This window comes from Pseudomonas sp. P106(2024) (genome assembly GCF_057480815.1).
Genome location: NZ_JBLIYU010000005.1, coordinates 169,810 through 224,439 on the forward strand (window position 1 = coordinate 169,810; position 54,630 = coordinate 224,439).

Annotated in this window: 55 protein-coding genes and 3 pseudogenes (2 of these 58 cut by a window edge); 26 read left to right on the forward strand and 32 right to left on the reverse strand. The window is 66.6% G+C overall.

Going from position 1 to position 54,630, the window contains the following annotated elements:
- The 6 genes in view from AC25M7_RS11170 to AC25M7_RS11195 are tightly spaced (at most 25 nt apart) and all read left to right on the forward strand, a layout consistent with a single transcriptional unit that may run on beyond the window.
- Positions 1 to 397: the final stretch of a DUF72 domain-containing protein gene (locus AC25M7_RS11170; protein ID WP_028688903.1), read on the forward strand. The gene continues 521 nt to the left of window position 1, outside the view; only the last 397 of its 918 coding nucleotides appear in the window; its start codon lies off the left edge, out of view; its stop codon occupies positions 395 to 397.
- The gene (locus tag AC25M7_RS11175; RefSeq protein WP_062362445.1) at positions 394 to 1,167 is read left to right on the forward strand and encodes an endonuclease/exonuclease/phosphatase family protein; all 774 of its coding nucleotides are present in this window, start codon (positions 394 to 396) and stop codon (positions 1,165 to 1,167) included. The genes AC25M7_RS11170 and AC25M7_RS11175 overlap by 4 nt, the downstream gene beginning before the upstream one ends.
- Positions 1,164 to 2,366: a cardiolipin synthase ClsB gene (clsB, locus tag AC25M7_RS11180; RefSeq protein ID WP_486971055.1), complete on the forward strand. Its 1,203-nt coding sequence runs from the start codon at positions 1,164 to 1,166 to the stop codon at positions 2,364 to 2,366. Before AC25M7_RS11175 ends, clsB begins: the two co-directional genes overlap by 4 nt.
- Complete coding sequence (locus AC25M7_RS11185; protein WP_486971056.1) at positions 2,366 to 3,325, forward strand: lysylphosphatidylglycerol synthase domain-containing protein; 960 nt, start codon at positions 2,366 to 2,368, stop codon at positions 3,323 to 3,325. The genes clsB and AC25M7_RS11185 overlap by 1 nt, the downstream gene beginning before the upstream one ends.
- Positions 3,326 to 3,350: 25 nt before the next feature.
- Complete coding sequence (locus tag AC25M7_RS11190; protein ID WP_182324303.1) at positions 3,351 to 3,779, forward strand: hypothetical protein; 429 nt, start codon at positions 3,351 to 3,353, stop codon at positions 3,777 to 3,779.
- 17 nt (positions 3,780 to 3,796) lie between these two features.
- Positions 3,797 to 4,174 (forward strand): Rho termination factor N-terminal domain-containing protein, encoded by a 378-nt coding sequence (locus AC25M7_RS11195; protein ID WP_062362457.1) that lies wholly within the window; start codon positions 3,797 to 3,799, stop codon positions 4,172 to 4,174.
- Positions 4,175 to 5,079: 905 nt separating this feature from the next.
- Here AC25M7_RS11195 and AC25M7_RS11200 read toward each other — a convergent pair.
- Positions 5,080 to 5,310 (reverse strand): metallothionein, encoded by a 231-nt coding sequence (locus AC25M7_RS11200; protein ID WP_081791518.1) that lies wholly within the window; start codon positions 5,308 to 5,310, stop codon positions 5,080 to 5,082.
- Positions 5,310 to 5,771 (reverse strand): hypothetical protein, encoded by a 462-nt coding sequence (locus tag AC25M7_RS11205; protein ID WP_062363241.1) that lies wholly within the window; start codon positions 5,769 to 5,771, stop codon positions 5,310 to 5,312. Before AC25M7_RS11205 ends, AC25M7_RS11200 begins: the two co-directional genes overlap by 1 nt.
- 156 nt (positions 5,772 to 5,927) lie before the next feature.
- On the opposite strand from AC25M7_RS11205, the gene ligD reads away from it, so the two are divergent.
- The 5 genes from ligD to AC25M7_RS11230 are packed head-to-tail and all read left to right on the forward strand — an operon-like array spanning position 5,928 to position 11,440.
- Complete coding sequence (ligD, locus tag AC25M7_RS11210) at positions 5,928 to 8,396, forward strand: DNA ligase D (protein WP_486971057.1); 2,469 nt, start codon at positions 5,928 to 5,930, stop codon at positions 8,394 to 8,396.
- Complete coding sequence (locus AC25M7_RS11215; RefSeq protein WP_486971058.1) at positions 8,396 to 9,418, forward strand: acyl-CoA dehydrogenase; 1,023 nt, start codon at positions 8,396 to 8,398, stop codon at positions 9,416 to 9,418. The genes ligD and AC25M7_RS11215 overlap by 1 nt, the downstream gene beginning before the upstream one ends.
- Positions 9,415 to 10,185: a PIG-L deacetylase family protein gene (locus AC25M7_RS11220; RefSeq protein WP_486971059.1), complete on the forward strand. Its 771-nt coding sequence runs from the start codon at positions 9,415 to 9,417 to the stop codon at positions 10,183 to 10,185. Before AC25M7_RS11215 ends, AC25M7_RS11220 begins: the two co-directional genes overlap by 4 nt.
- Entirely contained in the window at positions 10,182 to 10,781 is a 600-nt protein-coding gene (locus AC25M7_RS11225; protein WP_486971060.1) for a class I SAM-dependent methyltransferase, read from the forward strand. The genes AC25M7_RS11220 and AC25M7_RS11225 overlap by 4 nt, the downstream gene beginning before the upstream one ends.
- Positions 10,778 to 11,440: a glycosyltransferase gene (locus tag AC25M7_RS11230; RefSeq protein WP_486971061.1), complete on the forward strand. Its 663-nt coding sequence runs from the start codon at positions 10,778 to 10,780 to the stop codon at positions 11,438 to 11,440. Before AC25M7_RS11225 ends, AC25M7_RS11230 begins: the two co-directional genes overlap by 4 nt.
- A gap of 16 nt (positions 11,441 to 11,456) precedes the next feature.
- On the opposite strand, the gene ku is transcribed toward AC25M7_RS11230, so the two are convergent.
- The 6 genes and pseudogenes from ku to AC25M7_RS11260 form a co-directional block, all read right to left on the reverse strand.
- Positions 11,457 to 12,293 carry a non-homologous end joining protein Ku gene (gene ku, locus AC25M7_RS11235; RefSeq protein ID WP_028688915.1) on the reverse strand — a complete coding sequence of 279 codons (837 nt, stop codon included), beginning with the start codon at positions 12,291 to 12,293 and terminating at the stop codon, positions 11,457 to 11,459.
- A gap of 9 nt (positions 12,294 to 12,302) precedes the next feature.
- Entirely contained in the window at positions 12,303 to 12,440 is a 138-nt protein-coding gene (locus AC25M7_RS11240) for a PSPA7_2676 family Cys-rich small protein (RefSeq protein ID WP_175406180.1), read from the reverse strand.
- 82 nt (positions 12,441 to 12,522) lie between these two features.
- Entirely contained in the window at positions 12,523 to 13,428 is a 906-nt protein-coding gene (locus AC25M7_RS11245) for an SDR family oxidoreductase (protein ID WP_028688916.1), read from the reverse strand.
- A 97-nt stretch (positions 13,429 to 13,525) separates the two neighbouring features.
- A pseudogene (locus tag AC25M7_RS11250) lies at positions 13,526 to 13,837 on the reverse strand (carboxylate-amine ligase); the annotation flags it as partial.
- 13 nt (positions 13,838 to 13,850) lie between these two features.
- A pseudogene (locus AC25M7_RS11255) lies at positions 13,851 to 14,236 on the reverse strand (iron-containing redox enzyme family protein); the annotation flags it as partial.
- Positions 14,237 to 14,299: 63 nt separating this feature from the next.
- Entirely contained in the window at positions 14,300 to 14,491 is a 192-nt protein-coding gene (locus AC25M7_RS11260; protein WP_028688918.1) for a con-10 family general stress protein, read from the reverse strand.
- Between the two features lie 241 nt (positions 14,492 to 14,732).
- On the opposite strand from AC25M7_RS11260, the gene AC25M7_RS11265 reads away from it, so the two are divergent.
- On the forward strand, positions 14,733 to 15,944 hold the full coding sequence (locus AC25M7_RS11265) for a multidrug effflux MFS transporter (protein ID WP_486971062.1): 1,212 nt from the start codon (positions 14,733 to 14,735) through the stop codon (positions 15,942 to 15,944).
- A 5-nt stretch (positions 15,945 to 15,949) separates the two neighbouring features.
- Positions 15,950 to 16,546, forward strand: coding sequence for a TetR/AcrR family transcriptional regulator (locus AC25M7_RS11270; RefSeq protein WP_028688920.1), 597 nt, complete (start codon positions 15,950 to 15,952; stop codon positions 16,544 to 16,546).
- 57 nt (positions 16,547 to 16,603) lie between these two features.
- On the opposite strand, the gene hpaR is transcribed toward AC25M7_RS11270, so the two are convergent.
- Together hpaR and hpaA are read right to left on the reverse strand one after the other, a co-directional pair.
- Positions 16,604 to 17,026, reverse strand: coding sequence for a homoprotocatechuate degradation operon regulator HpaR (gene hpaR, locus AC25M7_RS11275; protein ID WP_028688921.1), 423 nt, complete (start codon positions 17,024 to 17,026; stop codon positions 16,604 to 16,606).
- Between the two features lie 171 nt (positions 17,027 to 17,197).
- Positions 17,198 to 18,100 carry a 4-hydroxyphenylacetate catabolism regulatory protein HpaA gene (gene hpaA / locus AC25M7_RS11280; RefSeq protein WP_028688922.1) on the reverse strand — a complete coding sequence of 301 codons (903 nt, stop codon included), beginning with the start codon at positions 18,098 to 18,100 and terminating at the stop codon, positions 17,198 to 17,200.
- A 140-nt stretch (positions 18,101 to 18,240) separates the two neighbouring features.
- Here hpaA and AC25M7_RS11285 point away from each other — a divergent pair, with 140 nt between their 5' ends.
- The 8 genes from AC25M7_RS11285 to AC25M7_RS11320 all read left to right on the forward strand — a co-directional run bounded on the left by AC25M7_RS11285 (position 18,241) and on the right by AC25M7_RS11320 (position 25,262).
- Positions 18,241 to 18,915, forward strand: coding sequence for a fumarylacetoacetate hydrolase family protein (locus AC25M7_RS11285; RefSeq protein WP_062363223.1), 675 nt, complete (start codon positions 18,241 to 18,243; stop codon positions 18,913 to 18,915).
- The gene (locus AC25M7_RS11290; RefSeq protein WP_280063924.1) at positions 18,912 to 19,691 is read left to right on the forward strand and encodes a fumarylacetoacetate hydrolase family protein; all 780 of its coding nucleotides are present in this window, start codon (positions 18,912 to 18,914) and stop codon (positions 19,689 to 19,691) included. Before AC25M7_RS11285 ends, AC25M7_RS11290 begins: the two co-directional genes overlap by 4 nt.
- Positions 19,688 to 21,148, forward strand: a complete 1,461-nt coding sequence (gene hpaE, locus AC25M7_RS11295) for a 5-carboxymethyl-2-hydroxymuconate semialdehyde dehydrogenase (protein ID WP_028688925.1) — start codon at positions 19,688 to 19,690, stop codon at positions 21,146 to 21,148. Before AC25M7_RS11290 ends, hpaE begins: the two co-directional genes overlap by 4 nt.
- A gap of 66 nt (positions 21,149 to 21,214) precedes the next feature.
- The gene (gene hpaD / locus AC25M7_RS11300) at positions 21,215 to 22,138 is read left to right on the forward strand and encodes a 3,4-dihydroxyphenylacetate 2,3-dioxygenase (protein WP_486971063.1); all 924 of its coding nucleotides are present in this window, start codon (positions 21,215 to 21,217) and stop codon (positions 22,136 to 22,138) included.
- A 10-nt stretch (positions 22,139 to 22,148) separates the two neighbouring features.
- Positions 22,149 to 22,559, forward strand: coding sequence for a 5-carboxymethyl-2-hydroxymuconate isomerase (locus AC25M7_RS11305; protein WP_486971064.1), 411 nt, complete (start codon positions 22,149 to 22,151; stop codon positions 22,557 to 22,559).
- Positions 22,560 to 22,566: 7 nt separating this feature from the next.
- Positions 22,567 to 23,370 carry a 2-oxo-hept-4-ene-1,7-dioate hydratase gene (gene hpaH, locus AC25M7_RS11310; protein ID WP_028688928.1) on the forward strand — a complete coding sequence of 268 codons (804 nt, stop codon included), beginning with the start codon at positions 22,567 to 22,569 and terminating at the stop codon, positions 23,368 to 23,370.
- 9 nt (positions 23,371 to 23,379) lie between these two features.
- Positions 23,380 to 24,180: a 4-hydroxy-2-oxoheptanedioate aldolase gene (gene hpaI, locus AC25M7_RS11315; RefSeq protein ID WP_486971065.1), complete on the forward strand. Its 801-nt coding sequence runs from the start codon at positions 23,380 to 23,382 to the stop codon at positions 24,178 to 24,180.
- Positions 24,181 to 24,302: 122 nt separating this feature from the next.
- Entirely contained in the window at positions 24,303 to 25,262 is a 960-nt protein-coding gene (locus AC25M7_RS11320; protein WP_028688930.1) for a ribonuclease Z, read from the forward strand.
- A 64-nt stretch (positions 25,263 to 25,326) separates the two neighbouring features.
- Here the strand turns inward: AC25M7_RS11320 and AC25M7_RS11325 are convergent, their stop codons facing one another.
- Both AC25M7_RS11325 and AC25M7_RS11330 read right to left on the reverse strand, forming a co-directional pair.
- Entirely contained in the window at positions 25,327 to 26,895 is a 1,569-nt protein-coding gene (locus AC25M7_RS11325; protein ID WP_247282913.1) for a sensor domain-containing diguanylate cyclase, read from the reverse strand.
- Between the two features lie 83 nt (positions 26,896 to 26,978).
- Positions 26,979 to 27,857: a LysR family transcriptional regulator gene (locus AC25M7_RS11330; protein ID WP_088852840.1), complete on the reverse strand. Its 879-nt coding sequence runs from the start codon at positions 27,855 to 27,857 to the stop codon at positions 26,979 to 26,981.
- Between the two features lie 108 nt (positions 27,858 to 27,965).
- Between AC25M7_RS11330 and AC25M7_RS11335 the strand changes: the two genes are divergently transcribed.
- Positions 27,966 to 28,940 (forward strand): polysaccharide deacetylase family protein, encoded by a 975-nt coding sequence (locus tag AC25M7_RS11335; RefSeq protein ID WP_197866410.1) that lies wholly within the window; start codon positions 27,966 to 27,968, stop codon positions 28,938 to 28,940.
- A gap of 9 nt (positions 28,941 to 28,949) precedes the next feature.
- Here AC25M7_RS11335 and AC25M7_RS11340 read toward each other — a convergent pair.
- A pseudogene (locus tag AC25M7_RS11340) lies at positions 28,950 to 29,255 on the reverse strand (ester cyclase); the annotation flags it as partial.
- Between the two features lie 30 nt (positions 29,256 to 29,285).
- On the opposite strand from AC25M7_RS11340, the gene AC25M7_RS11345 reads away from it, so the two are divergent.
- A complete protein-coding gene (locus tag AC25M7_RS11345) occupies positions 29,286 to 29,522 on the forward strand; it encodes a winged helix-turn-helix transcriptional regulator (RefSeq protein ID WP_247282914.1) in 237 nt (78 codons plus the stop codon).
- Positions 29,523 to 29,537: 15 nt separating this feature from the next.
- Here the strand turns inward: AC25M7_RS11345 and AC25M7_RS11350 are convergent, their stop codons facing one another.
- The 19 genes from AC25M7_RS11350 to mnxG all read right to left on the reverse strand — a co-directional run bounded on the left by AC25M7_RS11350 (position 29,538) and on the right by mnxG (position 51,035).
- On the reverse strand, positions 29,538 to 30,389 hold the full coding sequence (locus AC25M7_RS11350) for a CsgG/HfaB family protein (protein WP_486971066.1): 852 nt from the start codon (positions 30,387 to 30,389) through the stop codon (positions 29,538 to 29,540).
- 32 nt (positions 30,390 to 30,421) lie between these two features.
- Complete coding sequence (locus AC25M7_RS11355) at positions 30,422 to 30,841, reverse strand: curli assembly protein CsgF (RefSeq protein ID WP_028688935.1); 420 nt, start codon at positions 30,839 to 30,841, stop codon at positions 30,422 to 30,424.
- Positions 30,838 to 31,233: a curli production assembly/transport protein CsgE gene (gene csgE / locus AC25M7_RS11360; protein ID WP_028688936.1), complete on the reverse strand. Its 396-nt coding sequence runs from the start codon at positions 31,231 to 31,233 to the stop codon at positions 30,838 to 30,840. The genes AC25M7_RS11355 and csgE overlap by 4 nt, the downstream gene beginning before the upstream one ends.
- Positions 31,230 to 31,748, reverse strand: a complete 519-nt coding sequence (locus tag AC25M7_RS11365) for a type II secretion system protein (RefSeq protein WP_028688937.1) — start codon at positions 31,746 to 31,748, stop codon at positions 31,230 to 31,232. The genes csgE and AC25M7_RS11365 overlap by 4 nt, the downstream gene beginning before the upstream one ends.
- The gene (locus AC25M7_RS11370; protein WP_028688938.1) at positions 31,723 to 32,097 is read right to left on the reverse strand and encodes a type II secretion system protein; all 375 of its coding nucleotides are present in this window, start codon (positions 32,095 to 32,097) and stop codon (positions 31,723 to 31,725) included. Before AC25M7_RS11370 ends, AC25M7_RS11365 begins: the two co-directional genes overlap by 26 nt.
- Positions 32,098 to 32,102: 5 nt before the next feature.
- On the reverse strand, positions 32,103 to 32,576 hold the full coding sequence (locus AC25M7_RS11375) for a type II secretion system protein (RefSeq protein ID WP_028688939.1): 474 nt from the start codon (positions 32,574 to 32,576) through the stop codon (positions 32,103 to 32,105).
- Positions 32,573 to 34,450 carry a secretin N-terminal domain-containing protein gene (locus tag AC25M7_RS11380; RefSeq protein WP_028688940.1) on the reverse strand — a complete coding sequence of 626 codons (1,878 nt, stop codon included), beginning with the start codon at positions 34,448 to 34,450 and terminating at the stop codon, positions 32,573 to 32,575. The genes AC25M7_RS11375 and AC25M7_RS11380 overlap by 4 nt, the downstream gene beginning before the upstream one ends.
- Positions 34,447 to 34,947, reverse strand: a complete 501-nt coding sequence (locus tag AC25M7_RS11385; protein ID WP_062363192.1) for a hypothetical protein — start codon at positions 34,945 to 34,947, stop codon at positions 34,447 to 34,449. Before AC25M7_RS11385 ends, AC25M7_RS11380 begins: the two co-directional genes overlap by 4 nt.
- Positions 34,947 to 35,498 (reverse strand): type 4a pilus biogenesis protein PilO, encoded by a 552-nt coding sequence (pilO, locus tag AC25M7_RS11390; RefSeq protein WP_028688942.1) that lies wholly within the window; start codon positions 35,496 to 35,498, stop codon positions 34,947 to 34,949. Before pilO ends, AC25M7_RS11385 begins: the two co-directional genes overlap by 1 nt.
- Entirely contained in the window at positions 35,485 to 36,027 is a 543-nt protein-coding gene (locus AC25M7_RS11395) for a PilN domain-containing protein (protein WP_486971067.1), read from the reverse strand. The genes pilO and AC25M7_RS11395 overlap by 14 nt, the downstream gene beginning before the upstream one ends.
- Before the next feature lies 1 nt (position 36,028).
- Complete coding sequence (locus tag AC25M7_RS11400) at positions 36,029 to 36,811, reverse strand: hypothetical protein (RefSeq protein ID WP_182324269.1); 783 nt, start codon at positions 36,809 to 36,811, stop codon at positions 36,029 to 36,031.
- Positions 36,792 to 38,483, reverse strand: coding sequence for a GspE/PulE family protein (locus tag AC25M7_RS11405; protein WP_182324267.1), 1,692 nt, complete (start codon positions 38,481 to 38,483; stop codon positions 36,792 to 36,794). Before AC25M7_RS11405 ends, AC25M7_RS11400 begins: the two co-directional genes overlap by 20 nt.
- 54 nt (positions 38,484 to 38,537) lie before the next feature.
- Positions 38,538 to 39,071: a response regulator gene (locus AC25M7_RS11410; protein ID WP_028688946.1), complete on the reverse strand. Its 534-nt coding sequence runs from the start codon at positions 39,069 to 39,071 to the stop codon at positions 38,538 to 38,540.
- Positions 39,072 to 39,310: 239 nt separating this feature from the next.
- Positions 39,311 to 39,952 (reverse strand): SurA N-terminal domain-containing protein, encoded by a 642-nt coding sequence (locus AC25M7_RS11415; protein WP_028688947.1) that lies wholly within the window; start codon positions 39,950 to 39,952, stop codon positions 39,311 to 39,313.
- A 21-nt stretch (positions 39,953 to 39,973) separates the two neighbouring features.
- Complete coding sequence (locus AC25M7_RS11420; protein ID WP_243431495.1) at positions 39,974 to 41,461, reverse strand: cytochrome c/ABC transporter substrate-binding protein; 1,488 nt, start codon at positions 41,459 to 41,461, stop codon at positions 39,974 to 39,976.
- 37 nt (positions 41,462 to 41,498) lie between these two features.
- Positions 41,499 to 42,155, reverse strand: coding sequence for an SCO family protein (locus AC25M7_RS11425; RefSeq protein ID WP_186599784.1), 657 nt, complete (start codon positions 42,153 to 42,155; stop codon positions 41,499 to 41,501).
- Entirely contained in the window at positions 42,152 to 42,805 is a 654-nt protein-coding gene (locus tag AC25M7_RS11430) for an SCO family protein (protein WP_062363173.1), read from the reverse strand. Before AC25M7_RS11430 ends, AC25M7_RS11425 begins: the two co-directional genes overlap by 4 nt.
- Positions 42,802 to 44,781, reverse strand: a complete 1,980-nt coding sequence (locus AC25M7_RS11435) for a cytochrome D1 domain-containing protein (protein WP_486971068.1) — start codon at positions 44,779 to 44,781, stop codon at positions 42,802 to 42,804. Before AC25M7_RS11435 ends, AC25M7_RS11430 begins: the two co-directional genes overlap by 4 nt.
- 404 nt (positions 44,782 to 45,185) lie before the next feature.
- A complete protein-coding gene (mnxG, locus tag AC25M7_RS11440; protein ID WP_486971069.1) occupies positions 45,186 to 51,035 on the reverse strand; it encodes a manganese-oxidizing multicopper oxidase MnxG in 5,850 nt (1,949 codons plus the stop codon).
- 743 nt (positions 51,036 to 51,778) lie between these two features.
- Between mnxG and AC25M7_RS11445 the strand changes: the two genes are divergently transcribed.
- The 3 genes from AC25M7_RS11445 to AC25M7_RS11455 all read left to right on the forward strand — a co-directional run.
- The gene (locus tag AC25M7_RS11445; protein ID WP_247282924.1) at positions 51,779 to 52,840 is read left to right on the forward strand and encodes a 3-deoxy-7-phosphoheptulonate synthase; all 1,062 of its coding nucleotides are present in this window, start codon (positions 51,779 to 51,781) and stop codon (positions 52,838 to 52,840) included.
- A 79-nt stretch (positions 52,841 to 52,919) separates the two neighbouring features.
- Entirely contained in the window at positions 52,920 to 53,201 is a 282-nt protein-coding gene (locus tag AC25M7_RS11450) for a peptidylprolyl isomerase (protein ID WP_028688954.1), read from the forward strand.
- Positions 53,202 to 53,214: 13 nt separating this feature from the next.
- Positions 53,215 to 54,630 carry the 5' portion of an extracellular solute-binding protein gene (locus tag AC25M7_RS11455; RefSeq protein ID WP_486971070.1) on the forward strand. It continues 510 nt past the right edge of the window, so 1,416 of the gene's 1,926 nt are visible here — the first part of the coding sequence; its start codon is at positions 53,215 to 53,217; its stop codon lies off the right edge, out of view.

The following is a 54,630-nucleotide window of genomic DNA, read 5'->3' on the forward strand; positions in this document are numbered from 1 at the left end:
CTGCGACACCTTTATCAACCTGCTGCGCAAGCACAAGATTGCCTTGGTGGTCGCTGACAGCGCGGGCAAATGGCCTTATGTCGAGGAGATCACGGCCGATTTCGTGTACCTGCGCCTGCATGGCGATGTCGAGCTCTACAGCAGCGGCTACACCGCCAGCGCACTGCGCCGCTGGCGCCTGCGCATCCAGGCCTGGGCTGCGGGCGGCCAACCGGAAGATGCCCGGCGCGTCGTACGCCGGGCCCCTGCAAAACGCGCATCCCGTGACGTGTACTGTTACTTCGACAACGACCAGAAAGTGCATGCCCCCTACGATGCCCGCCGCCTGCTGGCCAAGCTCGGCCTTGACGGCGAGCTGGTGACCGAGCCTGGCGTCGAGCCGCAGGAGCCTCTATGAACGGGACCCTGCCCACTCCCCGCTGCATCATCGACAAGGTGACCGCCGTGCACCGCCTGACGGTGCTGACCCTCAACGTGCACAAGGGCTTTACCCTGTTCAATCGCCGTTTCATCCTGCCAGAGCTGCGCGAGGCGGTGCGCGCCACCGGGGCCGACCTGGTGTTCCTGCAAGAGGTGCATGGCAGCCACCACGGGCATGCCGAACGCCACCCGACCTGGCCGACGACGCCTCAGTACGAATTCCTCGCCGACAGCATGTGGCCGCAGTTCGCCTACGGGCGCAACGCGGTCTATCCCCATGGCGACCATGGCAACGCCCTGCTGTCCAAGTTTCCTATTCGCGCCCACGACAACCTCGACGTGACGATCCACGGCAACGAGGAACGCGGCCTGCTGCATTGCCTGCTCGAAGTGCCTGGCCATGAGCAGGTACACGCGATCTGCGTGCACCTGGGGCTGCGCGAGGCCCATCGCCAGCGCCAGGTCGGCCTGCTGCTGGCATTGCTCGACAGCCTGCCGCCGGACGAGCCGGTCATCATCGCCGGTGACTTCAACGACTGGCGCCTGAAAGCGGATTCGCGGCTCTCAGAATACCTGGTCGAGGCCTTTGGCAGGCCGGCGCGCAGCTTTCCCGCCCGCCTGCCGCTGCTGCGCCTGGACCGCATCTACCTGCGCAATGCGCAAGCCTGCCAAGCGCGGGTGTTGTCCAGATACCCCTGGTCACACCTCTCCGACCATGCCCCACTGGTGGCGCAGGTGACGCTATGAAACAGTCCTGGAGCAACGGCAACCGTATCGAACTGTTGATCAACGGCGAGCAGTACTACCCGCGCGTGTTCGAGGCCATGGCCCAGGCACGCGAGGAGATCCTCCTGGAGACCTTCATCATCTATGACGACAAGGTCGGCCAACCCTTGCGCCAGGCCCTGATCGACGCCGCGCGGCGGGGGGTGCGGGTCGAGGTGGCAGTGGACGGCTATGGCACCGCGGACCTGCCCGACGACTTCATCGCCTCGATGACCGAGGCCGGGGTGCGTTTCCATGCGTTCGATCCGCAACCCCGGCTGGCCGGCATGCGCACCAACCTGTTCCGCCGCCTGCACCGCAAGATCCTGGTGATCGATGGGCAGCGCGCGTTCATCGGCGGCATCAATTACAGCGCCGACCATCTCGGCGACTTCGGTCCGCAGGCCAAGCAGGACTACGCCGTGGAGGTCGTCGGCCCGGTGGTTGCCCAGGTACATGCATCCTCCTGCCGCCTGCTTGCACCGGTGCTGGACACCGCCAGCCAGGTCCGGCCGACCGGCATTGATGCGGGCCCGGCCAGCGCCGTGCTGGTGGAGCGCGACAACCGGCGGCATCGCAACGATATCGAGGTCTGTTACCTGCAGGTCTTCCGTGAAGCCAGGCAACGTATCGTCGTGGCCAATGCCTACTTCTTCCCGGGCTACCGTCTGCTGCGCGAGCTGCGCAACGCCGCTCGGCGCGGGGTCGAGGTGACCCTGATCCTCCAGGGGCAGCCCGACATGCGCTGGGTGCGCGCGCTCTCGCGGCTGCTCTACAACTACCTGCTGCGCGATGGCGTGCACATCCACGAGTACTGCCAGCGCCCGCTGCACGGCAAGGTGGCATTGGTGGACGACGAGTGGTCCACCGTAGGCTCGAGCAATCTCGACCCACTGAGCCTGTCGTTCAACCTGGAGGCCAACCTGCTGGTTCGCGACCGTGGTTTCAACGATGTGCTCTACCAACACTTGAGCGAGCTCAGCCGCGAACACTGCAAGACCGTGACGCTGGAGCGCATGGTGCGTGGCTACTGGTGGCGCGCACCCTTGATCTTCCTGGGCTTCCACATCACCCGCTATTTCCCGCGTATCGCCGGCTGGTTTCCGGCGCACCGGCAACGCCTGCAGTCGTTGCAAGCCGACAGCGAGGCCCCGGCCGGCTACCACGGGGGTAAGACCTGATGGCCACGCCGCGCTGGAAGACCTGGGGCAAACGCCTGCTGACCGTGCTGTTCCTGGTGCTGATCCCGGTGCTGCTGTTCACCCTGGCGCGTAACCTGGACTGGAACGAAGTCCGCCAGTCGCTGCTGGCCTACCGACCCTCGACCCTGGCCCTGGGGTTGCTGCTGGCCCTGTGCAGCTACCTGGTGTTCGCCAGCTACGACCTGCTCGCTCGCGCCTACACCGGCCATCGCCTGCCGGCCCGCCAGGTGCTGCCGGTGGCGTTCGTTTGTTATGCGTTCAACCTCAACTTCACCACCTGGGTCGGTGGCGTGGCCCTGCGTTATCGCCTGTACGGCAGGCTGGGGCTCGACACGCCAACCATCACCCGCATCCTCACCCTGGGTCTGTTGACCAACTGGATGGGCTACCTGTTGTTGGCCGGCACCGTGTTCGCCCTTGGCATGGTCAAGCTGCCGGAAAACTGGGCGGTGGGGGCTGGGGGCCTGCGCCTGATCGGCGTACTGATGATGGCGGTCGCGTGGACTTACCTGTTCGCCTGCGCCTTCGCCAAGCGGCGAACGTGGGACCTGCGCGGGCACGAAGTCACCCTGCCGGGCCTGCGCCTGGCGCTGTGCCAGGTGGCCCTGGGCGCGAGCAACTGGGCACTGATGGCAGCACTGATCCACCTGCTGCTGCCACCAGACCTGTTCTATCCGTCGGTATTGGGCGTGCTGCTGATCAGCTGCGTGGCGGGCGTGGTCGCCCATATTCCCGCAGGGCTCGGCGTGCTGGAGGCCGTGTTCCTCGCCCTGCTCCATGGCCAGCTCGGTCAGGGCGAGCTGGTCGCCGCGCTGCTGGGTTATCGAACGTTGTACTACCTGATTCCGCTGTTGTTGGCGGTGTTCACCTACCTGATCCTCGAGAAGCGCGCCAAGGCCTTGCGCCAACAGACCGGGCCGGCCCTCGACAAGCGCTGATGGGCCATCGCCCGGGAGGTACATCATGCGGTTCATTCTGTACATGGCACTGCTGGGCACCTTGGCCAGCGGGCAGGTGCTGGCCGAAGGCTGTGATGTGGTCACACGCTCCTCCAGCGAGGCGGTCAAGCCGGTACAGCAGCACACGTGCTACAGCTACGGCAACATGCCGGCCGAAGCGATCGCCTGGTCGTGCAGCAACGAAAGCAAGGAAATGCTCAACAGCCAGAAGCGCCGGGTCGAGCGTTGCGCCGACGGCAGCGTCGGCAGCTGCATCGCGCCGCTGACCCAGGAGACCCTGGCCAACCCCGATGCCGCCGGACGTGGTGAGCCCTCTACCCGCCCAGCCGTGCCCAAGGATGCGCGGATCATCACCTATTACTACGACACCCCGAGCCTGGGCCAGGCGCGCAGCGATTGCGAGCGCAACAACGGGGTCTGGCAGACTCACTGACGCAGAGGAGAACGACCATGCCACGTGGAGACAAAGACAAGTACACCGACAAGCAGAAACGCAAGGCCGAGCACATCGAGCAGAGCTATGAGGACAAGGGCGTGTCCAAGGACGAAGCCGAAGCCCGCGCCTGGGCCACGGTCAACAAGCAGTCAGGAGGCGGCGAGCGCAAAGGCGGTTCCGGGCAGAAGAAAAGCCCTGCGGCCAAGGCCCAGGCGAGGGCTTCATCGGCCCGGCGCGCGGTGGCGACCAAGCATGGCGTGCCTCGCCCCGGACAGCGGCTGGAGGACATGACCAAGGCTGAACTGATGGACCGTGCGCGCAAGCGGCACATTGCCGGGCGCTCGAGCATGCGCAAGGGAGAATTGATCGAGGCCTTACGCAAGGTGGCTTGAGACGCGCCGGCGTCCTCCCGAGGCAAGCTCGGCGCTGTGCCGTTGCCGTTGCCGTTGCCGTTGCCGTTGCCGATCAAGAGTCTAGCGCCATAGCCCGCTAGCGACAGCTGCGTCAGCCCAGGCGCCGCGCGTAACTTCGCGACTTCAGGAGGCCGAACGCAGGCCTTGCGAAGGGAGGTGACGGGCATGGATGCCCGTCAAGCGCTGGGGCCCAGGATGGGCCCTGCAGCGCGGTCCTCCCGGGAGCAAGGCCGGAGTGAGGGGACCCGGAGCGAAGCGTAGGGGCGGATGAATGGAGCGAGGATTTTTTGGTTCCTTTTTGATCCTTCAAAAAGGAACTCGCCGTAAGGGCGAAAAGGTGACTATGCGTCGACATCGCAAATGAATGCACTTACAACTATTAAAACCGACTCCGACCGCATTTGACTTTGACTTTGACTTTGACTTTGAGAGAGTGTGTTTTGAAAGTTATATGCGCATTCATTTGCGATGGTGACGCAAAGTCACCTTTCCGCCCTTACGGCGGGTAACTTTTTGAAGGATCAAAAAGTCACCAAAAAATCCTCGCTCCATTCATCCGGCCCCTACGCTTCGCTCCGGGGTCCCCTCGCTCCGTTCTTGCTCCCGGGAGGACCGCGCTGAACGCCCCATCCTGGGGCGCAGCGCTTGACGGGCATCCATGCCCGTCACCTCCCTCCGCAAGAACTCCGCTCGGCCTCCTGAAGTCGCAATTGGCGGCGTCTGAACTATTGTGCACTTAGAAGCAACAGCAAGATCAAGATCAAGATCAAGATCAAGATCAAGATCAAGATCAAAAGAGCTGCTATTGAATGGTGCGCATGTTGATATAATAACTCCCCTTCACCGGAGATTCTAACGAAACAGCCGTCGAGAATGAAAGAACTTTATGGCGATATAGGATCACTCGCCGGGAATGTTTCATCCAAAGCGTTATCGACATTGCTCTCCTTCGGCTGGGTTATCTCTCCACATTTGCAGTCCGCCATACGACAAGCCTCCCCATTGCTATGCCCCGTCGCGCAGGCTTCGCAGCAATAGGCCTTGCCATCCTGGACCAGGGCATTGGCATCTACGGTGCAGGAACAGTGGTTGCAGGAACAGCGTTGCTCATTCATCACGGCTCTCTCCTGTCGTCATCAGGCACCACCTCATCGGTCCACGGCTCACCGTCCAATGGCGCCGAGCGGGCGAGTTCGGCCTCGTCCAGGCCGATGCCGCCACCGATCTCGTGGGCGTCCACCTGGCGCAGGTCCTGGTCGGCAGGCCCGCCGCCTGTGCCAGGCTCATGCGGGTCGCGAGCGCCGGTTTCATCAAACAGCGTGTCTGGGCTCAAATCGTCGAGGGTGACATTGTCCTCGTGCAGGCTATCGCTCAGGGTCTCGCCGCCGGTCATGCCGCTTTCGGCGACACGTCGGGGCGGGTAATCCTCGGCGATTTCGCGCGCCGGACGCTCGTCGCCGACACGCCCCTGGCGTTCATCGCGGCGCTCGCTGAAATCCAGTTCGTGGACACTGCCCATGCGGTCCTCGGTGTCGTCGATATCAACCTGCGGTCTTGGGTCATCGGGTCTAGGCATGAACGTTCTCCATCAGTGGGCTTCACACGGTCGACTGCCCCCACGAAGCAATAATTCAGAGTTTCTTCACAAAGCACCGCCCCACGCTTTTTTTGAACTCCACGCCGCGCCGCCACCTCCCAATCTTGAGACCCGCGAACCCTCCCGGAGCCCGCCATGGCCAAGCCCCTGCAGGAGTACCAGCGCAAGCGCGACTTCAACGCCACGCCCGAGCCGGCTGGCAAGCGCGCCAAGCCACACTCGGCGCACGCGCTGCAGTACTGCATCCAGAAACACGATGCCAGCCACCTGCACTACGACTTCCGCCTGGAACTCGACGGCACCCTCAAGAGCTGGGCGATCCCCAAGGGCCCCTCGCTCGACCCCAAGGTTCGGCGCCTGGCAGTGCACGTGGAGGATCACCCGCTGGACTATGCCAACTTCGAAGGGCACATCCCCGAAGGCCATTACGGCGCCGGTGATGTGATCGTCTGGGATCGGGGTGTCTGGGAGCCCGAGGGCGATCCGCATGAAGCCTATGCCAAGGGCAAGCTGCGCTTTCGCCTGCAGGGCGAAAAACTATCTGGAATCTGGAACCTGTTCCGCACTAACCTGGCCGGCAAGAAAGAGCAGTGGATGCTGGTCAAGTCCCATGACGGACAGGCGCGCAGCGAAACCGACTACCGCATCGTCGAAGCCCTGCCGGACAGCGTGCTGAGCGACCGCACCCTGCCACCACGGCGCCCGGCCAAGGCAACCGCTTCCACGCGCAAGCGCAAGGCCGGTCGCAAGTCCCTGCCGGCGCTTCTTACGCCACAGCTGGCCACGTTGGTCGACTCCCCGCCCAGCGGAGACTGGCGTTACGAAGTCAAATTCGACGGCTACCGGATCCTGGCGCGCATCGACGGTGACGACATACGCCTGTTCACCCGCAATGGCCACGACTGGAGTACGAAGATGCCCCGCCAGGTCGAGGCGCTCAGGGCACTGGGGCTCGATGCCGCATGGCTGGACGGCGAGATGGTGGTGGTCGACGACAACGGCGTGGCCGATTTCCAGGCCTTGCAGAACGCCTTCGACACCGAGCACGACGAACACATCACCTACTACCTGTTCGACCTGCCCTGGCTGGGCGATGAGGACCTGCGCGAACTGCCGCTACAGGCACGTCGCAACACCCTGGCCAAGCTGCTGGATGACCACGCCTCGCCGCTGCTCAGGTACTCCGCCGATTTCAATGAGCCGATCGATTCGCTACTCGACAGCGCCTGCCAGCTGGAACTCGAGGGGCTGATCGGCAAACGTGCCGACAGCCCCTATGTCGGCCGGCGCAGCAGCGACTGGATCAAACTCAAGTGCAAGCAGCGCCAGGAATTCGTGATCGTCGGCTATACCGACCCAAAGGGTAGCCGCCACGGTTTCGGCGCCCTGCTGCTGGCCCTGCACGACCACGACAGCGGCCAGCTGCGCTACGCCGGCAAGGTCGGCACCGGCTTCAGCGCCGCCACCCTGGACAGCATCCTCGCTCGCCTGAAACCGCTGCAGACCGCCAAGTCGCCCTTGGCCAGCCCCCCCACCGGAGCAGAAGCCCGCGGCGTGCATTGGCTCAAGCCGCAACTGCTGGCGGAAGTCGCCTACGCCCAGATGACCCGCGAAGGCATCGTGCGCCATTCGGTGTTCCACGGTCTGCGCGACGACAAACCCGCCACCGCCATCGACCTGGAGCGAGCGATGCCCGCCAAACGCGCAGCACAGACACGACCCGAGGGCCTGGGCAACCTGCGCCTGACCCACCCCGAGCGCGTGGTCGACGCGACCACCGGGGCCACCAAGCGCCAGGTCGCTCAGTACTACGCCCAGGTCGCCGACCGGCTGCTGCCGCAGCTCAAGGATCGGCCTGTCGCCCTGGTCCGGGCACCGGATGGCCTGGGCGGCGAGCTGTTCTTCCAGAAGAACGCCGGCCATCTGCACATTCCCCACGTGCTCAGCTACAGCAAGGCCCAGGCCGGCCAGGCGGCCATGGTGCTCAACCGCGCCGACAGCCTGCTGGGCGCGGTGCAGATGAACACGCTCGAATTGCACACCTGGAATGCCACCACCAAGGACTTCGACAAGCCCGACCGCTTCGTCCTCGACCTCGACCCGGATCCCGCACTGCCCTGGAAAGCCATGCTCGAGGCCACCCAACTGACCCTCACCCTGCTCGATGAGCTGGGGCTGAAGGTGTTCCTCAAGACCAGCGGCGGCAAGGGCATGCACCTCGTCGTGCCGTTGACCCGGCGCGCCGGCTGGGACGAAGTGAAGGACTTCAGCCATGCCTTGGTCGAGCACATGGCCGGCCTGTTCCCTGATCGGCTCAGCGCCGTGTCCGGGCCAAAGAACCGGGTCGGGCGGATCTTCATCGACTACCTGCGCAATGGCAAGGGCGCCACCACCGTCGCCGCCTATTCGCTGCGCGCCCGCGAGGGCTTGCCGGTGTCGGTGCCGATCTGGCGTGAGGAACTGACCCAACTCAAAGGCACGAACCAATGGAACATCGGCAACCTCCAGGCCCGGCTTGCCGAGGTGGACGATCCGTGGGCCGACATGGCCAAAACCCGCCAGTCGATCACCGTGCGCATGCGCAAGCAATTGGGGATCGCCTGATGGAACCGACCCCCTTCGATCAACTGCTACACCGACTATATACCCGTGCGCAGCCCCTCGAACTCGAACCCTTGCTGCCGGAACTGCTGCAGGCTCTGCAGCGCGAACACCTTGACCTGCTCCCCTTGCCTGGTCAGGGGCGGACCCTGGAGCGCTGGCGGGCCCTGGCGCGGGTCGCTGCTTGCGATCTCAGCCTGGCCAAACTCTACGAGGGCCATACCGACGCCCTGGCGATCCTTGCCGAATGCGGCGCAGCCCATCATGCCGGCGAAGGGATCTGGGGCGTGTGGGCTGCCGAGCCGCCGGATGCCCGCGCCCTCATCGTCGAACGGAACGCCGAGCAGGTTCGCCTGCGAGGCCGCAAGGCCTGGTGTTCGGGAGCGTTGCAGATCGACCGTGCGCTGCTGACCGCCTGGCAAGACGACCAGCCTCAACTGGTGGCCATCGAGCTTGGCCACCCGAGCCAGCGTGTCCAGGCCGACCACTGGCAGGCTGTTGGCATGGCCGCCACCGCCAGTGTCGCCATCGTGTTCGACGACTCGCCCGGGCTGGCCATCGGCGAACCCGGCCAGTACCTGTCCCGCCCAGGTTTCTGGCACGGGGGCGCGGGCATCGCCGCCTGCTGGTACGGCGCGGCCGCAGCCTTGACGGACTACCTGCGCGAACACTGTCGCAAACCCCGGCCCGACCCACACGCCGACGCCCACCTGGGCGCCGTCGATGCGGCCTTGTTCGGAGCCCGCGCCGCCCTGCGAGAATGCGCCGCCTGGATCGACCGCCACCCAGGCGACGATGCCAGTTACGAGGTACGCCGCACCCGCGCCCAGGTCGAGCAGGCGGTCGAGCAGGTCATCCAGCATGTCGGCCGGGCATTGGGCGCAACGCCGTACTGTCGCAACAGCCATTTCGCCCGGCTCAGCGCCGACCTGCCGGTATACCTGCGGCAAAGTCACGCTGAACGCGACCTGGCCGAGCTGGGACGGCAACTGACCGATAGGCCTGAAGGAGCATGGAAACTATGAGCCAGAATCTGATCCAGGCCGCTCACGGCACGCCTTGGAGCGCCTGGCAACAGTCCGCGTACCTGGCCCGTGCCACCTGGCTGACGCCCGACCGACTGTGCCCGCCCGGCAGACGCCTGGTGCTGCTGGCGCCGCATCCGGACGACGAGATCCTCATGGCCGGCGGTCTGTTGGCCAGCTTCCACGGCCGGGAACAGGACCTGGTACTGATTTCCGCCACCAACGGCGAGGCCAGCCATCCTCACTCCAACCAATGGACCGAGCACCGCCTGCGCCATCAGCGCCCTCTGGAGAGCCGCCATGCCCTGCAAAAGCTGGAGCTGGACCTCAGCCGCGTCGAATGGCGACGGCTCAACCTCAAGGACGGCGCCCTGCCCCGCGATGAGGCGTTCCTGGTCGCGCACCTGGAGCAATTGCTGCAGCCCGACGACCTGCTGCTGACCACCTGGCGGGGTGATGGGCACTGCGATCATGAAGCGGCCGGCCGCGCCTGCGCCAGGGCGGCGCAATCGTGTCGCGCGCAACTGGCCGAGGTGCCGGTCTGGGCCTGGCACTGGGCCGCACCCGACGATCCTAGGCTGCCGTGGCCCCGGGCACATCGCCTGTCGCTCGACGAGGCGCGTCTGGCGCGCAAACGCGAAGCCCTGGCCGCCCATGCCAGCCAGTTGCAGCCCGATGGCGACCATCCGCCGGTACTGCCCGAACACCTGCAGGCCTGCCTGCTGCAACCCTTCGAACTGGTCTTCCTGTCAATGGAGTCGCCATGAGCCTCGACGCGCAGTATTTTGCCGACCTGTATGCCGACAACGACGACCCATGGGCCTTTCGTACCCGCTGGTATGAACGGCGCAAGCGCGACCTGGCCCTGGCCAGCCTGCCCCGCCAATACTACGAGCGCGTGTTCGAGCCGGCCTGCGCCAACGGTGAACTGAGCATCCTGCTGGCCGAGCGCTGCGCCGAGCTGCTGTGCCAGGACATCGACCCCACCGCCGTGGCCCTGGCCCGCCAGCGGCTGGCGGGCGCGAGCCATGCCGGCGTCGAACAGGGCCACCTCCCGGGTGACTGGCCGGGCGGACAGTTCGACCTGATCGTGCTCAGCGAGATCGGCTACTACCTGGCACCCACCGAGTGGCTGCAGGTGATCGAGCAATCGGTGGCTAGCCTGAGCCATGACGGCGGCCTGCTGGCCTGCCACTGGCGCCATCCCATTGCCGCTTGCCCGCAGGAGGGTGGCGAGGTCCATGCCCTGCTGGCCCGACACCTGCCACTTTACCCGCTGCTGCGCCACGAGGAGGCGGATTTCCTGCTCGAGTACTGGTCGTGCCAGCCCAGCGCCGTGGACCTGAACGAGACCTGCCCATGATCGGCGTCATCATTCCGGCCCACAACGAGGCCCGCCGCCTCGGGCACTGCCTCGCTGCCATCAAGCTGGCGGTGGCGCGGGCCGAGGCGGCAGGCCTGGAGGTCGAAGTGCTGGTGGTCCTCGATCGCTGCGTCGATGCCAGCGCGCGAATCGCCCGCCGCCATGGCGTGCATACCATGGTGTTGGAGGCCGGCAACGTCGGCATTGCCCGGCGCCTGGGCGCGGCATGGATGATCGACCGCGGCGCCCAGTGGTTGGCGTTTACCGATGCCGACAGCCGCGTACCCGTGCACTGGCTGGTGTCGCAACTGCAATGGCATGCCGACGCGGTCTGCGGCACGGTGCACATCGAGCGCTGGCAACCCTGGCAAGGCGCCGCTCTGCGCCAGTTGTACCGCAGCCGTTACCAGGCCCGGGACGGCCATCGGCATATTCACGGCGCCAACCTGGGCGTCTGCGCCAAGGCCTATGAGCGCGTCGGCGGATTCCAGCCATTGCCGGCCCACGAAGATGTGCAACTGGTGCTGGCCCTCGAGGCCAGTGGCGCGCAGATTGTCTGGACGGCGGCGCACAGCGTGGCCACCAGCAGTCGCCGGGACAGCCGCGCCCGCCAGGGCTTCGGCGACTACCTGAATGGGCTGGAGGGGCAACTACCGTAACCTCTGCGCAACCGCGCTAAGATGCTTTGCGCGGTCGCTTGGCCGCCGGTTTCTTCGCCTTGGTCTTGCCACCCAGGCTGCGCTTGAGCAGCTCGGTGAGGTCGATGATGTCCGCGCCCTTCTCCGCCGGCGCGCCCTCGCCTTTGTCCACGGTCTCGATCTTGCCCTTGCTGGCCTTCTCTTGCACCAGCTCGAGGATGGTCTGGCGAAAGGCATCATGGTACTCGTCGGGCGACCATGGCCCGCTCATGTCTTGCACCAGCTTCCTGGCCATGTCCAGTTCGCGCTTGTCCAGCTTGCTGTCGGTCACGCTCTTGTCCAGTTCCAGCGACGCCAGGCCTCGCACCTCCTCGGGCCAGCGCAGGGTAATCATCACCAGCGCGTCTTGCAGCGGGCGCAGCAGCGCCAGATGCTGGCGGGTGTGCAGCACGACGGTGGCCAGGGCGACCTTGCCGGTACTTTCCAGGGCCTCGCGCAACAAGGCGTAGACCTTGCCGCCGCCGCGGTCGGGGCTCAGGTAATAAGGCGTGTCGAACTGTTGCAGCGGTATCTCCCGGGCATCGACGAACGAGAAGATATTGATGGTCTGGGTCGCCTCGGGCCGGGCCTTGCGAATCTCCTCCTCGCTGATCACCACGTAGCGACCCTTCTCGTACTCCACGCCCTTGACGATGTGTTCCTTGTCGATCTCCTTGCCGGTGACCTTGTTCACCCGTTTGTAACCCACCGGTTCCATGCTGCGCTTGTCGAGCCAGTCGAAATCCACCCGCTCGCTGCGCACGGCGGTATTGAGGGAGACGGGGATGTGCACGAGGCCGAAGCTGATCGCGCCTTTCCAGATTGCCCGGGCCATGGTCAGCTCCTACGCGTCGAACGGTTGGCCGGGCTGGCTGTAGCGCAACGCGCCGCAGCGTTCGCAGCACTGGCAATGGAGCCCGGCGATTTCACGGACCAACAGACTGCGCCATTGGCAGCCACGCAACAGGCAGACGAGTTTCATCAGCCACCTCCCTGGCCCGCATGAATAGGGGCTCTTACAAGGACTGACTGCGCGGCGCGGCCAAGGTTTATTCGACTTTGCCCTACGGCAGTGGATTCCCCCCCGTGACGCCGAATACCTCCCCAGTGATATAGCTCGACTCCTGGCTGGCCAGCAGCACATACAGCGGCGCGCATTCGGCAGGTTGGCCGGGACGTTTCATCGGTGTGTGCCCACCGAAGTCGGGAATCTTCTCCGGCGGTTGGCCGCCGCTGGGCTGCAACACGGTCCAGATCGGGCCCGGCGCCACTGCGTTGACGCGGATGCCGCGCTCGATCACCTGCTTGGCCAGCGCCTTGGTGAAGGCAACGATCGCCGCCTTGGTGGTGGCGTAGTCGAGCAGCGTCGCCGATGGCTGGTAGGACTGGATCGAGGCAGTGTTGATGATCGTGGCCCCGGCCGGCATCAGCGGCACGGCAGCCTGGCACAACCAGAACAACGCGTAGACGTTGGTCTTGAGGGTGTGATCGAACTGCTCGTGGGTGATCTGGCCAATGTCCTTGCGCGCCACCTGCTTGCCGGCGACGTTGACCAGGATGTCCAGGCCGCCGAGCTGTTCGTGGGCCTGGTCCACCAACTGGCTGCAGAAGCGCGGATCCTTGAGATCGCCAGGAAGTGCCACGGCCTTGCGCCCTTCGGCCTCGATCAGCTGGACCACTTCTCGGGCGTCACGCTCCTCCGTGGGCAGGTAGTTGAGGGCGATGTCGGCGCCCTCGCGGGCGAAGGCGATGGCCACGGCGCGCCCGATTCCCGAGTCGGCGCCGGTGATCAGGGCGCGACGACCGACCAGGCGGCCGAAGCCTTTATAGGTGGCTTCACCGTGGTCGGGCTTGGGTTGCATGTGGGCATCCAGGCCAGGGGCGGGTTGGCCCTGGGCCGCAAAGGGCGGATGGGGATATTGGGTCAGGGGATTTTGCAGGGTGAATTGGTCCTGGGGCTTGCCGGGCATGGGTGGGGCTCCTTCTGTTTTGGCTGCATGTTGTCGAATTGTGGGGCACACAGCTTTCGAGGCTGGCGACCAGCGAATGGTTTACTCAATGAGTCCCGAGCACCGACAGCTGGTGATCGGCACTGGTGCCGTCGCGCAAGATGCGCCGGGCCTGGATGAAGGCGCGTTCGGCATCGGCGGTGTCGGCCGGGCATTGCAACTGCAGTTGCGTCAGCCAGCCTTCGGCGCTCACCGGCTGTTGCTCGTACACGCCGATGAAGGTGCCTAGGCGGCCCTGACGCAGGGCACGCCAATAGTTTTCCTGGGTGACCCAGCGCATCTCGCGGCTGGCGACGGCCAAGGCATCGTCCAACCGGGGGCAGCCATCGCAGATACGCAGTTCGACTGTCGCAAACCGCCGCGAAGGCCTGCTCCCACTGCCAGCGCGGATCGCCGTCCCCCTGTTCTTCGAGAAAGATGCGGATCAACCCGTGAAAACGCGGTTCCCGCCAATGGCACAGGGCGCCGTGCAACCATGCGCCGTCGACCGCCTTGGTCGGCGCAACCTGTTGCAGGAACCACAAGGCATGGGCCCGGTTGGTGAAGTAGCGCGCGGCCCCTGGCGCCGTTGTTCAAGATAAGCCATGTGTTCACTGGCGACCCGCTGGGCATGGGCGGCTGACCATTCCAGCAATCGCCCGGGATCATCCGGCAGGTCGTCCGCAAGCGTACGCACTTGGCGCAGCGGCTGCTGCAGCCAGGCCTCGCCTAGCGGATCAGGGCCCTTGAGCAGGGCCCGATAGCGATGCTCAAGGCCATCGGTCGCCACGCATGGCGCCTCCTGGGTGGGGTATGCGCGGTGCCAGGCAAGCCCGGCACCGCGTGCCCTCACTTACGTGCGGCCACCCTTGCGGCCGGACTCGGTCTGACGGTGGTCGCCGCCACTGCTCTGACCGCCCTTGCGGCCGGCTTCGGAGGCCTTCTCGCGGTCGTTGGCGAAGTTGCCCGGGTTCTTCGATCCACCCTGGCTGCCGGTCTTGTTGCTGTCCTGGCGACCGGTCATGTTGCTGTCTTTATTGGCCATGGTTGCAAAACCTCGTGTGGCTAAGGGATGCACGGCTGCATGCCGTACAGGATTGGGAGTACGGCGATAAGGCGGGATTCGGATTATTCCGGGGCGATCGGACCGGTGGCGCTAAACATGCCGCTGCCCTGTATCTGGGACGCAAGCGGACGCGGGCAGGGTTGACCCCTTCAGGCACTCTGGCATAATTCGCACAACCTACCGGTCGGTAGGTGCATTTTCGTCAACGGATTTCCCAGTCATGCCTGCTTCCCACCTGCGCTTCGCCGCCTCTCTTGCCCTGATCGGCGCCCTCGGCCCTTCGGCCATCGACATGTACCTGGCCAGCCTGCCGGAAATGGCCCGCGACTTCGCCACCGGCTATACCCAGGTGCAGCTGACCCTGACCGTGTTCCTGCTGGCGATGGGTGCCGGCCAGTTGCTGTTCGGCCCGCTGGTTGACGCCCTGGGCCGTCGTCGCCCGCTGCTCGCGGGGTTGATGGTGTTCAGCCTGGCCTCCCTCGGCGCGGCCGCCGCGCCCTCGCTGGACGCGTTGCTGATCGCACGCCTGGTCCAGGGCCTGGCCAGCGCGCTGACGTTGGTGGTGATCATGAGCATGGTCCGCGATAGCGCCGACGGCGCGCGGGCGGCGCAGATCTTCGCCCTGCTGATGACCATCGAAGGCCTGGCGCCGATCCTCGCCCCGGCGTTGGGCGGGATGATCGACGCGGCCTATGGTTGGCGGGCGATCATGCTGGTGCTGGCCGGTCTGGGCCTGCTGACCTTGTTCAACTCGATGCTGACGCTCGGCGAGACCTTGCCGGCGGGGCAGCGGGTACGCCTGGCGCCGGCCCGCGCATGGCGCACCTATGCGCGCATCGCCGCCGATGGCGCGTTCCTGCGACCGGCCCTGGCGTTGTCGGCGGTGTTCTTCTTCCTGTTCGCCTACATCGCCGGCTCCGCCTACGTGTACCAGCAGCATTTCGGCCTTTCCAGCGCCCACTTCGGCCTGCTGTTCGGGGCCTGCGGCGTGGCCATCCTGCTCGGCGCGGCGCTGTCCGGCTACTGGGTGACGCGCCACGGCGTGGCTCGCGTGGCCTGGTGGGGCGCGCTGTGCATGGGCGGCGGCGCGCTGCTGGCGGTACTTGCCGGGCTGAGCGGCGCGGGCCTGGCGCTGCTGCTGGCGGGCGTCGTGCTGGCGCTGTTCGGCCTGGGCATTTGCGAGGCCACCTTGATGGCCCTGGCGATGTCGTCGCAGCAACGTGACGTCGGCTCCACCGCAGCCCTGCTCGGTGCCCTGCAACTGGTGATTTCATCCAGTGCTACACCCTTGGCCGGGCACCTGGCAACGCTGGGGCCGCTGGCCTGGGCCTGGCTGTTGGCGGCCGCTGCCCTGATCATCGTCGGTTTGACCCGCGCCGCCGTGGCAAAGACAATCAGCGCCTCGCCCTGCCCCAGCGTCAAACCGGAGTGACCGCCTTGAAAGCCCTGACCCCATCCGCCGCGCGCATCTGCGACCATGCCGTCGTGCATTTCGCCGAACATGGCTACGACGGCTCGTCATTGAGTGAGATCGCCGCCTTGGCGGGCATGCGCAAGGCATCGCTTTATGCCCATTTCGCCAACAAGGATGCGTTGTTCGTGCGCGCCTTCGAACGTGCGCTGGCGGACGAAACCGCCTACGTCGAGGCAGGGTTCGGCCACGAGGCGGCGGGCCGCGAGGCGCCGGGGCACTGGCACCCGCTGCACCTGGCCGAGCGCTACGCCGCCTCGGCCAACCTGCGCTTCGTGCTGCGCACGGCGTTCCTGCCGCCGACGCCGATCCGCTCGGTTGTCACCGGCGGCTTCGAGGCCTACCTGGAGCAGATCCGCCTGGGCTTCTGCCAGGCCCTGCGCGAGCGCCACGCCTGGGCCCGCAGCGATGGCAACAAGCTGGAGCTGTATGGTGACGCGTACCTGGGGATCATCGACAGCCTGCATGTGGAGCTGCTGTACGCGAACCCGGCGGTGTATGCGCGGCGGGCGGCTTCGTTGCTGAAGATTCTCGATGATTCGCTGTATCTTGCCGGTCTGTAGGGGGACCCTGTACACGATTCAAGGGCCCCGCGATGGCGGTGGTCAGCGCTCGCGGCATCAGGGCCTGACCTTCTTGAGCTCGTTCAACAACTCCATCAACTTCTCCAACTTGTCCTCGCCGAACTGGCGCTGGATCTCCTGGTAATTGCGCTCCATCTCCTCGCTCATGGCCAGGAATGCCTGCTGGCCACGCACGGTCAGGCTGATGAAGATCCGCCGCTGATCCTCCGGCGACTTGCGCCGACCCACCAGGCCGTCGCGTTCCAGGCGCTTGAGGACGCCGCTCATGCTCGGTTTGAGGATGCAGGCCATGTCCGCCAACTGGTGGCTTTCCAGCTCGCCCTGCTGGCGCAGGATGCGGATCACCCGCCACTGCTGCTCGGTCAGGTCGTGGGCATTGAGGGCCGGGCGGAAGAACGCCATGGTCGCTTCGCGGGCCTGCAACAGGGTCAACGTCAGGGAAGGTCTTGGATTGGTCATCAGGATAAGCGGCTGGTTTTATTAAGATATTAATAAAGTGAAAACCATTTTCACCGGTGCTGTCCAGCTCCAGTGAAAAGTACCAGCGCTCCCGGCAAACGCGCATTTTCCAAGCATCGCCTTCGTTGCACGATCAGGTGAAGCCTGCAGCCCGGAGCTGATCGCCTCATGTCAACGCAATCCCGCCTGGCGCTGACGGTACTCCCCCGGCGTCATCTGCGCATGGCGCTGGAAGAAGCGGCTGAAATACGCCGGATCCTTGAACCCCAGCCGGTAGCAGATCTCGTTGGCCGAACCGCCGGTGTACAGCAGCAACCGCCGCGCCTCCTGCATCAGCCGTTCGAACACCAGGCGCTTGGACGGCAGGTCGGCCATGCGCCGGCACACATCATTCAGCCGCGCCTCGGTCACCCCCAGCGCCGCCGCGTAGGCCGGCAGCGTCCAGTGGTCGAGGTAGTGGCGCTCGATCAGCTCGTTGAAGCGATGGAACAACTGCAAGTCCTCGTGCCGCGCGGGCGTTGCCTCCAGCGAATTGGCGCCCAGGCGCAGCAGGCTGATCATCACCAGCCGCGCCAGGTCCTGCACGGCGGTGCCCTGCCCGGCCTGGCCATGGCCGATTTCGTCGCCAAGCAGGTCGAACAGCTGCTCCAGGCGCCGTACCTCGCCGGCCGCCGCGCCCTGCAGGTGCCCCAGTGCAACGCAGGCCGGTTGCAGCCGCGGTCCCAACGCCAGCCCGGGCTCGGCCTGCAGCAGTTGCCAGACCAGTTGCTGGCGCACGGTCAGCACATGGCCGTCGGCGTCGGCCTCGGTGACGAAGGCATGGGGAATGGTCGGCGGGGTGAGGAAGAACATCGGCCCGGACTCGTGGTAGCGCTGTTCGTCCAGGTACACCCGCACACTGCCGGTCTTGACGTAGTGCACCTGGAAGAAGCGGTCGTGGCGGTGCACTGGCATGTTGCGACCGAAAAAACCGGCCAGGTTGCCCAGGCGGTCGTAGTGCACCTCGCTGTCGCTGTAGCGCTGGTCATAGACCTGACCGATGTTGATGTTGGGGATCGGCTGTCGTTCTTTCATTGTTGTTCTCGCAGCGGTGAAACGCGCCGGGGAAATCATCGTAGCACCACCAGCCAGCGGTAGACGCCTTGACGATCGTTAACATATTAAATATAACGTTAACACATTAACAAAAACACCACGAAGCGCAGGAGAAAAGCATGAGCCGTGCCTTGCACGAGGTCGCCAACGGCAGCTTGTTCGGCGTCGCCCTGAACTACCAGGGCCTGCTGCAGCAGCATCTGGCATCCTTCCATGAAGCGCCGTACCAGCAGCCGCCGGTCAAGCCGGTGCTGTTCATCAAGACCCCGAACACCCGCAACGGGCATGCCCAGCCGGTAACCTACCCCTCGGCAGTCGAGCGCCTGCAACCCGGCCCCGCGCTGGGCGTGGTGATCGGCAAGGACGCCAGCCGCGTCAGCATCGACGACGCCCTCGCGCATGTGGCCGGCTACACCATCGTCAACGAGTTCAGCCTGCCCGAGGACAGCTACTACCGCCCGGCGGTAAAGGCCAAGTGCCGCGACGGCTTCTGCGCCATCGGCCCGCAGCTGGTGCCAGCCGCGCAGGTCGACAACCCCGACGCGCTGGGCATCCGCCTGTGGGTCAACGGCGAGTTGCGCCAGCACAACAACACCGCCAACTGCGTGCGCGGCGTGGCCCGGCTGATCGCCGAGATCAGCGAGTTCATGACCCTGCATGCCGGCGACGTGCTGATCACCGGCACCCCCGAAGGCCGCGTCGATGTGCTGCCCGGCGACCGGGTGACGGTCGAGATCGACGGCCTTGGCCAGCTGACCAACCCCATCGTCGCCGAACAAGGACTCGCCCCATGAAGCACGCCCGTATCCAGTTCGACGGCCAGGTCCATCAGGTCACCGTCGAGGACGACCAGCAACTGCGCCTGGCCGATGGTCGCCTGGTCCAGGCCGCCCAGGTCACCTGGCTGCCACCGGCCACCGGCAACATGTTCGCCCTGGGCCTGAACTATGCCGACCACGCCGCCGAGCTGGCCTTCACCCCGCCCACCGAACCGCTGGCGTTCATCAAGTCGCCGGGCACCTACACCGGGCACGAGCAGGTGACCTGGCGCCCGGACAACGTCAAGTACATGCACTACGAGTGCGAGCTGGTGGCGGTGATCGGCAAGCCGGCGCGCAACGTCAGGCGCGAGGACGCCCTCGACTACCTGGCCGGCTACACCGTGTGCAACGACTACGCCATCCGTGACTACCTGGAAAACTACTACCGCCCCAACTTGCGGGTGAAGAATCGCGACGCCACCACCCCGGTAGGCCCGTGGATCGTCGACGTCGCCGACGTGCCGGATCCGTCGAACCTGACGCTGCGCACCTGGATCAACGGCGAGCTGAAACAGCAAGGCAGCACCGCCGACATGATCTTCGACATCCCCTACCTGATCGAATACTTCTCCAGCTTCATGACCCTGCAGCCCGGCGACATGATCGCCACCGGCACCCCGGAAGGCCTGGCCAACGTGGTCCCCGGCGACGAAGTGGTGGTGGAGGTGCAAGGGGTCGGCCGCCTGGTCAACCGAATCGTCAGCGAAGCCGAGTTCTTCGCCCACAAAGCACACGAGGCAACAGCATGATCAAGCACTGGATCAACGGCCGTGAAGTCGAGAGCCGCGACACGTTCATCAACTACAACCCGGCCACCGGTGAAGCCATCGGCGAAGTCGCCAGCGGCGGCGCCGAGGAAGTCGCCCAGGCCGTGGCTGCGGCAAAAGAGGCCTTTCCGAAATGGGCCAACACCCCGGCCAAGGAACGCGCCCGCCTGATGCGCCGCCTGGGCGAGCTGATCGAGCAGAACGTACCGCAGCTGGCCGAACTGGAGACCCTGGACACCGGCCTGCCGATCCACCAGACGCGCAACGTGCTGATTCCCCGCGCATCGCACAACTTCGACTTCTTCGCCGAGGTGTGCACGCGCATGGACGGGCACACCTACCCGGTGGACGACCAGATGCTCAACTACACCCTGTACCAGCCGGTGGGCGTGTGCGGGCTGGTGTCGCCCTGGAACGTGCCGTTCATGACCGCCACCTGGAAGACCGCGCCGTGCCTGGCGCTGGGCAACACCGCGGTGCTGAAGATGAGCGAGCTGTCGCCGCTGACCGCCAATGAGTTGGGCCGCCTGGCAGTCGAGGCCGGCATCCCCCATGGCGTGCTCAACGTCATCCAGGGCTACGGCGCCACCGCCGGCGATGCCCTGGTGCGCCACCCGGACGTGCGCGCCATCTCGTTCACCGGCGGCACCGCCACCGGCCGCAAGATCATGCAGACGGCGGGCCTTAAGAAGTACTCCATGGAACTGGGCGGCAAGTCGCCAGTGCTGGTCTTCGAAGACGCCGACCTGGACCGTGCCCTGGACGCCGCGCTGTTCACCATCTTCTCGCTCAACGGCGAGCGCTGCACCGCCGGCAGCCGCATCTTCATCCAGGAAAGCGTGTACCCGCAGTTCGTCGCCGAGTTCGCCGCCCGCGCCAGGCGCCTGATCGTCGGCGACCCGACCGATCCGAAGACCCAGGTGGGCTCGATGATCACCCAGCAGCACTACGACAAGGTCACCGGCTATATCCGCATCGGCCTCGAGGAAGGCGCACGCCTGGTGGCCGGTGGCCTGGAGCGTCCAGCCGGGCTGCCAGCGCACCTGGCCAAGGGGCAGTTCATCCAGCCGACGGTGTTCGCTGACGTGAGCAACACGATGCGCATCGCCCAGGAAGAGATCTTTGGCCCGGTAGTCTGCCTGATCCCGTTCAAGGACGAGGCCGAGGCGCTGCAACTGGCCAACGACACCGAATACGGCCTGGCGTCGTACATCTGGACCCAGGACATCGGCAAGGCCCACCGCCTGGCCCGCGGTATCGAGGCGGGCATGGTGTTCATCAACAGCCAGAACGTGCGTGACCTGCGCCAACCGTTCGGCGGGGTGAAAGGCTCGGGCACCGGGCGCGAGGGTGGGCAATACAGCTTCGAGGTCTTCGCCGAGATCAAGAACGTGTGTATATCCATGGGTAGCCATCACATTCCGCGCTGGGGCGTGTAGAACGGGGCTGCTGCGCAGCCCTTGCCATGGACACCAAGAACAACAACCTTCAACAGGAGACATACCATGGGCAAACTCGCTCTCGCCGCCAAGATCACCCATGTGCCCTCGATGTACCTGTCCGAACTGCCCGGCCCGCGCCAGGGCTTTCGCCAGGCGGCCATCGACGGGCACCACGAGATCGGCCGGCGCTGCCGCGAACTGAGCGTGGACACCATCGTCGTGTTCGACACCCACTGGCTGGTCAACGCCAACTACCACATCAACTGCGCCGCGCACTTCGAAGGCCTGTACACCAGCAACGAACTGCCGCACTTCATCGCCAACATGAACTACGGCTTCCCCGGCAACCCCGAGCTGGGGCGAATCCTCACGCAAGAATGCAATCGACTGGGCGTGGAGACCATGGCCCACGACGCCACCACCCTGGCCCCGGAATACGGCACTCTGGTGCCGATGCGCTACATGAACGCCGACCGCCACTTCAAGGTGATCTCGGTCTCGGCCCTGTGCACCTCGCACTACCTCAACGACAGCGCGCGCCTGGGCTGGGCCATGCGCAAGGCGGTCGAGGACCACTACGACGGCACCGTGGCTTTCCTCGCCAGCGGCTCGCTGTCACACCGTTTTGCCCAGAACGGCCAGGCCCCGGACTTTGCCACCAAGGTCTGGAGCCCGTTCCTGGAAACCCTCGACCACCGCGTGGTGCGCATGTGGCAGGACGGCGACTGGGCGGACTTCTGCGCGATGCTGCCCGAGTATGCGGTCAAGGGCCATGGCGAAGGCTTCATGCACGACACTGCCATGTTGCTCGGTGCGCTCGGCTGGTCGCGATACGACGGCAAGGCCGAGGTGGTGACACCGTACTTCGGTTCTTCCGGTACCGGCCAAATCAACGCGATCTTCCCGGTCACCCCGCAGGACGGCAGCGCGATCCCCGCAGCCCAGGCCTCGAACCCGGCTGGGATCACCTCCACCAGCCGCCTGTAAGGAGCCCCCCATGCCCCATCTGGTCCTGCTCTATAGCCCGGATATCGAAGCCGACACCGATATGCCCGGCCTGTGCCGCGCCCTGGCCGACTGCATGCTCGCCCAACGCGACGAACATGATCGCCAGGTGTTCCCCACCGGCGGCACCCGCGTGCTGGCCTACCCGGCAGCCCATGCCGCGATCGCCGATGGTCGTGGCGACTACGGTTTCGTCTACGCCAACCTGCGCATGGGCAGCGGCCGCAGCGCCACGGTGCACCGGCAGGTCGGCGATGCGCTGCTGGCTGTCTTGCGCCAGCGACTGGACGCGCTGCTGGAACGTCGCCCGGTCGGCGTGACCCTGCAGATCGATGAGAGCCAGGCACAGGTGTACGACGCCAAGCACAGCAGCCTGCATCCCCTGTTCACCCGTCAGCCCTGAGGTCTCCATGCTCGACGCCCGCATCATCCAGCAAGCCGCCGCCCGTCTAGACCAGGCCGAACGCACCCGCGAACAGGTCGGCCAGTTCTCCTTGGAACACCCTTCGATCAGCATCGAGGACGCCTACGCCATACAGCGCGCCTGGGTGGCACGCAAGATCGAGGGTGGCCGCAAGCTGGTCGGCCACAAGATCGGCCTGACCTCCAGGGCCATGCAAGTTTCTTCGAACATCACCGAACCGGACTACGGTGCGCTGCTCGACGACATGCTGTTCGACGAAGGCAGCGACATTCCCTTCGAGCGCTTCATCGTGCCCCGGGTCGAGGTGGAGCTGGCGTTCATCCTCGGCAAGCCACTCAAGGGGCCGAACGTGACCCTGTTCGACGTGCTCGACGCCACCGAATGGGTGATTCCGGCCCTGGAGATCATTGATGCGCGCATCCAGCAGGTCGACCCGCACAGCGGCGTGACCCGCAAGGTGTTCGACACCATCTCCGACAACGCAGCCAACGCCGGCGTGGTCATGGGCGGTCGCGCGGTGCGCCCGGGCGACGTCGACCTGCGCAAGGTGCCGGCGGTGCTGTACCGCAACGGCGTGATCGAGGAGTCCGGCGTGTCGGCGGCGGTGCTCAACCACCCGGCCAAGGGCGTCGCCTGGCTGGCCAACAAACTGGCGCCGTACGACGTGGGGCTGGAGACCGGCCAGATCATTCTCGGCGGTTCGTTCACCCGCCCGGTAGCCGCCCGCCCCGGCGACACCTTCCACGTCGACTACGACCAGCTTGGCTCGATCGCCTGCCGATTCGTCTGAGGATCCACCATGGACATGCCCATCAATACCTTCAAGCAACGCCTGCGCACGGGCCAGGCGCAGATCGGCCTGTGGCTCGGCCTGGCCGATCCGTACTGCGCGGAACTGGCGGCCAACGCCGGCTTCGACTGGCTGCTGCTCGACGGTGAGCACGCGCCCAACGACCTGCGTGGCCTGCTCGGCCAGTTACAGGCGTTGGCGCCCTACCCGGCTCAGCCGATCGTGCGCCCGGTGATCGGCGACACCGCGCTGATCAAGCAATTGCTGGATATCGGCGCGCAGACCCTGCTGGTGCCCATGGTCGAAAGCGCCGAGCAGGCACGCCAGTTGGTGCGTGCGATGCGCTACCCGCCCCACGGAGTGCGCGGCGTAGGTAGCGCGCTGGCACGAGCATCGCGCTGGAACAGCCTGCCCGGCTACCTGGACCAGGCTGACGAACAGATGTGCCTGCTGGTACAGGTGGAGAACCGCGAAGGCCTGGCCAACCTCGACGCGATCTGCGCCGTCGAAGGTGTCGATGGCGTGTTCATCGGCCCCGCCGACCTCAGCGCCGACATGGGCCACCGGGGCAACCCGGGGCATCCCGAAGTACAGGCGGCCATCGACGATGCCATCGTGCGCATCGGCCGTGCAGGCAAGGCGGCGGGGATCCTCAGTGCCGACGAAGCGCTGGCGCGCCGGTATATCGAGCTAGGGGCGGCGTTCGTCGCTGTGGGGGTCGACACCACGGTGCTGATGCGCGGCTTGCAGACGTTGGCGGGCAAGTTCAAGGAAGGGGCCGCTACCAGCGCCCAGGGCGGTGTCTACTAGTCCGGCCTGGTAGCGCGTAAGCTCGATGTTGGGAGCGTACTGGCCCCTGCGACAGTGCCATGCTAGCCTCCGCGCGCCCCGCCCTGCGGGGTCGCAACAACATCGAACCAAGGAGTCAGGCAATGGACCTGCAGTTTCTGGGCACCTCTTCCGGTGTGCCCACCAAGGCCCGCAACGTCAGTGCGACTGCGGTCATCGAGGCATCCGGCACTGGGTGGTACCTGGTCGATTGCGGCGAAGGCACCCAGCACCAGCTGCTGCACAGCCCGCTGTCGGTGCGCGACCTGCGCGCCATCCTCATCACCCATGTGCACGGCGACCACTGCTTCGGGTTGCCGGGGTTGCTGGCCAGCGCTGGCATGTCAGGGCGCAAGGAGCCGTTGCAACTGGTGCTGCCGGCCGACCTGCAGACCTGGGTGCGCCAGAGCCTGGCGGTCAGCGATACCTACCTGCCTTTCGAGTTGCAGATGCAGCCGGTCGAGACCTTCACCGGGCTGGAACATGGCAATGTGCAGATCGGCGTGGTCGAGCTGTCGCATCGGGTGCCGTCCTACGGTTTCGTGTTCGAGGAACGTGACCCCGAGCCCCGGCTGGACACCCAGCGCCTGCAGGCCGACGGCATCCCCGCCGGGCCGATGTGGGGGCAACTGGCCCGTGGCAGGACTGTCGAGCACGAGGGGCGTCAGCTCGATCCGCAGACTTACCTGCAACCGACACGCCCGGCGCAGCGGATCATCGTCTGCGGCGACAACGACCGCCCGGAGCTATTGAGCACGCTGGCGGCGAATGTGGATGTGCTGGTGCATGAGGCCACCTTCACCCAGCCGGTGGTCGAACGTACCCAGGCCACCTTCGGCCACAGCACCGCCGCCGCGGTGGCGCGCTTCGCCGAAACGGCGGGTGTCAGGAACCTGGTGCTGACGCATTTCAGCGCCCGCTACCAATCCGGCGGCGGGCGCGGCGGCTCCATCGAGGAAGTGCGCGAGGAGGCGCAAGCGCACTACAACGGGCACCTGACCCTGGCCCGGGACCTGCAGCGTTATCGGCTTGGCCGTGATGGGGTGGTGGTCGAGGTGGAGTAACGCCTAAGGGGGGATCCTGGCATGGGCGCGCAACGCTGGTGATGGCTGAATGATCCCTGGGGCCTCAATGCGCCGGATGCTGCTCCGCACTGCCCGCCAGGCAGTAGCGATCCCGCCCCTGGCGCTTGGCTGCATAAAGCGCCGCATCCGCCGCTGCCATGAGGTTCTCCGGGGTCACCGTCTCCAGCGTCGGCGCGCCCACCGCGATACCGGCACTGGCCGTGACATGCCCCAACGGGCTGCCGGCATGCTCGATGGCCAGCCGGCGCAACAGCTGCAGGATCTCCTGGACGATCTGGCTGGCCCCCTGGACATCGGTATCGGGCAACAACAGGGTGAACTCCTCGCCGCCATAGCGCACCGCCAGGTCTGCGGGGCGCTTGAGCGCCTGACGTAGCAGCTCGGCGAAACGCCGCAGGCACTGGTCGCCCGCCGGGTGGCCGTAGCGGTCGTTGTAGGCCTTGAAGTAGTCCAGGTCGAGCATGACCAGGGCCAGCGGCCGGCCCTGGCGCCGCGCCCGGCGGATCTCCGGCTCGAACACCGCGTCCAGCCGTCGACGGTTGCCCAGTCCGGTCAGGCTGTCGCTCAGGGCCAGCGCCTTGAGGGTCTGGTGGGCCTGGTGCAGCGCGCGCTCGATGGCGATGCGCTCGCGCAACTGGCGCAGGACAATCCAGCCGAAGCCGGCCAGGCCGACCAGCAGCAGAACCAGCACCGCCAACGATTTGATCATGTCACGCCGCCAGGGCCCGACAATCGACTCGAGGGACAAGCCCGCCTGCACCACCAGCGGGTAACTGGACAGCGCGCGGAACGCATACAACCGCGTCGTGCCATCAACCACCGCCACTGCCTCGGTCACCCCTTCATTGGCGTAGGGCAGGTAGTGTCGGAAGATCTCGCTGCCCGCCAGGCTGCGGCCGATGACCTGCTCGACGAAGGGCCGGCGCACGAGGATGGTGCCGTCACGCTTGGCCAGAACCAGGGCGCCACGCTCATCGATCTTGAAGTCGCCGTAATAGCGCACGAACCAGTCGACCTTGATGGTGCCCAGCAGCACCCCGGCGAAGCGTCCATCGGGCAGGTCCAGACGCCGCGAGATGGGGATGATCAGGTCGCCCGTGGAACGGCTGCGCACCACCGAGCCGATGCGCACCTGGCGGTCGGCATGGGTCTGGTGGTAGAGGAAATAGTCGCGGTCGGCGTTGTTGGCCCCCGGCGGCACGGCATCCTTGTCGGTGATGATCCAGCTGCCATCGGCGCCATAAACGAACAGGCCGTGCAACTGCGGCATTATCTGCGCCTGTTGCTTGAGCAGGGCGTGCAGGCGCGGTCGATCGACGTGGGCAAAGCCATCGCCTTCCAGGCGCTCGGCCAGGACGGCGGTGATCGCGTCCACCTGGCGGATGGCGTCCTCGGCGTGCTGGGCCGTAGCTCGGGCCAGGTTGGTGACCGCGTTCTCGGCGTCGCCGAACGCCTGCCGGTAATCGCGCCAGATCCGCCAGCCCTCGATCAGCACGAACGCCAGCATCACCACCGCCATGAAACCCAGCACCAGGCGGAACAACGACACGGCGCGGCCCTCGCCGGTCACCGCGAAGAGGCCGTCATCAGTGTGTTTCCTGGCTGCTGCCATCGAAGTCCCTTGTCGTCACGCACTGGCCGCTCATCACTATAGTTCAGCCAGGCAACTGTCTATCCCCTCTAGGAGCGGCCTGTTCAACCAAGCTGCGCCACGATCGCCTCCATCAGCGCCCGCACCCGCCTCGGTTGCACCCGGGTCGGCGGATAGACGATCTGCAGCGCCACCGGCCCGGCGCTGAAGTCACCCAGCACCTCCACCAGCCTGCCTTCGTCCAGGTCATCCTGCACATCGCGCAGCGACTTCAGGCACAGGCCATGCCCGGCCAGGGCCCAGCGCCGCACCTGCTCGCCGTTGTTGGCGACGCGCCGGCCGCGCACGCTGACCGGATACGCCGCCGCGCCCAGACGGAACGGCCAGACTCGCTCGGTGTGGATGCCGAAGCGCATGACGATGCAGTCGTGCCGCGCCAGGTCGTCCGGGTGCAGCGGTATGCCATGCCGGCGCAGGTAGTCGGGCGCGGCGCACACCACCCGGCGGTTGTCGCCCAGGGGTCTGGCGCGCAGGGAGCTGTCGGCCAATGTGCCGTAGCGGATGGCGAGGTCGATGCCCTGCCCGACAAGGTCGACGTAGCCGTCGGTCAGGTCCAGGTCGATCGACACGTCGGGGTGCTCAGCAAGGAAACGGTCGAGCAGCGGCACGATGCAGTGCTGGCCGAGGTCCACCGGCGCGCTCAGGCGCACCAGCCCGGAGATCTTCTGCTGGCCGTCCTGCAGCTGGCTCTGCAACTCCTCGGCCTCTGCCAGCAGGCGCCGGGCGCCGTCGGCCAGCAGGCGACCGGCGTCGGTCAGGCTGAGCGAGCGGGTGCTGCGGGTCAGCAGCGTCACCCCGTAATGCGCCTCCAGCGCCGACAGGCGCTCGGACACCGTGGCCGGTGACAGCCCGCGTTCACGGCCCGCCGCCGACAGACTGCCTTTTTCGATGATGGTAAGGAACAACGCCAGTTGATCCAACATGGCTTTCGATTTTTCCGAAATATGATTTTGCCTTTAGGCTAATTATTAGCGATTTTTCCGCTAATTACACTGCCCGGTATCGAAACCCACGCACTCAGGAGCGAACCGATGACCAGCAGAAGAGACTTTGTGAAAGGCACCCTCGCCGGCGGCATCGCCGTGGCGGCGGGCGCGGCACTGGCAAGCCAGCCCGGCAGCAGCAACGGGACGACGCCCGGCAACGGCGGTGGCAAGGCGTTCTGGCCCAACGGCGCGCAACTGGTGATCTCGGTGTCGTTGCAGTTCGAATCAGGTGGGCAGCCGGAGCATGCCGAAAGCCCTTTCCCGCCACTGGACCCACGCTACCCCGACACCATAGCCCCCAGCTGGTACCGCTACGGCCCGCTGGAAGGCGTGCCGCGCCTGCTCGCGCTGTTCGACCGGCACGGCATCAAAGTCACCTCGCACATGGTCGGCAAGGCTGTTGAAGCCTACCCGGAGCTGGCGGCCGAGGTGGTCCGGCGCGGTCATGAGGCCGCCGGGCACGGCCTGCACTGGGCACCCCAGTACAGCTTGACGCCTGCAGAAGAGCGCCGCCAGTACGAGCAGGCCAGCGCTATCATTGAACGCGTCACCGGGCAGCGTCCGCTGGGCTTCAACGCGTTCTGGATGCGCCACTCCCGCGAGACCCTGAATATCCTCCAGGACCTGGGCTTCCTCTACCACATCGACGACCTGGCCCGTGACGAGCCCTCGATCACCCCGGTGCGCGGCAAGCCGTTCGCCGTGGTGCCCTACACCCTGCGCAACAATGACATCGGCCGCATCGCCGGATCCACGGCAATGACCGGCGCCGCCTTGCTGCAGGAGCTCAAGGACGAGTTCGACGTGCTGTACGCCGAAGGCAGCCAGCGCCGCCGGCTGATGTCACTGTCGGCCCATGACCGCATCGGCGGCACGCCCACCGTGGTGCGGGCGCTGGACCAGTTCTTCGCCTACGCCCGCAGCCATGCCGGGGTGGCCTTCATGCGCAAGGACGACATCGCTCGCTGGACCCTGGCCCAGGACGACGCGCCGGTCAATCCGCCTCGGGGGTTTAGCTGATCACAGGGTTCAACGCCCCACCAGGCCCGCCTGGCGCATGAACGCCAGGTTGTCCTCCAGGTGCCAGTCCTCGGCGATCCGGCCATCGGCAATGCGGTAGATGTCCATGGCGATGAAGTCGATGGCTTGGCCCTGGCCTTGGTGCTCGCCCAGCGTGCCGGTGAAGTGGCCGGTGAAGCGCAGCGCCGCGGTGACCCGGTCGCCCGCGACGATCATCTGCAGCACCTCACAGCGCAGGTCCGGCACCGCCGCGCGGAATGCCCGGGAAGCCTTCAGCGGCCCTTCAACGCCCTGCGCCCGCCCCGGCGGCAGGGTCGACAGGATATCGCCGGCGTCTCGCAGAAGGTGCTGTCGCAGACCCTGAAGAAGCTCGAGCGCGATGGCCTGGTGGAACGCCAGGTACACCCGACCGTAGCGCCCACCGTCGAATACGCCCTGACCGAACTGGGCGCGACACTGGGTAGCACGGTGGAGCAACTGGCGCATTGGGCGGAGTCGAACATGCCAGCGATTGTTCAGGCTCGGCAACGCTATGATATGAAGCCAGATCCAGGATCCTCACGCAATGCGTTTCCCCTGTAGGAGCGTTACCTCGGCTTACGGCTGCTGATACTGACTCAGATATTTGTCCAGCACCGCCTTGTCCCCCGCCCCATCCCCCGCTACCTGCCACAACCGCCGCTCGATCCCCTGGGCCAGCAGGTGCCCCACCGCGGCTTCGATGGCCGACAGCACGCACAGCTGCGCCGGCTCGTTGGTGGTATAGCCCACCTCGGCTTCGAGCAGCTTCTTGAACTCGATGAACTTGAACACCCCGGCGTTCTGCCCGACCGAGTAGATGGTCTTGCTGGTCATCACATTGGCCAGCACCTGGCCGGTGCGCACGTCCACCGCCCGCAGGTTGACCGTAACCTGGTCGACCCGGTATTCACGGGACAGGCCGATGCCCAGGTAGCGGGCGCCCTCGCCGCCGCTGCGCACGTTGGTGTCGTAGGCGATGATGCCGCCCTCGAGCATCAGGTTGGCCGCCTGCAGCGGCGGCAGCTCGCCCTGGATGTTTTCCGCCACATCGGGTTTCTTCTGCGAGGCGCGGATGATCTTGCGCTCGGTCAGCAGGTTCTGCAGGCCCTCGCGCTCCAGCACCACGAACCAGCCGCTGGCGTTGAGCGCGTCCATCAGCATGCTCGCCGCCCCCTGGGTGACGCTGGTGGAGAACGAGCTGGCCGGGGTCGGCTTGTACTGCCCGGTCTGGTCGCGGAAACCGTACACCACCGCCATCAGCCGACCGCGGGGCCGCGGCATGCTGACCAGGTCATAGTAGGTCGAGGCCCGCGGCGTCAGCGTCGGGGTCTCGGGGTCCTGTTCGGCGGGCATCGGCTCGCGCAGGCCGCAGCCGTGCAGGCTACCCAGGGCGGCGAGGACCAGCAGTGTGCTCAGCAGGCGTTTCATGGCGTTCTCTCCCCAGTAAAGACCCGTCCCTCTCAGGGGTTCAGGCCGCTGACCTCGATGATCGAGACTTCCCCGGTGGCCCGGTCGGTGACCTTGATGCTCAGCGCCCCCGAATCGTCGATGACGTCGATCAGGAAGGCGTCGGTGGACATGCTGCCGGTGTTGCCGTTGCTGATGGTGTCCAGCAGTTGCCCAAGCAAGCGCGATTCGAGCTGGTTGCTGAAGCGCTCCAGGGCCGAGGTCCCGGCGAACGCCGAAGTGCGGTCCTTGAGGTCGGGATCGTCGTAGTCGTTCTGCGCCTGGGCGTTGTTCAACAGCCAGGTGCCATTGATCGGATTGCCGCCGAAGGACGGATTGACCGGGGTGTACACCAGCTCCGTGGCCAAGGCCTGGCCACCGAGGCCGGCAGCCAGCAGGCAGGCGGCGATGCGTCGTGCAAGGTGGGTGCTCATAGCTCGTCCCTCTCAAGATCAGTTGTGTCCTGCAGCAGTCGTTGCAGCTTGCGCTGAACGATCTGTTGCCTGACCAGGTCGGCGGCCGCGATGGCCTCGTCGTTGAGTTGCGTGGTGTTGGGCGGCAGGAAACGCCGGTACAGCACCTCGCGCTCGTACTCCACCGTCACCAGGCTGCCCCAGCGGGCATCCGGGCGTTCGCGCACCACCAGGTTGAAGTCGAGCCGGCTGGTGGCGCGCAGCCGGTCGCTGAAGGCGTGATAGAAGTCGTGGCCGATGTGCGAGATGGTGTTGTCGACGATAAATCCCATCATCTCGTCCTCGGCGCCCGCCCGGGCCTGGCCCTGCAGCAGCGCCAGGCACAGGCACAACAACGCGGCCAGGCGTTTCATGGCGCTTCTCCCGGGCCTGCGTGCTGGCGGGCGCCGCCGGCGCTTTCGGCAAACGCCTGCTCGGCGACGAACTGCCAGTCGCTGTAGTGCTCCAGCCCCTCGAAACCGCTCCACTGGGCATCAAAACCGCTGCGTTTGAGCGGCGTGGCCTCGGAGCGGCTGTACACCCCGGTGATGCGGCCATCGGCCGCGCGCAGCAGGCCCCATTCTTCACCGCCGATCGGGTCTGGATAGAGCCTGCGCAAGTGACGCTGCGGTGCCGGGAAACGGTTGTCCTCCACCAGTTCACCCAGGTCATGTGGGTACTGGGCCAAGCCCGGCGAGGCGCGGTAGTAGCTGCGCAAGGCCTGGGCATACTGACCGCCCACCCACAGCAGCTGGCGCTCACGCTCGCGCTGCACGCTGGTGGCCCACAGAGTGCCGGTGGCCGCCAGGGCCACGCTGCTGACGGCGATCAGCAGCAGCACGCCCAGGTAGGTGAAGCCGGTTTCACCATTCGGCATAGAGGCTGCCATCACGCGCCCTCCCGCTGGCTCCACTCTTGATGTCGGCCACCCCGCCGGCCACGCCCTCAGGCGGTGGCACCACTTGCCAGGCATCGCGGCGCTCGGTGATCGGGTCGACCGGGGTGTTACGCAGGTAGCGCTGCTCCACCAATTGGTCGAGGGAATCGGGGTAGTGCCCGGTGTCGCCGTAGTAGTGGTCCAGGGCCTCGCGCAGCACCGCCAGGCTCTGGCGCAGGGTGGCCTCGCGGGAGGCCTCCAGGCTGTTGAAGTAGCGCGGCATGGCGATGGTCATCAAGGTGGCGATAATAGCCATCACCACCAGCAGTTCGATGAGGGTGAAGCCTTTGCTCGGTTTCATCGCCGTCACCATTGCCCGTAGGGAACGTTGTTGAGGCCCTTGCCGGCGGCCTTGGAATAGACGTCGAACACGTCCTCGCCCTCGCGCGGATTGTCGGCAGCGCTGTCATAGGCGCGCAGGCCCCAGTCGCCCTGGTCGTCGGCCTTGACCGCGCGCAGCGGATCGTGGGGGATGCGCCGCAGGAAGTAGAACTTCGCGCCCTTGGCGCTGCGCACATCGCGCACGCCGTCTACCAGCACCTGCAGGTTCGGCGGATAGCCACTGGCGTTCAGGCGCTTCTCGATGTAGCCGGCGTCGAAGGCGCGCTTGTAGGCATCGATGGCGTCGCGGATCTGGTACAGGGCCTCGCGCAGCTGCTGCTCCTTGCCCCGTCGCACCACGGTTTCGGTCAGTGGCGCGGCCATGCTGGCGAGCAGCCCGAGCAGCGCCAGGGTCAGCACCACCTCGATCAGGCTGAAGCCCTGCTGGCGGGGTGTCATGGCCGTGGCCTCGGGCTGGCCGGCACTACCGCCATCTGCCCTTCCACCCGTGGCGCCCCCTGCGACTCGTCGTCCGGGGCCTCGGTGGGCACGGCGCTGGCCGGCACCGGCTGGGCCAGCTGGCGCACCTGCAGGGCCGACTCGGTTCCGGTGGCGAACTCCATGTCCGACGGGCTCTGGTACGGCAGGTTGCGCACGATACGCGGGGTGATCGCCAGCACCAGTTCGGACTTGCTCATGTCGTCCTTGTTGCTGCCGAACAGCCGACCCAGGCCGGGAATGTCACCCAGCCCCGGGATCTTGTTGCCGCTGGCGTTGTGGTCGTTGCGCACCAGCCCGGCCAGCACCTGCGTCTCGCCGTCGTGCAGGCGCAGGCTGGTCTGGGCATTGCGGGTGTCGACCTGGACCGGAATGGTGCCCTGGCGGGTCGCTTCCAGGGGCGTGGCGTTGCTCACTTCCAGGGCCACCTTGATCGCCACCTCGTTGTTCAGGTGCACGGTGGGCTGTACTTCGAGCTTGAGGCCGACGTCCAGATAGGTGACGCTTTCGGTGATCACCGGGCCTTGGGTCGAGGGCACCGAGGTGGCGCTGATGATCGGCACCCGCTGGCCGATGTGGATGCGCGCCTGCTCGCGGTTGCTGACCCGGATCACCGGGCTGGCCAGGGTGTTGATGTCCTTGTCCTGGGCATTGATCTTGGCCTGTGGCGCCGGCGAGATGCTGATGCGGCTGGAGTCGATGCCGCGCAGCTGGTCGAGCACGCTCACCGACTTGCCATCGCTGGTCAGCACGCCGAAGGTGTTGGGCCATTGCAGGCCGAGGTCGAGGATGCGCGAGGTGGCCACCTCCATCACCTCCACCTCCAGCACCACCTCGGGGTTGGACTGGTCCTGGGACTGCAGCAGCTTCTCGGCCATGCGCACGGCGTCGGGGGTGTCGCGCATGGTCAGGGTGTTGAGGCGCTCGTCGACGAACACGTCACGGGTCTTGAGCATGGTCTTGACCATGTTCAGCGCGGTATTGGCGTCGATGCTGGTCAGGTAGAAGGTGCGCATGACCAGTTCCTGGTAGTCCTTGGTCTTCTGCGGTGAGTCCGGGTAGACCAGCAGGGTGTTGTCGTTGACGATCTTCTGGCGCAACTGGTTCTGCTCCAGCAACAGGGCCACGGCGTCCTCGATGCGCACCTCGCGCACGAAGATGGTGGCCTTCATGTCCGGGCGCAGGTCCTTGTCGAAGATGAAGTTGATTCCGGCGACCTGAGCCAGCACCTCGAAGATGGTCTTGAGATCGGCATCGCGAAACTCCAGGGTCACCGGGCGCTCCAGCTTGCTGCGCAGCTGCGGGTACGGCGTGGCGGTACGCGCCTGGACGTTCTCGATGTCGCTGCGCAGGGTCTGGCCCTTCTGGTTCTGCGGATCCAGGCGCAGCACTTCGCGCATGTAGCGTTCGGCGCCGAACAGGTCGCCCTGGCGCAACGCCGCCTGGCCGAGGGCGACGCGATCGTCTAGGGTGCGGATCAACTCCAGCTGGCGGATGCCTTCCTGGGCGCGGCGGTTGTTGGCCTCTATGGTCAGCACCCGGCCGTAGCCCATGCGCGCGCCGGCGAAGTCGTGGCGCGCGCGGTCGCTGTCGGCCTGGGTCAGCAGCGCCTCTACCGCCGCCTGACGGCCATGGGCCAGGGCGATGTTCAGTTCGGTGTCGCGCGGGTCCTCGCGCAGGGCCTCCTCCAGGCGGGCGATCCCCGCCTCGTACTGGCCTTCCTTGATCAGTTCCTGGCTGTCCTTGCGCACGGCGCTCGAGCCGCATCCGCCGATGGCCACGCACAGGGCCAGGAGCATGAACGGCGCAGGCTTGCACAACTTCGACGATTTCATGGTGCGCTCCCGACAGACAGGGTCTGTGGCTGGTGCAGTGGCAGGTAGACCAGGCCCAGCTCGGTGGCCGAGACGTGGTCCAGACGGTAGGTGTCATCGATCACATCGCCCTGGCGCACGACGTAGAGCTTGTCGCCGCTCTGCAGGAAGATCTGCAGGTCGTCGCGCTCGCCCATGCGGCCGATGAAGCGAAACGGCAGCGTCGGGGCGGTGGGCGCGACGGTCACCGGGGCGGTGACCACGGGTTGTTCGGTGACGGTGGCCAGGGCCTGGGGTGGGGTCCATTGCTGGCTGGGGAACAGGTCGCGTGAGGGGCTTACCGCCTCATCGCGGGGCGAGCCCGCTTCCACGTGGGTGGAAGTTGCGAGGAAACGGGCTTGCCCCGCGATCGGACCAGCCTCCTCTTCCTCCAGGCCGAACCAGTGCCCAGGCGCCCACGCCAGCGCGGCGCTCAGCCCCAGGAACCCTGCCCACATCACCGCACGCTGAGTGTTCATCACGACCTCGACAGGTAAAGGGTCATGCGCACACGACCGGTCAGTTCCCGGTCACCGATCCGCTTGCGTTGCAGCTCCAGGTCTTCCAGCACCAGGGTCGGCAATTGGCCGATCAGCGCCTTGAGGAAGCCGCGGATCTGGGGGTAGCTGCCGCGTACCGGCAGGACGATCTGATAGCGCGCCAACTGGGTCTTGGGGTCCACCCCCAGGGCGTATTCACCGCGGGACAGGCTGATGCGCTCGGCGCTGGCCAGGTGGTACAGGCGCTCGATCAGTTCGCTGGCCTGAGGCTGGCCGGGCAGCTGCTGGCGCAGTTCGTCCAGCGCCTGTTGCTCGGGCCGGGCCTGGACCTTCAGCTCGCCACGCGCCAGACGCTGCACCTGGGCGCTGGCGTCGGCCTCGCTGGCGCGCAGCTCGCGCACTGTCTGCCACTGTGGCAGCACCCCGGCCAGGCAGACGGCCAGCGCCAGGACGCCGACCAGCAGTGCGGCCAGCCCTGCCCGGCCCAGGCGCCGCAGCGTTTCATGGACGATCAGGCTAGGGACGCGCATGGCCGGTCTCCCAGGTGGCAGTGAGGTTGAAACGCACCGCATGCTCGGCTTGCCCGGCCAGCACCTCATGGTTGAGCAGCGACACATCGGACAGCTCGCTGCTGCGTTCCAGGCGCTGGTGGTACTGCAGCATCGCTTCGAGGTTGCGCGCCTCGGCACTGATGCGAACCTGGCCCTTGCGCGCGTCAGGGGTGAGGCTGAGCAGCGCCACGTCTTCCTGCGGCATCGCCTCGAGCATGGCAAACAGCTGCTGCCAGGGCCGCTGAAGCTGCTGCGAGACGCTGCGCATCTGTGCCAGGCGCTCGGCCTGCTCGCGGATCACCGCGCTGCTTTGCACGGCAGCGGTGGCCGGGCGCCGGCCGAGCTTGAGTTCGAGCTGATGCACGCGGCCTTCCAGGTCCACCTGCTCGCTCACCAGTTGCTGCTGGGCCAGCAGCAGCACCGCCAGCACGGCACCGCCCAGGGCCAGCAGCGACCAGGCCAGGGGGCTGCTGTGACGGGGCTGGAATTCCAGGTCGAGGCGGCGCATCTCAGGCCACCGCCCGCCACATGGCGCACAACGGGTCGGCCTCGGCGCTCGGCGCGCACAGCTGCACCGCCGCCAGGTGCGAGGCCGCCGTGCGCCCCGGCGCATGCAGGTACACCCGCGGCGGCTGCTCGCCGTACAGCTCGCACGTGCGCTCGATCAGCGCCTGCAGGGCCTGGTCGCTGTCGGCACAGCCCTGGGCCAGCACCTGTTGCCAGGCACCGCCGGCGGCCAGCAGCAGCACGCTGCGGCGCGGCTCGGCAAGCACGAAGAGGAAGTCGCCCTGGGCCAACTGCGCCGAGCAGCGGTTGTAGGCGGCCATCAGGTAAGGCTGCACCGAGCGCAGGCTCAGACGGCTTTCCCGGCCCAGGGCCTGCAGGCCCTGAAGGAGCGCCTCGGGCAGCGCGGTGGCGATGCGCGCGGCACCCGCCGGCTCCGGCGACAGCACGATGCGCCAGTCGTCCAGGGCCTGGCCGTAGAGGTGTTCGAAGCAGGCCCGGGCGTAGGTGTCCAGCTCGCCCGGGGTACCGATGGCGTCACTCCAGGGCACCAGGCAGAAGCGGCTGTAGCGGGCCGAGAGCAGCACCCGCAGTTGCGCACCGCGTGCCGGGTGCTCGCCGAGCAGGCCGGCCAGGGCCTCCAGGGCCGGGGCCCAGGCGGGTTGGGTGGCGTCGCAACTGAAGGCGCGGCTGCCCAGCCACTGGTGTTGATGACCGTGCCAGCGACCCAGGCCGACACTCTCGGCGCCGAGCACGGCGCAGTACCGATCAGGCGATAAATGTGACACGGTTGATCTCCTCGAGTGTGGTGCGGCCGTCACGGACCAGGTCCAGGGCCGAGGCGCGCAGCAGGCGCAGGCCACGTTGGCAGGCCAGCTGCTTGATCTGCGCGAGCGGGCGGCGTTCGACGATCATCTGCCGCAGGTCGTCGTCCAGGTGCAGCAGCTCGGCGATGGCGTTGCGCCCGCGGTAGCCACTGCCACGGCACTGGCCGCAACCCTGGGCGCGCACGAAGCGCCAGCCGGCCACCGCGTCACGGGCCAGGCCCGAGGCGGCGAGCAGTTCGTCGTCGGGCTCGCAGGGCACCGCGCAATGCACGCAGGCCAGGCGCACCAGACGCTGGGCCAGCACGGCGTTGAGCGCCGAGACAAAGCTATAGGGGTCGACCTGCATCTGGCTGAAACGGCCGATCACGTCGAACACGTTGTTGGCGTGGATGGTGGTGAACACCAGATGCCCGGTGAGCGCCGACTGCACGGCGATCTGCGCGGTGTCCGGGTCGCGGATCTCGCCGACCAGGATCTTGTCCGGGTCGTGGCGCAGGATCGAGCGCAGGCCGCGGGCGAAGGTCAGGCCCTTCTTCTCGTTGACCGGGATCTGCAGCACGCCGGGCAGCTGGTACTCGACCGGGTCCTCGATGGTGATGATCTTGTCGACGCCGTGGTTGATCTCGCTGAGCATGGCGTACAGCGTGGTGGTCTTGCCGCTGCCGGTGGGCCCGGTGACCAGGATCATGCCGTAGGGCTCGCTGGCCAGCCGGCGCAGGGCGCGCAGGGTGTGTTCCTCGAAACCCAGGGCCTGCAACTGCACGCCGCTGACCTGGTCGGACAGGTCCTGCTTGTCCAGCACCCGCAGCACCGCGTCCTCGCCGAAGATGCTTGGCATGATCGAGACGCGAAAATCGATCTGCCGCTCGCCGATGGCCACCTTGAAGCGCCCGTCCTGGGGGACGCGCTTTTCGCCGATGTCCAGTTCGGCCATGACCTTGATCCGCGAGATCACCTGCTCGGCGAAGGCACTGCCGCTGGCCTTGCCGGCACCGTTGAGCACGCCGTCGATGCGGTACTTGATGGTCAGGCCCTGGCCGGTCATGCCTAAGTGGATGTCGCTGGCGTGCAGCTTGAGGGCGTCGTACAGGGTCGAGTTGACCAGCTTGACCACCCGGCTCTGGTCTTCGCTGATGCTGGTCAGCGACAGGCGCTGCAGCGGGTCGGCCTCGCCGCCGGCCTCCGCGTCGTGGCCGAGGGCGTCGACGGCGTGGAAGCTCTCTTCGTGGCGGGCCAGGAATGCGGCCAGGTCGGCGGCATGGACCAGGTACAGCGGCGCGCCCTGCAGGCAGTCGTCGATCCAGGCCAGGCGGGCGCTGTCGAAGGGGTCGGCGAACACGCCGAGGCGCTCGCCATCGTGCTCGACCAGGGCGAATTCACGCTTCAGGCATTGCGCCAGGCTGACCAGGTCGAAGGCCGGGGCGCAGGCGAACAAGGTCTGGGTGGCGAGCACCGGGTAATGCAGGGTGATGGCCAGGCGCTGGGTGAAGGTGCTGGGCGTGTCGCGGGAGAGCCGCTCCAGGCAGGCCAGCAAGCGCTCTTCGCCGGCTTGCTGGCGGGCCTGGGCCAGGAGGTCACGGGGGTAGCCAGCGATCGTGGGTAGCGATGAATCTGCATCGAATGCCTGGGACATGGCCTGCGACTCCGCTCAGGGGCGGCGCCGCAGGCTGGGGGACCTTGGGCGCCGCTATTCCCCGGTGAGCAGTTGTTCGTCGTCAGGTTCGCCTGGCTTGGCGCCGTTGCGTCGGCGGTCGGCCAGCACCCAGCTGCCATCGTACAACTGCAAGGGGAACGATTCGTTCCTGTTCTGGCGTCGTTCGACGAACCCCGCGGCCGGCTGGTCGGTGCTCCTGCGCTGGCGCTCGATGCCCATCAGGTCGAAGACGGCGCGGGCCAGTTCCATCAGCGGGAACGGCTTGAACAGGACATGGGTCACACCCAGCTCGGCGGCGCGCTCACGGACCTCGGCGGTCGGGTGGGCGGTGATCAGCACGAAATGACACGACCTGTTCCTGCGCACGGTCTCCAGGACCTGAAACCCCTCCATGTCGGGCAAGCGGTAATCCAGCACGATCACGTCCGGTGCCAGTTGCTCGGCCAGTTCGATACCCGCAGTACCGTCGTGGGCGAGATGGACCTCCAGGCCTTGCGCCTGCAGATACGCTTGCAGGTTCTGCGCAAGGGTCTGTTCGTCATCGACTACCAATACTCTGTTCACCAAGGTCCACTCCCATGAACTGCCCGGTTCCCCGGTCTGCGAAGTGCGGCCTTGTAGAGGCTTGAGCAGGCTTCGTGCCAGGCATGAAAAGTCATTGCGCACCGCTTTCAAGTCATTGATATCGTTGTAGCTTTCAATCCATTTCAGGTCGTGCCGGCAGACCTTCCCCCACAACCGGGGAAGCTGATGGCACTTTGCCTTTGGGGCATTCCCCAACAATGGGGAATCGCCTTGGCGTCCCTTCAGTCGGCGCGCTCCACTGTAGCGGAATCACGCAAACGTTGGCGCACTGCTTGCCGCGCCTGGGCCTGCAATTGCGCGACAAGCGCATCCCTGGCCAGGCGCAGGCCGTGTTCAGATGAGACAGAAGTATTATCACTTTGGTTCTGCATACCTTGCAGTCTTTGCCCATTGGCCTGATGGAAGGCCGCAACCTCGGCTTCGCTGGGCGACGCCACCGCCGTCAAACGGGCGTAGACCTGCTGGGCGGCCATCTCCTGTCGAGTGTAGTCAGCGAAGCTGCGCCGATCGAAGCCCGCCTCCTCCAGCCGCCGCTCGAACACCGCCGGGCTGCCGAAGGCCGCCTCCACCTCGCCGACCCGCGCCGTCACCTGCGCGTCACTGACCTCGATACCCTGGCGCTGGGCCTCCTGCCACAGCAGCTCCTTGTCGATCAGCTCATCCAGGGCCTGCTCGCGCAGACGCTGGTACAGGTTGGGGTTGCGGATGCTCGCCACCGCCCGCCCCTGGGCCTGGAGGTATTCGCTGAAGTAGTGCTCCAGGCGCAGCACGCCGATATCCACGCCATTGACCCGCGCCACTGGCGTGTCGGCGTGGCTTGCCAGGGCAAGCAATGACAGCAGGCAGGCAATCAGTACGCGCATGGTGATCCACTCCTGAAAGGGTCATGGTGTGTCCGGTACCGGACGGTACGGCGCCACCTCGGCAAAGCTCGGCCCCGGCAGGCTCACCGCCACCACATGGGCGCCGGCCATGCCCTGGCGACGTCCGGGGCCGAAGCCCAGCAGCGGTGTCAGGCCGGTGTCGACGTCATGCAACTGTTCCAGGGCGCCGAGCAGTTGTTCGCGGCTGGCGTCGCGTCCCACCTGTTTCAGCGCTTCGACCAGCAACTGCCAGGCGCACAGCGTGCTGACCTGCAATGACGCCTGACGTGGCTCCAGCCCCTGGCGCTGCTGCACGCCGGCCAGGGTCTCCCGGCCACGAGCGGTCCAGTCGCCGGGCACGAACGGATAGGCCAGCAGCACCCGCCGCGACCAAGCCGGTGCCAGCCCCGGCACGGCACCGGCCACCTGGCTCGACGCGGCAAGCAGGTAGGGTTTGCGCCCGCCGGCCTGCAGACTGGCGGCCAGCTCGGCAAACCCCTGGGCGCGCCCCAGGAAGACGATGCCCTCGCCCGCCAGCGCCTGGCCCGTGAACGCTTGCGCGGATACGCCGGTAAAGCCCAACTGGCGCAAACGCTGCTGTACGACCTGCGCCGCCTCGACCTGGTCTTCGCCGGCATAGACCAGTTGCACGGCATCGCGGGCCAGGCCAAGACTATCGCGGGCATGCAGGGCCACGCTGAGCAATTGCTCGGGTACGCCCGGTAAAGGGTCGAATACCTGAGCGCTGCCGCCACTGCGCGGCGTGGCGCCGATCAGCGGCAGGCCCGCCTGTTCCAGCTGGCGACTGTCGAGCTGCGGTGCCACGGGCGCAATCAGGGCGAAAACCCGCTCACGCTGGATCAACTGGTCCAGCGCCTGCGCGGTACTGGCCGAATCCGGTCCCGGGTCCAGCGCAATCAGCTGCAAGCGGCGGCCATGGATGCCCCCCGCCTGGTTCAGCTGTGCGACGCCATCCTCCAGCACCGCCCTCACCGTCCGTCCGGTCTCGGCCAGCGGGCCCTGTTCGGGGAGCAAGGTACCCAAGCGCAAGGTGCTCTCCTCCACGCCCGGATCGCGGTCTTCGCCCAAGCGCTTGAGGTAGGCCGCCAGGTTGCGCTGGTCGGCCAGGCTCAGCTCGAAGCGCGGCATGGCCGGGTCCAGCCGATTGCCGGCAGGATCGACCCCACTGCGCACGACCCGCGCCAGGCTGACTTCGGTATAGGCCGGATAGCGTCGGTTGTTGGCCTCGCGATCGCCCGTGCCGAGGGCCAGGCGCTGCCAGTCCAGGCTCGGCGGGCGCACCCCGCCCTCACTGCGGCCGCGCCCGTCGTTGCCGTGGCAACTGGCACACGGCAGCACGCTGGCCGGCACGCTCATGTCCCCCGGCCCCACCCGGGCCAGCAACTGGGCGTCGCTGCTGGAGACGCCTTCGCGATAGAGGCGCTTGCCGGCGAGTTCCTGTTCGCTCAGTTGCACCGCCCCGCACAGGCACCACCCCATCATGAGCATGACCAACGTGGGAGCGACGGTGCGCCTGTTCATGCGCTCACCGCCCCGCCAGCGGCTGAGCCAGCAGCTGCATGCGCTGGGCAATCGCCGCCGGTGGCGCGTCCGGGCGGATCTTGCTCCAGCGCTTGCCTGCCACGTCGCCGGCGATCAACTGCGTCGAATGCTGCTCGGGGCTGGGCAGGAACTGCCCCAGGCGCCCGAGCACCAGGTCGACGCTGGCCTTGTCGCCGGTCAGGAACAGCCAGTTCGGCCCGTCCACCCCTTGCTTGCGGGCAAACGCCTTGAGCACCTCGGGCGTGTCGTTCAAAGGATCGCTGCTCACCGAGACGAAGGTCACCTGCGCCGCAAGCTCCGGCCCCATGGCCTCGCGCACCTCGCGCAACTTGCGGGTGATCAGCGGGCAGGCGTCGTTGCAGTGGGTGAAGATCACGTTGAGCATCACCACCTTGTCCTTGAGCACATCGCTGTAAAAGCGCAGCTCGCGGCCGTCCTGGTCCTTGAGCACGGTGTCGGTGAACCAGGCCTGCGCATCGCGGGTGCCGCTGCCGCTGACCATCGGCTGCGGCGCGGGTTGCGGTGCCGGCGCGTGGCCTTCGTGGGCGAACGCGACCGAGGCGAGGATCCACAGGCAGCCACCAAGCACCAGCCAGTCGAGGCTGCGCATGCCGGCGTGGCGAGAAGTCTGCGCGCTCATGGCTGTGCCTCCTGCCCGGCAATGGCTGTGCTTTTGGCGTGCACCCGGCGTGCGCTCAGGCGGTTGATCTCGCCGATCAGCACGTTGGGGTCGGTGAAGCCGTAGTAACGCGTCCAGTGCCCGCTGCGCCCGTCACCGACCAGGATCAGCGGCGGGTGCTCGCTGAGGTTGGCGCTGAAGCTGCCCAGCCCCTTGAGCGTCTCGCTGATGGCATAGGGCGAGCCGGTCAGCCAGCTCCACCCCGGCCCGTGCTGGAACGCCCGGGCATACCCGGCCAGGCGTTTCGAATCATCGCGCTGCGGATCGACGCTGATCGACACCAGGCGGATCTCCTCGCCCACCCGCCCGCCCAGCTGCTGCTGGACCTTGCTCATGATCGACGAGACCACCGGGCACACCGTGGTGCAACTGGTGTAGATGAAGCCCATGACCACCAGGTGATCCCCCACCAGATCCTTCTCCAGGCGTATCGGCATGCCGTCCTGATCCAGCAGCGCCACGTCGGCGAAGCGCACACTGGCCTTTTCCTGGTGGGCGGCCGGTGGGGCTTCGGGCTGGCCGCCATGGTCGTGGCCGGCATGCGCCAAGGCCAGGTTGCTGGCCAGCAGCAGGCTCAGGCCAAACAGTTTTCCACCCTGCGGACGGTTCATCGCACACTCCTGGGTTCCCCTTGGGAAGCGGTTGGTGCCGTTGCGGCCGGCAGGACGCGCAGGCTGGTGTAGTTGTCTTCTGCGAAGCTGCGCCCGAGGGTGGGCGACTGCACATGCAGGTACCAGGCGCCAGCCGTGGCCAGTTCCAGCGGCGCCTGATAGAGCCCCTCGCCCACCTCGACCAGCGCTACATTGCGCGGCAGCGACGAAGGCGCCAGGAAGTAGCGCAGGCTCAGGTCTTCAAGCCCCTGGCGCGGCTTGCCGTCCTCACCGAGGATGCGCACTTGGGCCATGTAGGGCGCGTGCTGGCGCAACGGCCGGGCGGTGCCGATGAATTCGGCATGGGCCCGCTTACGCAGGCTCGACTGCGGCAGCGCCGCGACCTCGGTGCTGAAGCAGTGGATGATCTGCGGCTGGTTGAGCAGGAACGCCACGTCGAAGGTGCCGGCCGCCGGCAGCTTGACCGTCGAGCCATATACCCCCGGGGCCACCTCGCGCAGGCTACGGTCGATGACCAACGCGGCGCGGGCCTGGTGGCCGCGGTTGTTGTAGCCCGACATCGGCGCGTTCATGCCCTCGGCGTAGAAGTAGGTGGTGTTGTCCACCGGGTTGACCACGAACACCGAGTTGTCGTCGCGGGAGATGCTCACGCCCTGGGCCAGCGGCAGATCACCGGCCTGGCGCGGCGCCGCCGGGCCGGCCTCGAAGCCCTGGACGATCGGGGTGCGCCCCTGCCCCAGGCTTGCCAGGTTGATCATGCTCACCTTCGGCGAGGCCAGGCCGCGCACGTAGGCGTAGGCCTTGGTAAAGGTCAGCTGGTAGGGCTCGGCGGCCACCGGGATGCGGTGGATCAGCTGGTCGGTGCTGGCGTCGATCACCAGCGCCTGGTTCTCCAGGGTGTTTAGCACCACGCCGTAGCGGCCATCGTGGCTGAAACGCATCGGCCCCAGGCCCCGCTCGGCCTGGACCGTGTGGCGCAGGCTGAGGCTGCGCGCGTCGATCACCCGCACCGTGCCCTCCTGGCCATCGACCACGTACACCGCCTGTGACAAGGGCGAGTAAGCCACCGATAGCGGATGCAGACCGACCTCAAGCGTCTTCACCAGGCGCATCTGCGCGGTGTCGATGACACTCAGGGTGCCGCCGTCGCGATTGCTGACGAAGGCGAAGCGCGAATCGGCGCTGAAGGCGATCTCGTGGTGGCCAGAGCCGGTGACAAACGACTTGAGCATGGCGCGGCTGGGGACGTCGATCACCGTCACCCCGCCCTTGGCCGGGTCCTGACTGTTGTTGCCCACCCACAGCAGGCGCTGGTCGGGTTGCAGCGCCACCCGCAGCGGCTGCTCGCCGGCCTCCAGGGTGGCCACGCGGGTGAAGGTCTCGGTGTCGATCAGCGCCACCTGGTTGCGTTCGGGCATGGACACGAACACCTGCTTGTCATCGCCCGTGGCCACCCAGTCCATGGGCCGTCCCGGCAGGTCGATGCGCGCCAGGGTGCTGGTGACCCCGCCTACCGACACGGTCGGGTCGATCACGGTAAGACTGGCGTCCTTGTTCAGCACCAACAGGAAGTAGCTGTTCAGATCGAGCAAAGGACGCGCGCCGATGCTGCTCTTGAGGAACAGCGCCACCCGCGCCTTGCAGCTGCTGTCGCGGTCGCCCACCGGTGCCGACTGCGCGGGGTCGAGCCAGGCGCCGGGAGCCATGCCCGACAGCGGCTGGCCACTGCTCTGATCGCTGACCTTGAAACGGATATTGGCAAAGTCGCCCTCGCGCAGTTCGCCGCCGCTTAAGGGGCGCGCCTCGAACTCCACGGTCACGCCGTCGCGGCTGAGGGTGTGCAGGGCCTGGGGATCGGCGGCCTCCTGCAGCAGTTCGCGGGGGTCGCACCAGAGCTTTTCGTAGGCCACGCCGAGGCCGATCAGCGCGGTGCCCAGCAGCAGGCCCAGGTAGGCTGGGCGTAGCTTGCGGTTCATGTCCGTACTCCGTTGGCGTGTATGGGCGCGCACGGGGCAGCGCCTTCGAGCGGGATGACCATGCTGCACCTCCACGGGGCTCAAGGGTTCTGTGGAGGGTGGAAGCAAGCGCTATGCCATCAGTAAAATTGTTTTAAATCAGGGTTTTGGAGAAACAAGCGGAGAGTATTGGGGAGGCTGCCCCAAACACGGGGGCGCTTTGCGCCCCCCTTCAGGCTCAATGCGCGATGCGTGTAAGACGAACGCCTTGTAGCGCCTATGAAATCGAGCGCCGCCCGCACGGCGCGTCGCCGGCAAGCTGGCAACGCGCCGTGCGGGCGGCGCTCGATCTCATAGGCGCTGCATCCTTGTCGCCAAACAGCTGGTGGCCTCCCCCACTCCCAAGCCAGGCTACCAGCCCCCTTTTACTGCGCCGGCGCCGTGGCCGGCGGCGCCTCGTTGGTCACCCGCAGGATGCCCCACAGACCCGAGGCATTGCCGTACGCGGCATAGTCGCGGAACAGATAATCCCCCGGCACCGCGTTGGCGCCGCCTGCGCTGGGCAGCATGAAGCTGAAGTGCGCCGCCGGCAGCACGCTCTCCTGGGCGCCCACGTACATCGCCATCGGGTTGTAGCCGTAGCGCACCGAGCCGATGCCCGGCAGGCCCATGGGGTAGCCGTTCACATCGTTCTTCTCGGCCTGGTAGTTGTGCAGCGGCCACAGGTGCCCGTCGAGCTGGTAGGTAATGCCGCGGCTGCCGCCGCTGGGCATCAGCACATGGCTGCGCGCAGGCTGGCCCGGCTTGGCCCAGAGCACCGGGGTCTGCGGATCACCGCCGACCAGGGCGTTGCTGTAGGCCATGTGGGCGTTGGGCACGTCGGCGAAGCCGAAGCCGTCGGCATGGCCGAACGGTGCGTCCGGCGCCAGGCCGAAGCGCAGCCACAGCGGCTCGCTCTTGTAGTTCATCGCCATGTTGCCGTTGTCCTTCGGATCACCCGGTACGCCATTGCCCTCGGTGGCGATGCCCTCCACCGGCCGGCCATCGGACCAGCGCATGTTCAGCGAGCGCTGCCACACGGTGACGAAGTCGCGGTAGTCGGGCTGGCCGCTGACCTTCACCGTGGCCTGGGCGCGGCTGGCGTTGTCCTCGGTCCAGGTCGCGCTCTGCGGCAACACGCTCATTGCGCCCACCAGGCCCTTCTGCGGCTGCTTGATGACATCCGCCGGGGTCAGGTTGAGGCCACCGAACTCGATGGCCGTGGTGTTGATGTTGTCCACCGTGCGGCCCAGTTGCAGTACCGGCTTGCCTTCGCGCTCCAGGTGCCCGGCGTAGTACTGGTACACCCGGCTCGGGTAGGCGCCGCTACTGCCGACGCGCGGCGGCACGGTCTGTACCGGGTTGAGACCAACGTTGACACCATCCGACTTGGTAATGTCGTAGGCCAGCAGCTGCGCATGCAGGCCGACGTGGCTGGACGGGCGCATCAGGTTGTTGTTGAACGCCGTTGAGCCCTCGCCGCCGGCCCGATCGCGCTTGACCACGTTCTGCATCACCGCGGTGCTGGGCAGGTCCGGCATCATCAGCGGCAGACGGTTCTCCAGGGTGATGCTGATGCAGTCACCGGCATTGGCCCGCAGCACCAGGGGCTCGACCGGCACGCCGGCCTTGAGCTTGCCGGTGCTGGTATCGAGGTCGGCCTTGCGCACATAGAGCACGGCAGTCGGGTCGTGCAATGGCGAGCTGTGGCCACCGACGGTGAAAGTCGCGCCGTCCTCTTCGTCGGTGACCGTGGCCAGCGGGATATCGACCTTGCGACTGTTGAACACCAGGGTGCCGCCATTGGCCTTGAGCGCCCCGCCCACGTGCTGGCCAATACCGGCCGGGTCGCTGATGCTGACCCCATGGCGGTTCTCGAGGATGTCGTTGGCCAGGGCCGCGACGATCTCGTAGCTGCGCTTGACCGTCGGCCGGGTGCCGATGCCATTGGCGTTGGCCGTGGTTTTCGGGCAGATTCCGTCGAAGTTGACAGTGTTGCGCATGGCCACCGGTTGAGGGTTGTTCGGCAGGGTGAACAGGTCGGCGCGCTGGGCGGTGTAGTTGCGCATGATGCCCCAGATGCCGTTCCAGTAGCCTTCCAGAGCCGCGTCCATGGAGTACAGGTAATCGCCATTGGTGGCGGCGGAGCTGGAGATCATCGACACCGGCGCCATGAAGCCCATCTGCTCGGAGATGCCGATCATCTGCGAGGACTTCCATCCTGAGTTGGAGCTGTTGCCGAAGCCCGAGCCGTTCTGCAGCCACTTCACGCCGTGCAGGGTGACGTTGTGCTCCTCCTCATGGCCGCCGGCATGCATGCGCAGGCGTACGTTGTCGCCGGAGTAGGTACGCAGCAGCGGCGTGAACGGGTCGCCCGGTTCGGTGCCCTTGTTGATATGGGGCGGGAACAACGTGGTGCCGCCGGTGGGGCCGGTGGCCTGGGTGATCGCCGAAGGCGCCAGGTTCATTGCCGGGATGGCGCGGTCGGTGCGGCTCTGCATGGCGTAGGCCAGGTCACCGCCCAGGCCGTCGGCCTGCATGCCGCGCTTGCCGTCGGGGCCGACCTTGTTGGGGTCGAACACGCGCAGGGCCAGGGGCTCGTTGCGGTAGTTGACGACGAACATGCCCGGGTCATCCACCGAGATCGCCTGCGGGCATGGCCGGGTCGGGCAACCTGGGCTCAACCCGCCACGGGATTCGACCACCGACTCGAGCAGCGTCGAGGCTTTCTGCCGCACGGGCGGGTTGATGGCGTAGCGGAAGCTGTCGGCGGTGGCCGGATAGGCCTGGCCGTCAGGTATGCCGTTGGGGCCTGCGCCGACATACACGCCAGCCTCGTAGGCGTGCTGGAAGTCGCTGTACTCGAGGAAGAACTCGCGATAGCTGTCGTTTTTACCATCGCCGTCGTGGTCACCGGTCTGGATGACCGCCTGCCACGAAGTCGGGCCGCCGTCCTGGCGGGTGGCCGGGTTGTACAGCTGCTCGCCGGTCTCGGCGTGGTACCAGGTGGAACCGGCGGGCTCGGCCAGCACGGTTGCATACAGCCCCAGTTGTTGGTGGGTCGATGGGCCGAGGTGGTCATGGGTGAAGATGGTGCCCAGGCCACGATCGACGTTGTACACGTTCACCAGCGGGTCGGCGAACCAGCGTTGCATGGCGCTGCGCGCGCCGAGCCAATCGGCCCGGCCGAAGCGCCCGAAATACGGATGCTGCTTGGCTTTCGGGCAGGCAGCGGTACCGTCGCGGGTGTCGCCCTCGGTGCAGTTGTTGAAGCTGCGGATGGCATGCACACGCTCGACCACGCTGCCGGGCGAGAGGATACCGTCCTCGTAGTTCCAGCCGTTGGCAGAGCCGTCGGCGGCGGTCAGGTCCCATTTGGGCAGGTGGATATGCTGGCCGATCACGTCGGTCGGCGTGCGCACCTGGTAGTCGTCCATCTCATAGAACGACGGGATCAGGTTGGTATGCACGTACTGGGTGCAGTCGAAGGTGTTCATGCGCATCACCAGCGGCTCCGGCGGGCGCTGCTTGGTGATCACCGGCCAGGCGTCTTCCCACAGGGCGAGGATGCGCGCCTGCGGGAAGTGGTAGCCAACCTTGTTGTACACCGCGTCGAACTGGATGTTGGCCGCCTTGTAGATGCGCGGGCGGTCAGCGGTGAACGTGGACGAACCGCGGAAACTCATGCCGGTGAGGTTTTCACCGCTGAAGAACTCGCCGACGCCCGAGGACTGGGTCAGGCGCTTGCCGCGGTCGTCCATGCACGGCTCGTAGAACGGCGCGCCCGCCGTGGGCAAGGCGCCGTTGGTGCGAAAGGCCTTGGCCACCGGCGCGCCGCCGGGGATCAGGGCAAAGCTTGGATGTTCGGCCTTGGCGTGGAACTGCATGGCAGCCTGCTCGACCTCGGTGCCCTCCTCGGGCAGGTAGATCGGCTTGGCCTTGTGCACCACCTTGGAGAAATCCAGCTTGGTGGTGGTGGTCACGGCATCGCCACCGGCAGACACACCGTCGAGGGTGTGCCGCCCCAGGCCGCCGTCCCAGCCGTCGACCTGGTTGGGGTCGAGGTTGGCCCACAGCGCCTTGCCGCTTTCCTTGAGCTGGCGGGCCAGGGCCGGGTCGAGCATGTCCAGCGGCGGGGTCGGCGGGCGCTGGCCGACGCTGCTTTCCATGCCGCCAATCCAGAATGGGTAGCCTGGGTTCTTCAGGCTGCCGTCGGCGTTGCGATTGGTCTCGCTGCGGTCGACCAGGGCCAGGGAACCGACGGCGCGCGGGATGGGCGGTTGACCCGGATGATCATCGCCCTCCTCCTCTTCATCGTCATCTTCATGCCCGGCGACCAGGGTCTCGGACAGCTTGGGCACCACGGTGACCTTGCCCGGCATCGGCGCCATGGCCTTGCCCGGCAACGGCACGATGGCCGGGATAGGCGTGCCGGCGATGATCTCGCCGTCCGGCAGCGCACGGGCGCCCTGGGCCGGCTTGCCATTGCGCAAGGCGAACGGCGTGCTGTGGAAGCCGTTGGCGCCCTCGCCACTGACCTCCAGGCGGGTACCCGGCTCGAACACATCGTGCACCCGCCACATGGCCCACATGCCCTGGGCGAAGTGCGGATAGAAATGGCAGTGATAGATGGCATCGCCCGCCACACGGTTGCGGTTGCCCGAACCGCCGTTGGCGATCTCGTAGGTGTAGCCCACGCCAGGGCCAATGCCCTGGGCGTCGATGTAGTCGGAATTGTCGTCGTTGGGATTGAACAGCCACTGGTGTCCGTGCAAGTGGAAGATGTGCTGCTCGTGGCCGTTATGGGTGTTGCGGAACTTGGTGAAGTCACCAATGTAGCTGTGGTGCACGTTGGCAGGCTCGGCCGGGTACAGGGCCATGGTTGCCTTGACCCCGGTGGCGCTGGCCGGCGGCGTTTCGCCAGGACGGATGTGCTCCAGCCCAACATTGGCCGGGATATCCACCAACGTCCCGACATCGCCGACGGTATGGGCGCTGAGGAAGAATTCCTCGTAGGCGCACGACAGGCAGTCGTGCATCGGCCCCACGCCGAGGCGGTTGGCCACCACCTCGGCGCCCATCCCGCCTGAGCCGTAGTTGATCATGAAGGAGTCGCGGGTCGGCTCGAGCACATGGCCCATGACCGGGTCCGCCCAGTAGGCGGGGAAGGCCTGGGTCGCGGCCACCTCGTCGGCGAACTGCGAGGCGAAGTCGCGGAACGCCTCCAGCCGGTTGGGCAACGCCGGGTTGCGCTTGCCGACGCTTTCCAGTGGATAGGTGCTGGCCGGGAAGCTGCCGTCGGGGTTGGGGCCCATGACGATGGCGTCGGTCTCGCTGCTGAGGATCTCGTTGCCGTCGAGCATGGCGATGATCGGCTTGCCGGCCTTGCCCTCGGCGATCCACGGCTCGAGGTTGGGGTAGCGGGCCTGGTAGTCGATCACCGGCTGCCCGGTGGCCGTGCGCCCCGTGGTGGCCAGGCGCATCTCTTCTTCAGTCAGGGTATTGCGATAGGTACGCCCGGCCTTGGGCACCACCACCACCTGGCCGAACAGGCCGTTGGCGACGTTGCCGGCACCGCCTTGGCCGCCGAAGGTGGCGCCCTGGCTGGTGACGGCGAACGCCCCCTCGCGCTCGGCGTACAGGGTGTAGCTGCGGGTGCCGCCCGGAGCGACCAGGAAGTTGCCGTTGCGCCCGGTGTTGGCGGCGATGTCGCCGATGCTGTTGACCGCCTGCAGGCCGTTGACCTGGAAGCCGACATGGCGGTCGGTGACCTGCTCGTCGGCAACGAAGTGTTCGCCGCCTTCGTTCTCGACCTCGGCGCCCTCTTCCTCCTCGCCTTCGACTTCGGTTTCGTCGTGGTCGATACCGTGCTTGTTGGGGTTGGCCTGGTAGGCCAGCAGGTTGGTCAGGTTGACCGTCAGGCAGTCACCGGCGGCCACCCGAAGCACGATCGGCCGCGGGCGCTTGTCCGGGCGCAGGGTGACCTTGCCCGGTACCGCGGCGCCGCCCTTGCTCAAGGGCACCTGATGCTCGTCCACCACATCCTGGCGCAGGGCGTACATCATGCCGTTGGCGTTCTGCGCGCCGAGGCGGTTGAACATCAGTGGCTGATCCAGCGCCACCACGTTGGCCACCAGCGTGCGCTGGCACTGCACCGCGGCCTCGCCGGGGACCTGCCAGCCCAGCAGGGCCAGCAGGAAGGTGGACAGGACCGGGCCTTTGCGAGGGGTCGACATGGGGCACCTCCGGAAACACAGGAATATGCACAAAGGTGAGCAAGGGCCATGCCAGCCAATTAACTGCTATTTTTCAATAGGTTATGAATTATGACGATGCGATTCGGGGAAAATCACCCAGTGGTATGCCCCGGATCAGGGGCTGCTACGCAGGCCTTTGCCAGCACATTCCCGTGGCAGCCAGCTTGCCGGCGATAAGGCCAGTACAGGAACACAATGACCCCAATAGCATTTAGTGATTGAACGCCAACGCAAAGGTGCAGTAAGCTCGGTCCCAATCACTGGAGAGCAACATGTCGAAACAATCCCGCAACCACGCCAACCACACCGGTCGCTCCGCGCACCGCGTGCTGGCCGTTGCCGGTCGTAACGCCGTTGCCAGCTTTTATTTTGGGTATTGGTTTAGCCACTAGGCGCCGATGACCCATCCGGCGCCCACCTTCGAGGGGCCGCCGAACATGAGAATACTCAAACCCCCGGTCGGCTCCCCGACCGGGGGTTTTGCTTTTCCGGACCCAAGAAACATACCGATTACCTTGAGGACAGCGACATGAACTACACCACCTACTACCGCACCTATGCATGGCGATTTAGCCAGTTCCGTTCGGGCCAGCCTGCCGCCTCCGTTCGGTCGATTTCCGGTGGCAATGCCCCACAGACACCCCATTTGACGATCAGTCGAACACCTCGATAGGGCCGACGACGCGGGCCAGAACCCGCCGTCCGCCCAGGGAAAAAACGCCATGCAAGCCTCGAACCTCGCCCTGCCCCTGACCCAACCGCACGCTGCCAACACCACCGTCAGCCAGCGCCTGCCCAGCCCGCACCTGCTCAAGCAGCAGATGCCGCTATCCTGCGAACTCACCCAGCAAGTCCACGCTCACCGCCAGGCAATCCGCGCCATCCTCGAAGGCCGCGACGCACGTCTGCTGGTGGTGGTCGGCCCCTGCTCGATCCATGACCCGCGCTCGGCCCTCGAATACGCCGACCGCCTGGCCGCACTCAGCCGTGACGTCGACGACAAGCTGCTGCTGGTGATGCGCGCCTACGTGGAGAAACCGCGCACCACCGTGGGCTGGAAAGGCCTGGCCTACGATCCGCACCTTGATGGCAGCGACGACATGCACGCGGGCATCGCCCTGTCCCGCGGCCTGATGCTGGGCATGCTCGAACGCGGCCTGCCGATCGCCACCGAGCTGCTGCAGCCGATGGCCGCCGGCTACTTCGACGACCTGCTAGGCTGGGCCGCCATCGGCGCGCGCACCACCGAGTCGCAGATCCACCGCGAGATGGTCAGCGGCCTCGAGCTGCCGGTCGGCTTCAAGAACGGCACCGACGGCGGTATCGGCATCGCCTGCGACGCCATGCGCAGCGCCGCCCACCCGCACCGTCACTTCGGCATGGACGTCCAAGGCCACCCGGCGATCATCGAGACCCTGGGCAACCCCGACACCCACCTGGTGCTGCGCGGCGGGCACCAGGGCCCGAACTACGACGCCCAGAGCGTCGCCCTGGCCCGCCAGGGCCTGGCCAAGGCCGGGCTGGCGCCACGGATCATGGTCGACTGCAGCCACGCCAACAGCGGCAAGGACCCGGCTCGCCAGCCGGCGGTGTTCGAGGATGTGCTTGCCCAGCGCCTGGCCGGCGACCGTTCGCTGGTCGGGGTGATGCTCGAAGGGCACCTGTTCGATGGCTGCCAGGCCCTGGGCAAGGGCGCGCTGAAGTACGGCGTGTCGATCACCGACGGCTGCCTGGGCTGGGAGCCGACCGAGGCCCTGCTGCGCGAGGCCGCCGCTCGCCTGTAGGCCTCTATGGCAAGCCTTGCGAGACACGGCACGAACAAGTGCGCTAGGCTTGCCTTTTCGATCCCAAGGAGCAGTACCCATGGCCCGTGCCACCGCCCGCCACATCCTGGTTGCCACCGAAGACAAGTGCAACGAACTCAAAGCGCAGATCGAAGGCGGCGCCGACTTCGCCGAAGTCGCCAAGGCCCACTCCACCTGCCCGTCCAGCCGTCAGGGCGGCGACCTGGGTTCGTTCGGCCCGGGCCAGATGGTTCGCGAGTTCGACACCGTGGTCTTCAGCGCGCCGCTGAATGTCGTCCAGGGTCCGGTGAAGACCCAGTTCGGCTACCACCTGCTGGAAGTGACCAGCCGTCAGGACTAAGTCATCGCAGCCGATGACGTACCCTGTGGGAGCGGGTTCACCCGCGAATACGCCGGTCCATGCAACATCGTTGCCTGAGCTGACGCATTCGCGGGTAAACCCGCTCCCACAGTTGTTGTGTGGGTTCATGCTGTTGTGCCTGACTGCCACCTCCCATGCCGCCCCCACCCACGCCCTCACCGTCTACGCCGAAGCCCCGCGCTACCCCGCGAATTTCCACCATTTCGACTACGTCAACCCCGACGCCCCCAAGGGCGGCAGCCTGCGCCGCTCGGCCATCGAGATCGGCCAGTTCGACCATGTCCTGCCCTACATCGACAAAGGCATCGGCGTCAGCCAGGTCGATGGCTGGTTGTACGCACCGCTGGCCGTGCGCTCGCTTGATGAGCCCTACAGCGTATACGGCCTTGTCGCCCAGCGCATGGAGCGCGGCCCCGATGACGCCTGGCTGCGCTTCTACCTCGACCCCCGCGCCACCTTCGCCGACGGCAAGCCGGTACGGGCCGAAGACGTACGCTTCAGCTACGAGCTGCTGATGAACCAGGGCAGCCTCAAGTTTCGTACCCAGTTCGCCGATGTCGCCGCGGTCACGGTCGAAGGCCCGCGCCAGGTGCGCTTCGACTTGAAACAGCCCCATGGCCGTACGCTCCCCCTTGAGCTGGCCGGCCTGCCGGTGCTGCCCGAGCACGACTGGCAGCAACGCGACTTCGCCAACGGCGCCGGCTTCGACAAGCCGGTGGGCAGCGGCCCTTACCGCATCAGCAGGATCGACAACGGTCGCAGCATCACCTTCGAGCGCGATGCGACCTGGTGGGCGCGGGATTTGCCGGTCGTCCGCGGGCTGTACAACTTTGACCGCATCGGCGTCGAATTCTTCGGTGACACCGAGGTGGCCCGCCAGGTGCTCAAGGGTGGAGGCTACGACTACAACCGCGAGTATTCCGCCACCGCCTACACCCTCGGCTACAACGGTGCCCCGCTGAATGACGGGCGCCTGCAGCGCGCCCACCTGGCTCCGGCCAAGCCGCAGATCGCCCAGGGCTTCGTGTTCAATCTGGACCAGCCGCAGTTCAAGGACCGCCGCGTGCGCCAGGCCCTGGCCATGCTCTGGGACTTCGAATGGAGCAACCGGCAGATGATGCGCAACATGTACATCCGCCAGCAGAGCCTGTACTCGAACACCCCCCTGGCTGCCCGCGCCCTGCCCGACGCCGAGGAGCTCAAGCTGCTCGAACCGCTGCGCGGCCAGGTGCCGGACGAGGTGTTCAGCCAGGTATTCAACGCACCGGTCACCGATGGCTCCGGTATCATCCGCCAGCAGCAACTGAAGGCCCTGGCCTTGCTGCAGGACGCCGGCTGGCATCCCCAGGGCGATCGACTGGTCAATGCCCAGGGCCAGCCGTTGAGCTTCACCTTCCTCAATGGCCAG

What these genes read in the sequence shown, in the direction of transcription:
- AC25M7_RS11175 (WP_062362445.1), top strand. Translation starts at nt 394, where the DNA reads ATGAACGGGACCCTGCCCACTCCCCGCTGCATCATCGACAAGGTGACC.
- clsB (WP_486971055.1), top strand. Translation starts at nt 1,164, where the DNA reads ATGAAACAGTCCTGGAGCAACGGCAACCGTATCGAACTGTTGATCAAC.
- AC25M7_RS11185 (WP_486971056.1), top strand. Translation starts at nt 2,366, where the DNA reads ATGGCCACGCCGCGCTGGAAGACCTGGGGCAAACGCCTGCTGACCGTG.
- AC25M7_RS11190 (WP_182324303.1), top strand. Translation starts at nt 3,351, where the DNA reads ATGCGGTTCATTCTGTACATGGCACTGCTGGGCACCTTGGCCAGCGGG.
- AC25M7_RS11195 (WP_062362457.1), top strand. Translation starts at nt 3,797, where the DNA reads ATGCCACGTGGAGACAAAGACAAGTACACCGACAAGCAGAAACGCAAG.
- AC25M7_RS11200 (WP_081791518.1), bottom strand. Translation starts at nt 5,310, where the DNA reads ATGAATGAGCAACGCTGTTCCTGCAACCACTGTTCCTGCACCGTAGAT.
- AC25M7_RS11205 (WP_062363241.1), bottom strand. Translation starts at nt 5,771, where the DNA reads ATGCCTAGACCCGATGACCCAAGACCGCAGGTTGATATCGACGACACC.
- ligD (WP_486971057.1), top strand. Translation starts at nt 5,928, where the DNA reads ATGGCCAAGCCCCTGCAGGAGTACCAGCGCAAGCGCGACTTCAACGCC.
- AC25M7_RS11215 (WP_486971058.1), top strand. Translation starts at nt 8,396, where the DNA reads ATGGAACCGACCCCCTTCGATCAACTGCTACACCGACTATATACCCGT.
- AC25M7_RS11220 (WP_486971059.1), top strand. Translation starts at nt 9,415, where the DNA reads ATGAGCCAGAATCTGATCCAGGCCGCTCACGGCACGCCTTGGAGCGCC.
- AC25M7_RS11225 (WP_486971060.1), top strand. Translation starts at nt 10,182, where the DNA reads ATGAGCCTCGACGCGCAGTATTTTGCCGACCTGTATGCCGACAACGAC.
- AC25M7_RS11230 (WP_486971061.1), top strand. Translation starts at nt 10,778, where the DNA reads ATGATCGGCGTCATCATTCCGGCCCACAACGAGGCCCGCCGCCTCGGG.
- ku (WP_028688915.1), bottom strand. Translation starts at nt 12,293, where the DNA reads ATGGCCCGGGCAATCTGGAAAGGCGCGATCAGCTTCGGCCTCGTGCAC.
- AC25M7_RS11240 (WP_175406180.1), bottom strand. Translation starts at nt 12,440, where the DNA reads ATGAAACTCGTCTGCCTGTTGCGTGGCTGCCAATGGCGCAGTCTGTTG.
- AC25M7_RS11245 (WP_028688916.1), bottom strand. Translation starts at nt 13,428, where the DNA reads ATGCCCGGCAAGCCCCAGGACCAATTCACCCTGCAAAATCCCCTGACC.
- AC25M7_RS11260 (WP_028688918.1), bottom strand. Translation starts at nt 14,491, where the DNA reads ATGGCCAATAAAGACAGCAACATGACCGGTCGCCAGGACAGCAACAAG.
- AC25M7_RS11265 (WP_486971062.1), top strand. Translation starts at nt 14,733, where the DNA reads ATGCCTGCTTCCCACCTGCGCTTCGCCGCCTCTCTTGCCCTGATCGGC.
- hpaR (WP_028688921.1), bottom strand. Translation starts at nt 17,026, where the DNA reads ATGACCAATCCAAGACCTTCCCTGACGTTGACCCTGTTGCAGGCCCGC.
- hpaA (WP_028688922.1), bottom strand. Translation starts at nt 18,100, where the DNA reads ATGAAAGAACGACAGCCGATCCCCAACATCAACATCGGTCAGGTCTAT.
- AC25M7_RS11285 (WP_062363223.1), top strand. Translation starts at nt 18,241, where the DNA reads ATGAGCCGTGCCTTGCACGAGGTCGCCAACGGCAGCTTGTTCGGCGTC.
- AC25M7_RS11290 (WP_280063924.1), top strand. Translation starts at nt 18,912, where the DNA reads ATGAAGCACGCCCGTATCCAGTTCGACGGCCAGGTCCATCAGGTCACC.
- hpaE (WP_028688925.1), top strand. Translation starts at nt 19,688, where the DNA reads ATGATCAAGCACTGGATCAACGGCCGTGAAGTCGAGAGCCGCGACACG.
- hpaD (WP_486971063.1), top strand. Translation starts at nt 21,215, where the DNA reads ATGGGCAAACTCGCTCTCGCCGCCAAGATCACCCATGTGCCCTCGATG.
- AC25M7_RS11305 (WP_486971064.1), top strand. Translation starts at nt 22,149, where the DNA reads ATGCCCCATCTGGTCCTGCTCTATAGCCCGGATATCGAAGCCGACACC.
- hpaH (WP_028688928.1), top strand. Translation starts at nt 22,567, where the DNA reads ATGCTCGACGCCCGCATCATCCAGCAAGCCGCCGCCCGTCTAGACCAG.
- hpaI (WP_486971065.1), top strand. Translation starts at nt 23,380, where the DNA reads ATGGACATGCCCATCAATACCTTCAAGCAACGCCTGCGCACGGGCCAG.
- AC25M7_RS11320 (WP_028688930.1), top strand. Translation starts at nt 24,303, where the DNA reads ATGGACCTGCAGTTTCTGGGCACCTCTTCCGGTGTGCCCACCAAGGCC.
- AC25M7_RS11325 (WP_247282913.1), bottom strand. Translation starts at nt 26,895, where the DNA reads ATGGCAGCAGCCAGGAAACACACTGATGACGGCCTCTTCGCGGTGACC.
- AC25M7_RS11330 (WP_088852840.1), bottom strand. Translation starts at nt 27,857, where the DNA reads ATGTTGGATCAACTGGCGTTGTTCCTTACCATCATCGAAAAAGGCAGT.
- AC25M7_RS11335 (WP_197866410.1), top strand. Translation starts at nt 27,966, where the DNA reads ATGACCAGCAGAAGAGACTTTGTGAAAGGCACCCTCGCCGGCGGCATC.
- AC25M7_RS11350 (WP_486971066.1), bottom strand. Translation starts at nt 30,389, where the DNA reads ATGAAACGCCTGCTGAGCACACTGCTGGTCCTCGCCGCCCTGGGTAGC.
- AC25M7_RS11355 (WP_028688935.1), bottom strand. Translation starts at nt 30,841, where the DNA reads ATGAGCACCCACCTTGCACGACGCATCGCCGCCTGCCTGCTGGCTGCC.
- csgE (WP_028688936.1), bottom strand. Translation starts at nt 31,233, where the DNA reads ATGAAACGCCTGGCCGCGTTGTTGTGCCTGTGCCTGGCGCTGCTGCAG.
- AC25M7_RS11365 (WP_028688937.1), bottom strand. Translation starts at nt 31,748, where the DNA reads ATGGCAGCCTCTATGCCGAATGGTGAAACCGGCTTCACCTACCTGGGC.
- AC25M7_RS11370 (WP_028688938.1), bottom strand. Translation starts at nt 32,097, where the DNA reads ATGAAACCGAGCAAAGGCTTCACCCTCATCGAACTGCTGGTGGTGATG.
- AC25M7_RS11375 (WP_028688939.1), bottom strand. Translation starts at nt 32,576, where the DNA reads ATGACACCCCGCCAGCAGGGCTTCAGCCTGATCGAGGTGGTGCTGACC.
- AC25M7_RS11380 (WP_028688940.1), bottom strand. Translation starts at nt 34,450, where the DNA reads ATGAAATCGTCGAAGTTGTGCAAGCCTGCGCCGTTCATGCTCCTGGCC.
- AC25M7_RS11385 (WP_062363192.1), bottom strand. Translation starts at nt 34,947, where the DNA reads ATGAACACTCAGCGTGCGGTGATGTGGGCAGGGTTCCTGGGGCTGAGC.
- pilO (WP_028688942.1), bottom strand. Translation starts at nt 35,498, where the DNA reads ATGCGCGTCCCTAGCCTGATCGTCCATGAAACGCTGCGGCGCCTGGGC.
- AC25M7_RS11395 (WP_486971067.1), bottom strand. Translation starts at nt 36,027, where the DNA reads ATGCGCCGCCTCGACCTGGAATTCCAGCCCCGTCACAGCAGCCCCCTG.
- AC25M7_RS11405 (WP_182324267.1), bottom strand. Translation starts at nt 38,483, where the DNA reads ATGTCCCAGGCATTCGATGCAGATTCATCGCTACCCACGATCGCTGGC.
- AC25M7_RS11415 (WP_028688947.1), bottom strand. Translation starts at nt 39,952, where the DNA reads ATGCGCGTACTGATTGCCTGCCTGCTGTCATTGCTTGCCCTGGCAAGC.
- AC25M7_RS11420 (WP_243431495.1), bottom strand. Translation starts at nt 41,461, where the DNA reads ATGCTCATGATGGGGTGGTGCCTGTGCGGGGCGGTGCAACTGAGCGAA.
- AC25M7_RS11425 (WP_186599784.1), bottom strand. Translation starts at nt 42,155, where the DNA reads ATGAGCGCGCAGACTTCTCGCCACGCCGGCATGCGCAGCCTCGACTGG.
- AC25M7_RS11430 (WP_062363173.1), bottom strand. Translation starts at nt 42,805, where the DNA reads ATGAACCGTCCGCAGGGTGGAAAACTGTTTGGCCTGAGCCTGCTGCTG.
- AC25M7_RS11435 (WP_486971068.1), bottom strand. Translation starts at nt 44,781, where the DNA reads ATGAACCGCAAGCTACGCCCAGCCTACCTGGGCCTGCTGCTGGGCACC.
- mnxG (WP_486971069.1), bottom strand. Translation starts at nt 51,035, where the DNA reads ATGTCGACCCCTCGCAAAGGCCCGGTCCTGTCCACCTTCCTGCTGGCC.
- AC25M7_RS11445 (WP_247282924.1), top strand. Translation starts at nt 51,779, where the DNA reads ATGCAAGCCTCGAACCTCGCCCTGCCCCTGACCCAACCGCACGCTGCC.
- AC25M7_RS11450 (WP_028688954.1), top strand. Translation starts at nt 52,920, where the DNA reads ATGGCCCGTGCCACCGCCCGCCACATCCTGGTTGCCACCGAAGACAAG.